This window comes from Bartonella sp. AA1HLJMS, from assembly GCF_042197445.1.
Taxonomy (GTDB): domain Bacteria; phylum Pseudomonadota; class Alphaproteobacteria; order Rhizobiales; family Rhizobiaceae; genus Bartonella.
Window position 1 is genome coordinate 1 of the sequence record NZ_JBHIRW010000013.1, and the last position, 49,230, is coordinate 49,230.

A 49,230-nucleotide genomic window follows, 5' to 3' on the forward strand; every position below is an offset into this window, starting at 1 on the left:
CCCCTTGGGCGTACCATGTTTCTTTTTTATATGTGTAATATATTCATTTTATTTGTGTTTTTAAAAATGAGGAATGCATAAATAAAAATGAGGGAATAAGATTTTAAAAGGTATCTCTTCGTAAAAAGGATACAAGAATCATTAGGTGATTAATTTCTTTGTTGCATTTCGAGGATAGTGTTTTACTGCACACAGTTAATAACAATAAGAATCGATAAAACATAAGAATTAGAAGATTCTAGCTCGCGATACGGTAATTTATAAGTCATATTTTCGCGTCTGCTGTTAATTTTTAAATTAAAACCAGCCGCATCATTTATACGTTTTTTCCAACCTTCAAAACTGAAGTTTATCCCAAACGCATTTTATATGAAGCATTTCTAATTACAGTGCCTTTGTTATCACATTAAACTTTTTATAAACAAACAGACCATAATCTTAGAATTGGAATAGCAATATAAAAATAGTTTCTTATTCACCTAACACAAAAAATCAAGAAACTATAATTCAGAATACGATCAACTTATTAAATGGAATCTCTGATAATAAAAATGCACAATCCCTGTCCCCCGGTGATCTAACTACCTTATCCATTAAACAGATTCTTCATCAATCATAGAATAATTATAGATTTGCAACACATCACTTCTTTTCAAAGATTAAACCCTCCACCAAAATTTTACACTCTATTGATAATATATTCTAAAAGCTCATATTTGAATGCTTTTTTCCCTTGTTTTTACTTTTCATTATAAACTTGAAAGTGTTATACAAGTAGTATTGCTTAAAAGAAAAAGGATTTCTAATGGTAAAGATCAAAGTAGAAAACCCCGTTGTTGAACTTGATGGGGATGAGATGACCCGCATCATCTGGAAATATATCAAAGATAAATTAATCCATCCCTACCTCGACATTGATCTAAAATATTATGATCTTTCCGTCGAAAATCGTGATGCAACCAATGATCAGGTAACTATAGATTCTGCCAATGCTATCAAAAAATATGGGGTTGGTATAAAATGCGCAACCATTACACCTGATGAGGCACGCGTTAAAGAATTTAACCTAAAAAAAATGTGGAAATCACCTAATGGTACAATCCGCAATATTTTAGGAGGAGTCATTTTTCGCGAACCCATTATCTGTAAAAATGTCCCTCGCCTTATTCCTAACTGGACAAAGCCAATTATTATCGGACGTCACGCTTTTGGCGATCAATACAAGGCAACAGATTTTAAATTTCCAGGCAAAGGGAAATTAAGTATTAAATTTGTAGGTGATGACAATCAAGTTATTGAACATGATGTTTTTGATGCTCCAAGCGCAGGGGTTGCCATGGCTATGTATAACCTTGATGAGTCAATTCGTGATTTTGCCCGCGCATCCTTTAATTATGGACTACAACGGAATGTTCCAGTTTATCTTTCAACAAAAAATACCATTCTAAAAACTTACGATGGTCGTTTTAAAGATATCTTTCAAGAAATATTCGATACGGAATTTAAAACTGAATTTGAAAACCGTAAATTATATTACGAACACCGTCTTATTGATGATATGGTTGCTTCTGCATTAAAGTGGTCAGGTGGATACGTATGGGCATGTAAAAACTATGATGGTGATGTCCAATCTGATATTGTTGCCCAAGGCTTTGGTTCTCTGGGTCTCATGACTTCTGTTCTCATGACACCTGACGGCAAAATTGTTGAAGCAGAGGCAGCACACGGCACCGTAACACGCCATTATCGTCAACATCAAAAGAATGAAGAAACATCAACGAACTCTATTGCATCTATTTTTGCATGGACGCGTGGACTAGCGCACCGTGCTAAACTAGATAACAATGAGAAGTTAAAAAACTTTTCCACGACATTGGAAGAAGTTTGTATTAAAACCGTCGAAGAAGGTTTTATGACCAAAGATCTCGCACTTTTGATTGGGCCTAAACAAAAGTGGCTTTCTACAACAGGTTTCCTCGATAAAATTGATGAGAATCTCAAAAAAGCAATGGGCAGTTAAGTTATTACTTAAATTAAAATTCAAAGCTCTAAACAGAGCTTTGAATTTCTCTTGGCAAATTCAAAGAAGTACCTTATAAGTAAAAAGAGGATAGATTTTTATTAAATAGCAAAAAACAGTGAAAAAACAGGGCTGGTCTGCGCTTTTATTGGGTAAAAATGGTCTTTGCTTTTTAACGTTTACAGGTGGAGTTGTGTTACACGCCACCAACGTTTATATTGTTATTACTATTTTACCCTCTCTTATGAATCATATTGGCAGTGAAATATATTATTCTTGGGTGGCTACTGTCTTTATTACAGCTTCACTCGTGGGTACTTCACTTGCAACAAAAATATTAGGGAAATTAGGTCCTCGCAATGCGTATGTTATTTCTGGACTTATCTTCACCCTAGGCACTTTTATGTGCAGCATTTCTTCATCTATGCCATTGTTTTTAATAGGACGCTTTATCCAAGGATTTGGAAGTGGTTCTTTGTTATCCCTATCCTATTCCATGGTACGGATTGTTTTCAGCCCATCTTTATGGTCACATGCATTAAGTATTATCTCTGGAATGTGGGGAATATCAACCTTGTTAGGACCAGCAATCGGGGGGCTTTCTGTATATTATGGGCTATGGCGAGCATCCTTTTTGATCATTGGCGTATTAGCTATATTTTTCTCACTCATCGCCTTTAAATTTTTACCAAAAAAGAATGAAAACGATGTTCCAACACCCCCTCTTCCTCTTCTCCAGCTTTTCACACTCACCTTATTGATTTTTATTATTTCTGTTGGAGGGGCTATGGAGTCTACAATAGCAAAAATTTGCGGATTAGTTATCGGACTTAGTCTTCTCTTTGTTCTAGCAAAAATCGAATCATCTACCCCTCATCCTATGTTGCCCCGCAAATCCTTTTCTTTCTCTTCTGAAATCTTTTCTGTTTACGCATTGATACTTGTTATGACAACAGTCGTATACAGTATAGAACTTTATTTTCCACTTTTTCTTCAAGAGCTTCATGGGCAAGCTCCACTTGTTGCTGGTTATATAGCAGCACTTATGAGCCTAGGGTGGACATGTGGAGCCATCTCAAGTGCTGGTGTCTCCACAAAAAAAATTCGCAACATCATTGTATACTCGCCCCTATTAAAACTGTTAGGCATAGTGATTCTTTTATGGCTCATCCCAACAGAAGTTTCCGCGCTTGAATATATTTTTATTATTTGCTTAGCACTGTTTTCTATTGGAATCAGTGCGGGCATAGCATGGCCACATTTGCTCACAAGGATCTTACAATGTGCAAATGATGAAGATGCTCTCCGTGCCAGTGAATCCCTTACCTCTGTACAACTATTTTCAGCGGCCTTAAGTGCAACTCTAGCAGGAGTCATCACCAATCTTGCTGGCCTCTTTAATCCTGGAGGAACAATAGGAATGATCTTAGCAGCAAAAACTCTTCTTATAGTGCTCATGGGTCTTTTATTTTGTCTTGCTATTCCATTAGCACTGCGCATTTCTTACTGCATATTGAAAAATCCAACAGGACATTCCAATAACTAAAAATAAATAGAAAAATTCCTTCTTCATTTAAAAAATGAAAAATATTAAGCATGCTTCTCCATATACCATGAGACGCAAAAAACCATTAATCCACACAAAGTTAGAACACTTCCTAAAACAGCTGTATATTCATAACTATAGCCCAATTTTAAAACTAATGCTCCAGATTCTGCACCAAGAGCGTTGGCAATATTAAAAGCAGACTGCATTAATGCTCCTGCCAAAATCTGTCCCTGTAGTGCAACATCCATAATTTTTGTTTGTATAGAAGGCATAGCAGCAAAAGAAGTTCCAACAAAAAAGCATCCTATTGCCGCTGTTAACGGAGCATAGGATAAAAAGAAAAAAAGAAAAAAAACAAATACGCTCCAAAGCATAGAAAAAAATATCATCGGCGAAATACCAATTTTAACGGCCAATTTAGGCCCCAAGAGATTTCCTACCACCATACCCAATCCAACTAACGGCATGATAAATGGTACCAACTCAAGTGAAACACCAGAAATATGCATTAATGTTGGCTTGATATAAGTGAAAACAGAAAATAATCCTGACGCTCCCACCGACACCATCAACAAAAGAAGCCACACCTGCTTTTGCTTTAATGCACCCATTTCTTGCAAAGGATTCGTTTTTGGAAAACTTGAATTACAAGGAAAAAAATTCCAAACAAGCAAACAACATAATAAAGCGATCATCCCCACAAGGACAAAAGCAATCTGCCAACCAATAAGTTGACCAATCCAAGTAGCACTGGGTGCCCCCAAAACGGTTGCAATTGTTAAGCCAAGCATAACATATCCAACAGCTTTAGAACGTTCTTTCATTTCTACCATTGAAGAGGCAACCATAGCCGCAAGTCCAAAATAGATTCCATGAGGAAGTCCACTGAGAAAGCGTAATACTACTAATATGCTAAAATCAGAAACAAAGGCACTAGCAATATTTGCTAAGGCATAAAAAAGCATCAAGCCTATCAAAACAGTTTTGCGTGATACCTGAGCTGTTGCCACAGCTAAAAGAGGTGCTCCAATCACAACTCCTAATGCATAAGCAGAAATATATTGACCAGCGGTAGGAATATCAACATAGGAACTTCGTGCCATCTCTGGCAGTAGCCCCATTGCAACAAACTCTGCAGTACCAATAGCAAAACTGCCCACGGCAAGAGCTAAAATTATTAAACGTCGTATTCTCGAATCAATTCCCAATACAAGAACCTTTTGTTGATAAGAATCCCTCATATCATCACTTCTGAATAGGAGTTTTAACTGTAAATATCTGTAATACACACAAACAAAAATTCAAAACATTGTTATACGCATGCCCAATAGTCCCTAATAAAGTTTTAGAAATATTTTGATATATAAAGCATTTTATGGAGTTTTAAGTAAGATTCTTTAATGGAAAATCTTTGAAAACCTCAAGATCATAGACGTATTCACCTATTTCTATCAGATCTGCCAGATAATAAACTTTGTCTCCTCTTTTCAGCCATTGTAATTTTACAGTGAAAGCTTTATTTTGCAACGATATACTACATCCTATAAATAATTCTAAAATTTGCCGAAGAATGCATTTCAAACAAGTGAATAATATCTCATCATTATCTTGATACAAAGATAAAACTTCTCCCCCAAAATTATTGTTGCTTTATTTTTGCTACCTGAATATAGACCCTCCAAATCGATAAGTTATAATTTCAACTTTACGCCATTCTTATAAATTATTATAGAGTCTTTTAAAAATTCTCATGATAATAGTGCTTGGTTTCTAGATTTATTAAATACCCTCTTTTAGACATCTTTACCCCTCTCTCACAGAGAAATCGCATCAGATATCTAACTCACTATCTGTAAATTAAAATATTCACGTAAATATATTATGATTATTTTCAGATAAATTCTATAAACAAAGCAAAAAACAAATATAATAAATTTTGTATAAGTATATTTATTTATATTTTATAAATATGACAATTACCGTGATTAATATTTAAATTTATATATAAAAACTTAAAAAATAAAATTATAACATTTTAAATGTTGTAATTTTATTTTAGTTTTATTTTAATTTTTCTAAAAATTTATCTGTTCGATTGTATATAATCCATTCTTTACCTTTAGTAATAAAAAACACAAAGTAGCTCATAAAAGTACAATTTTCATACTTCTTTAAGAGTTCGCTAACGCCTCATTAACATTGTTGCTGTAAACAGTCATCAGAAACAGAAAAACTGTTTTTCTCCGGATCAGGTAGCGCGTACCGGAGTAACAGTTTCTGTTTTATATAGTAATTAGAAAAGAATATGTACCCTATAAAACCGCACTGTTATATCTTAAGATAGTGGAATTTTATAATTTTGGAAGATGTTTCTAATTTCATATTTTTAGCTAAATTTGTAAGTGCGAGAATAAATTCAATAAAAAAATGAGGTGCTATATTACGATTAATATTTTAGCGTCCTTGTGCCCATAGAGCACGCGTTTCAGCGCAAAAATCGGCATAACAGCCTTCCTCAATGGCATCACGAATTCCCTGCATAAGTTGTTGATAATAAAAAAGATTATTCCAAGTCAATAACATCCCCCCAAGAGATTCACCAGATTTAATCAAATGATGCAAATAAGCACAACTATAATCATGTGCTGCTGGACAAAGTGACTGTGGATCAAGAGGAAGTGGATCTTCTGCATAACGCGCATTACGCAAATTAATTCTACCAAAGCGGGTAAAAGCTAAACCATGACGTCCTGCACGCGTCGGCATAACACAATCAAACATATCAACACCACGAGCAACACTTTGTAAAATATCATCAGGTGTCCCTACTCCCATAAGATAGCGTGGTTTATCCTCTGGTAAAATCGGACAAGTAGTATCCAATACTGCTGTCATAACACTCTGCGGCTCACCAACAGCAAGCCCTCCAATAGCGTAACCTTTTAAATCGATTTCTTTTAATGCTTGAGCAGAACGTTCACGCAGTTTCATATTATCACCACCTTGAACAATCCCAAACAATGCTTTATCTGGCTGATCTCCAAAAGCTGTTTTACAACGCAGCGCCCACCGCAATGAAAGTTCCATAGCTTCTTCCATTTCTTTTTCAGTTGCGGGTAATGCAATACATTGATCCAACTGCATCTGGATATCCGCACCAAGAAGTTCTTGAATTTCGATAGAACGCTCTGGACTCATTTCATAGTAAGCTCCATTAATGTAAGAGCGAAAAATCACACCTTGTTCAGTAATTTTACGGATTCCCGCCAATGACATAACCTGAAAGCCACCAGAATCGGTTAAAATAGGTCCGCTCCAGCGTGAAAATTCATGTAATCCTCCCAAACGCGCAACACGTTCAGCTCCTGGACGTAACATTAAATGATAAGTATTCCCCAAAATGATATCTGCACCAAGATCACGAATTTGATCCATATACATAGCCTTAACGGTTCCTGCCGTCCCAACAGGCATAAATGCGGGTGTACGAACACATCCTCGCCCCGTTATAATTTCGCCTCGACGTGCATACCCATCTTGAGCAATTTTTCTATAATGAAATGTCTTTATCATAACTCTCGTCTTTTTGATTCCATCAATGCATATCTCTATAGAAAGAAAAAAGATATCCCCTTACGAGCATTGTCAAAAGCTTTATGAATTAATTTTTGATTCGCTCAATATTGTAACCAGCATCAAAAATTAAACGAAATAAAAGAACATTTCTTATTAAGAAATCACCATAATAAAAGTGATAATCTAACTCTAGAAAAATAGTAAAATCCTTATAATATCATACCACAAAATACCTACGCTTAACGCACTAAAGCCTTAACAGAACTGCAAAATTATTATCACAATAATTTCATCTTCACATACTTCCATAAGCAGTAACTTTGTACCCATAGAAGAAAATTTTGAACGCATTGTACAGCTTACATATTCTTTAACTTTTACAGATAAAAATTTTTCATCTACTGGGCACAGCGATCCTCACGCTTAATAAAAGCGCAAATGAGCATAATCACTTATCCACTCACAATATTGAGATAGCTCTTGGCATTTAAGATAATTCACAAAAGAAATTAACGTGTAAATAAAAATACTTTAAAAAACTAAAAATGCTTTTTGTAAAGATTCTCAAATACCAAAAGCTCTATCGTACCATTAGAGGCTGAAAAAGCGTATGATGGTACCCGCTTGCTCCGTCATAAGCTTTAAAGAAGGTGGTGCATAATAGATTTTATACTATTTATAGCTTTAAAACTATACATGCCATGAATATCATCGTGGAAGTGAACGTTGATATGTACTGAGAAATGCTTCTTAAAAAAACACGTAAATACGCAACACAAGTGTATTCCGTTTGGAGCATTCCTCTATTAAAAAACGAGAAAAATAAAAGCGTAAGTCCATGCATAATCTTCATTATTTAAAAGATATTGCGTTAGATACTTTTAAAAAAGTAAAGTTGAATTAAAAAGGAGATGGCAAGACTAGCCATTTGTTTCACTTCTGCGCCTTTATTATATTCTTCTAAGATTAAACCGTCTTCTTATTTTAAAGATTACGCCAATATATATAAATGCTGGTTTTCCACCTTGCTAGGAAAACTGGATGAGCTAGTAAAGCTCTTATCCGTCTTAATATGTGTTTCAAACATGCTTCTGCATTAGGATTGGATGTTGATTTACGAGCAGAAACAAAAGCACACGCTCTCTTAGGAAAGTAACATCATAAAACCATTAAGACCGACAATGGATTGAAGAGAAATGCCGAATTTTTTATAAAACACTTTGCCAAACAACAACCATAATACAACAGACTTTGCGTTTTCTTATTCTGACAGGTGTTTGTACAAATCCGTTGCGTTATATTCTTCAGGAAGATCCGATTGAAGAAAATATATGGACAATGCTTAGCTCGAAATTATAAAAGGTAAGCGTGATACTACAAAAGAGTTTCGTGTGCCTTTATTGATCAGAAAAGAGTATTTTTTCTTAGAAACTTACAATTGAAATCAGTATAGTTTATACTATTCTACATCCGCAGCAATAATGGCTTTGGTAATTGAATCTGGATCTGCAACAGGTTCACCACGTTTAATTTTATCAACATTTTCCATACCTTCAACAACCTGCCCCCATATGGAATATTGACGATCAAGCCACGGAGCATCTGCAAAACAAATAAAAAACTGAGAGTTAGCAGAATTTGGATTCTGACTCCGTGCCATAGAAACTGTACCACGCTTATGAGAAAGATTTGAAAACTCTGCTGTTAAATTTGGTTTTTCTGCCCCTCCCATACCAGCACGTGATAAATTGAATTTTTCACTATCCTTCTTTCCAAATTGCACATCCCCTGTTTGCGCCATAAAACCATCAATAACGCGATGGAAAATAACATTATCATAAGCACCTTCCCGTACCAGTTCTTTAATACGTGTAACATGACAAGGTGCCAAATCAGCAAAAAGCTCAATAACAACTCTGCCCTTTGTTGTTTCAAGAATTAAAGTATTCTCTGGATTTTTATTCTCAGCCATATGGAAAGCTCCCTTGATTCATTTCTCAACTTGTAAAGTAGCAGCATTAATAACATCAGGATTTTTTACAGATCCATTATTACTTGTCGTACCTTTTTTTATTTTATCAACAACATCCATCCCCTTTATAACCTCTCCAATAACCGTATACTGACCGTTTAAAAAATCAGCATCATCAAAACAAATGAAGAATTGAGAATTCGCGGAATCCGGATCTTGTGATCGTGCCATCCCAACTGTGCCACGCTTAAACGGCTGTTTTGAAAACTCCGCCGGTATATTGGGATAATTTGAACTACCCATACCAACGCGTTTCAGATCAAAATCTCTACTGCCTTTTTTTCCAAATTCTACATCACCAGTTTGCGCCATGAAATTAGGAATAACGCGATGAAACACAACATTATTATAGGCCCCCTCCTCTGTTAATCTTTTGATTTGCGCAACATGCTTTGGCGCCAAATCAGGACGCAGACGAATAATGACATCACCATCTTTGAGAGATAAAACAAGAAGGCTTGCATCACTTGCTGGGCTAGAATTACCAGCGACTGCAGACAATGAAAAAAAACAAAACACACATATCAAAACAGCAAAAATTCTACGAGACACAATTACTCTCCCCTAAAAGATTGGTATTTCGAGCTTAAAGCTTGTGCAACATTGGGCGGTACAAATGGTGTCACATCACCTCCCATAGAGGCAATTTGGCGTACCAATGTAGAAGTTATCGCGCGCCCAGAAACACTTGCCGGCAAAAAAACAGTTTGCAATTCAGGAGCCATAACACCATTCATTCCTGCCATTTGCATTTCATAATCAAGATCAGTACCATCACGCAATCCACGAATGAGAAATGAAGCACCAACTTCACGCGCCTTCTCAATGAGAAGGTTGCTAAATGAAAGAACCTGCAATCGATTAGAATCTGCACCAAATAAGTCTTTCCCTACCTGCGTAATGAAATCAACACGCTCTTCGAAGCTAAAGAGTGTTTTTTTGTCAGCCTGTATCCCTATAGCGACGACCACCTTATCAGCTAACACAAAACACCCTTTCAAAACATCAAGATGACCATTTGTAAGAGGATCAAAAGAACCCGCGTAAAGAGCAATTTTCATGACTTTACTCCTTCCTCTTAAAAATTATTTTTCTTCGCTCATATCAACTGTATCAGAATGCTTCTCACCTTCATCATCTAATGAACTCGTATCATCTTCAGGTTCAGAAATACGTTCAACCGATACGACTCTTTCACCTTTGGCTGTATTAAAAATTGTGACTCCCTTAGTTGAGCGCCCAGCAGTACGAATTCCCTCAACAGGGACACGAATAAGCTGCCCCCCATCTGATACCAACATAATTTGATCTTGCGCCTTCACCGGAAAAGCCGCTACTAATTTACCAATTTCAGCTGTTTTAGATGGATCTGTTGCGCGAATCCCTTTTCCGCCACGTCCCGAAATCCGGAACTCATAGGAAGAAGAGCGTTTACCATAACCAAACTCACTCACCGTCAAAAGCATTTGTTCACGTGCATGAAGTTCTGCATAACGTTCATCTGTTAACTCTGTTTCAGCCCCCCCATCCTCATCATCCAGAATGACAATATCTTCAACATCAGCATCTGCACCAGAAGCACGCCGTTCATTCATGACACGTTTAATATAAGCAGAACGCTCAATGGACGTCGCCTCGACATGCTCTAAAATTGTCATCGAAATGACTTTATCGCCTTTAGCTAAATTGATACCACGAACTCCCACAGAATTACGCCCAGCAAAGACACGAACATCAACAACTGGAAAACGGATACATTGTCCATTGGCTGTTGTTAGAACAACATCATCATGTTCTGTACAGGTTTCAACAGAAAGAATTTCATCTTCTTCATCAAGTTTCATTGCAATTTTACCATTACGATTAACCTGAACGAAATCTGATAATTTATTGCGACGCACAGTTCCACGTGTTGTCGCGAACATAATATCTAATGCACTCCAGCTCGCTTCATCTTCAGGCAAAGGCATAATCGTTGTAATACGCTCACCTTGTTGTAAGGGAAGCATATTGATCAAAGCCCGCCCACGCGATTGGGGTGTCCCCAGCGGCAGTCGCCAAACTTTTTCCTTATAAACAATCCCACGTGATGAAAAGAAAAGAACCGGAGTATGCGTATTGGCAACAAACAACCGCGTTACAAAATCCTCATCCTTCGTGGACATACCAGAACGCCCCTTACCACCACGTCGCTGTGCACGATAGGTATTAAGAGGTACGCGCTTAATATAGCCACTATGGCTTACCGTTACCACCATATCCTCTGGTGCGATCAGATCTTCACTCTCCATCTCAGCGCTACCAAAACCAAATACGGTACGTCGCGGCGTTGCAAATTCCTCACGAAGAGCACTCAACTCATCCTTAACAATAGACATAATGCGTACGCGTGATGCCAAGATCTCAAGATAGTCAGCGATATCCACGCCAATTTTATTCAATTCATCAGCGATTTCATCACGCCCAAGGGCTGTCAATCGTTGCAAACGCAATTCTAAAATAGCACGCGCCTGTTCTTCAGAGAGATTATAAGTACCATCCTCATGAATAATATGACGAGGATCATCAATAAGTTTAATCAAAGGCGCGACATCCATCGCTGGCCAGCGTCGCTCCATTAACTGTGCACGTGCTGTCTGCGGATCAGGAGCTTTGCGAATAAGCGCTATAATTTCATCAATATTGGCAACAGCAAGGGCAAGGCCAACCAAAACATGTGCTCGCTCACGCGCTTTACGCAAAAGATATTTTGTTCGCCGACTGACAACTTCTTCCCGAAAAGAAACAAATGCACGAAGCATATCAAGCAACGTCATCTGTTCGGGTTTTCCCCCATTCAAAGCAACCATATTACAACCAAAGGAAGTTTGCAGCGGCGTATAACGATATAATTGGTTTAAAACAACTTCCGCAACAACATCTTTTTTCAACTCAATAACAACGCGATATCCATCACGATCCGATTCGTCACGCAAATCAGAGATTCCCTCAATGCGTTTATCGCGCACCAATTCGGCCATTTTCTCAATCATTGTGGCCTTATTAACTTGATAAGGGATCTCACTCACAATAATTGCCTGCCGACCACTACGAATTTCTTCAATATCAACTTTAGCACGCATAATAATTGAACCCCGCCCTGTTTCATAAGCTGAACGGACACCAGAGTGGCCAAGGATAATACCCCCTGTAGGAAAATCCGGACCAGGAATAATTTCAATTATTTTATCGAGTGTGATATCAGGATTATCAATCAAAGCAATACAACCATCAACGACTTCACCAAGATTATGGGGAGGAATATTGGTTGCCATTCCTACAGCAATTCCCCCTGACCCATTAACCAAAAGATTGGGAAAACGTGCTGGCAAGACAACCGGCTCACGCTCACGCCCATCGTAATTATCCTGAAAATCAACAGTATCTTTATCAATATCAGCTAAAAGTTCTTCTGAAACTTTTTCTAAACGACACTCAGTATAGCGCATAGCTGCAGGTGGATCACCATCAACGGAACCAAAATTCCCCTGACCATCAATCAATGGATTTCTCAAAGAGAAGTCCTGCGCCATACGCACTAATGCATCGTAAATTGAAGCATCACCATGGGGATGAAATTTCCCCATAACCTCACCAACAACACCAGCAGATTTACGATACGACTTATTGAAAGAAAGCCCCATCTCATTCATAGCATGAAGGATACGTCGATGAACAGGCTTAAGACCATCACGGACATCAGGGAGTGCACGCGAAACAATCACGCTCATCGCATAATCGAGATAGGAGCGTTGCATTTCATCAATAATACTGATTGGTTCAATACCGGTCAGCACATCACGTTCTGGGTGTGGAGTAAGATCGGTCACAATTTAAAAACTTTCAAAAAAGAATCATTTCACTTTATTTATATCGGTTTATATCGAAAAATACACAAAAATGCTAATTTCTCTCCCATAACAAAAAAGAAATTTAACAATATTTTTCAAGATGTTATTAATTTATATTTTAAATTACCAATAATAATTAACAACTTTCACTTTGCTAAACTTCAAAAATCTAAAACAAACAAACCATAAAGCAATCATAATACTGCAACTTTAAAGCCTCTTAAAAAGGAACATCATCATCTAATTTGTGTGAAAAACTTTCTCCTAATTGGTTATTATTTTGACCAAAAGTATTTCTTTGATTTGAACTACTATTAGCAAAGTCACCACTGTAACTCCCCCCTTGACTTGCTCCCTGCTCTCCACCCGCTGCTCCGCGCCCATCAAGCATTTGTAATTCACCACGGTATTTTTGCAAAACAACCTCTGTCGTATAACGGTCATTTCCATTTTGATCTTGCCATTTTCGTGTCTGTAACTGCCCCTCAATATAAATTTTGCTCCCCTTTTTTAAATATTGCTCTGCAACTTTGACAAGGTTTTCATTAAAAATAACAATACTATGCCACTCAGTGCGTTCTTTTCGCTCATTTGTATTCCGATCGCGCCAACTTTCTGAAGTAGCAATACGCAGATTTGCCACTTGATCACCAGAATTCAAACGGCGGATTTCAGGATCCGCACCAAGATTACCAATTAAAATAACTTTATTAAGGCTACCAGCCATCGCATAAACTCCAAAATTTTAATTTGTAAAATACTCTGTTCTATAACAGTTATAACCATCTTGACCTTCAATTTACATGTCGCAATTGACCATCAATATAGGTATTGCTATCCTTTACCAATATTGTATTCAGTGTAATTATAACAAAAGATGATAAAAACGCATAGTTTATTCCACCACGAGAGAATAAAAAGCTACTCATTTGTATTTTTTTCACAAAACTTATACCTTCCTTTTGCATTAAAGCAGTTAAACACATTGTAATTCTAAAAAAACAGTTTTATTCCATTTTAGGTGCTCAATTTTTGCCACATATGCCAAGGATAAAGTATGACTCATCAAAAATATATCTCCATTCGCGGTGCACGTGAGCATAACCTTAAAAATATTGATCTCGATCTGCCTCGTGATAAACTCATTGTTATAACAGGACTTTCTGGATCAGGGAAATCATCCTTAGCGTTTGATACAATTTACGCTGAAGGACAACGCCGTTATGTCGAAAGCCTTTCAGCCTATGCACGCCAATTTTTGGAAGTCATGCAAAAACCCGATGTCGACCGCATAGACGGTCTCTCTCCAGCTATCTCCATTGAACAAAAAACAACCAGTCGCAATCCTCGTTCAACGGTAGGGACCGTTACTGAAATCCACGACTACATGCGCCTTCTCTTTGCCCGTATTGGCATTCCTCATTCTCCTGCAACAGGACTTCCTATTGAAAGCCAGACAGTAAGCCAAATGGTGGATCAAATTATGTCCTTACCAGAAGGAACGCGAATTTTTATTATGGCCCCTTTGGTGCGAGGACGAAAGGGAGAATATAAAAAAGAGCTAACAGATCTTTTAAAAAGAGGATTTCAACGCGCTAAAGTTGATGGAAAATTCTATGAAATCGCTGATATTCCACCTCTTGATAAAAAATATAAACACGACATCGATGTCGTGGTAGACCGCATTGTTGTACAAAAGGATATCACCTCTCGCTTGGCTGATAGTATAGAAACCTGTTTACAGCTAGCAAATGGGCTTGCCATTGCTGAAATGGCAGACCAACCCTTAGCACAAAAAGAAACGACAAAGGAATCTGCTCATAAATCAAAAAATGATACACACAAACGGCTCATTTTTTCAGAAAAGTTTTCCTGCCCTGTATCGGGTTTTTCTATTCCTGAAATTGAACCACGCCTTTTTTCGTTCAATAATCCTTTTGGCGCCTGTCCTCTCTGCGATGGACTGGGCATAAAAAAAACAATGGATCCACTGAAAATTGTGCCCAATAAAAATCTTACCCTCAAGAATGGCGCCATTGCCCCTTGGGCTAAATCAGATTCACTTTACTATAAACAAACCTTAGAAGCATTAGGAAAAGCTTACGGTTTCAAACTCACAGATCAATGGTGTGAACTCTCTAATGAAGCACAACAGGCTATTCTCTACGGTACAAAAAGAGATGAAATTTCTTTTATCTATAAAAATAATTCTGGTTCGCATAAAATGACCCAACCTTTTGAAGGAATCATCCCTAATATGGAGAGACGCTGGAAAGAAACCGATTCTGCTTGGTCTCGAGAAGAAATCGAACGTTATATGTCTTCTTCGCCCTGCCCAGCTTGTCACGGTTATCGTTTAAAACCAGAGGCACTTGCTGTAAAAATCAACGGAATGCATATTGGGCAAATATCAGATCTTTCTATTCTAAAAGCAGATAATTGGTTTGCCAATGTTCATCAACATCTCACAGAAAAACAACGTAATATCGCCGTACGTATTTTAAAAGAAATTCGTGAACGTTTGGCTTTTTTAAATCATGTAGGATTGGAATATCTTACCTTGTCTCGAAATTCAGGAACGCTTTCAGGGGGAGAAAGCCAACGCATTCGGTTGGCATCTCAAATTGGTTCTGGTCTTACAGGCGTTCTTTATATTTTAGATGAACCATCTATCGGTTTACACCAACGCGATAACGAACGCCTGTTGGAAATGCTGCGCCATTTGCGCAATCTTGGCAATACAGTTATTGTTGTTGAACATGATGAAGATGCTATTCTCACAGCAGACTATGTTGTCGATATGGGGCCTGCCGCGGGCGTTCATGGTGGAGAAATCATAGCGCAAGGAACACCGCAGGAAATTATAGAAAATTCAGCCTCTCTCACAGGCCAATACCTTTCAGGAAAAATGGCTGTTAAAATGCCTACAGAGCGACGCAAAATATCAAAAACGAAAACACTTAAAGTCATCGGCGCCAAAGGCAATAACCTCAAAAATATCAATGCGAATATTCCTCTTGGAACCTTCACATGCATAACTGGTGTTTCTGGAGGAGGAAAATCAACATTTCTTATTGAAACGCTTTTCAAAGCAGCATCACATCATATCATGGGCTCTCATCACAGCCCTGCCAGCTATGACAAAATTGAAGGATTAGAATTTCTTGATAAAGTCATCGATATCAACCAGTCTCCTATTGGACGCACCCCACGCTCTAATCCCGCAACCTATACAGGTGCTTTTACACCGATTCGTGAGTGGTTTGCCGATCTTCCAGAATCAAAAGCCCGCGGTTACAAAGCTGGGCGTTTTTCATTTAATGTGAAAGGAGGACGGTGCGAAGCATGTCAAGGTGATGGAGTCATCAAAATTGAAATGCACTTTTTACCTGATGTCTATGTTACTTGCGATGTCTGTAAAGGAAAACGCTATAACCGAGAAACACTAGAAATAAAATTCAAAGGACAGTCTATAGCCGATATTTTGGATATGACAATTGAAAAGGCAGAGGAATTTTTCCAAGCTATTCCCGCTATTCATAATAAAATGGAAACTCTCATTAAAGTAGGATTGGGTTACATAAAAGTAGGACAGCAAGCAACCACACTTTCTGGTGGGGAAGCACAACGTGTAAAACTTGCGAAAGAACTTTCTCGTAAAACAACGGGACGTACACTCTATATTTTGGATGAACCGACAACAGGTTTACATTTTCATGATATTTCCAAACTTCTTGAAGTGCTTCACGAACTAGTCGAGCAAGGCAACACAGTTATAGTCATTGAACATAACCTTGATGTTATAAAGACAGCCGACTGGATTATTGATTTAGGACCAGAAGGTGGAGATCGCGGTGGTAAAATTGTTGCAATTGGACGCCCTGAAGACATCATTAAGGTTCCCGCTTCCTATACGGGAAAATTTCTAAAAGATGTTTTACTGCGCCCATCTCTCTATAATTCCAATTCTTAGAAACGCTTTCTATTGTAAAATACAGCATACTAACAAAGCCTGTACTTTTATTATTACCTGTAAACCAACACCTAATTCCAGTGGTGCAACACGTTTGAAGCAAAGACTAAAAACAATTTAGCGCTTTATAAGCTGTTTCAGTTGTCGTATTGCCAAATAGGAACGCGCACATAATTGCGTATTTATTCTCTGTTTTGTTTATACCTGAAACGACCAGACAACCTAAACTGGGAAGAATATGAAGTTTTAAGGGTATAAATAAATTTCTATATTTCCATTTCCTTTTAATTTATCTTTATGATTTTCCAAGGCATCCACAGCAATATCTTATAATGAAGATTGCCATTGCTTCACACTTTTATTTATCGCGTTCCTTAATGAAGATCACATTCCTCACGAAGGAACAAAACGCCCCAAACGGAATATATTTGCGTTGCCAATTCCCACATCTGTTTTAAAGAAACATTTCTCAATGCTCTCAAGCCTATTTCACGACGGCTCCTATGAATGCTATAATGATAAACTCATTATTGTACACCACCATCTTTACATTTATGAATCGGCATCATCACACTCTTTTCCAATATTTGTCTTCCCTACTCCCTAATATTGTAAAGCCTTTAATTATCGAAAGCTTTCATAAAAAGCATTTTATTTCTTTTTTCAAATGTTGTTATCCACACACTCATAACTATTTATGATATATAAAGGTATCGTTTTGATTGGTTGACGATAAAAGGATCTAAAATGAGAAAATCTTACGCTATTAGAGTTTCTCATTCAATGTGGAGAGCGTCTAATTATCCTTATAAGTCAAGATATTATCTAATAAAAAAGAAACAAAACTCTTTTATTATATTATTTGAATTCTTGTATAAGAATTGTAAGTTTTTTTCTCAAAAAACAGTATTTGGCTGTATTCTACAAAAGAAACTCTCCTAACAGAGCATAGAGTGTCATTATTTTCGACTTTTTGTGCACAAAGTATCTGTTGGACATCTTACAGTTGTCAATATAATGTGATGCAGTCTAAAAAGACAAAATAACGTTGGAGATAATTTCAGCATGAAAAAAATTGAAGCCATTATAAAACCTTTCAAACTTGATGAAGTGAAAGAAGCGCTTCAAAAAATTGGGTTACATGGTATTACAGTAACAGAAGCGAAAGGTTTTGGTCGTCAAAGGGAACATACAGAACTTTATCGTGGTACGAAATATGTTGTTGACTTTCTACCTAAAGTAAAGATTGAAATTGTTGTGTCCGATGAAAAACTGGAACAAACTGTTGATGCAATACGTAAAGCAGCTCAAACCAAACATATAGGGGATGGAAAGATATTTGTCTTTTCCATTGATGATGCAATTCGTATAGGCACGGACGAAACCGGTATCGATGCCCTTTAATAAATAACGAGAAAATTCACTTTTTTATCCACCTCAACGCCATATTAAGGAAATTGAATATGACAACCGCATCAGATATTATCAAACAGATTACAGACAACGAAATCCGTTTTGTTGATTTACGTTTTACTGATCCACGAGGAAAATTGCATCACATTACAATGGATATCGCAGAGATCAGCGAGGATACTTTTAGTGATGGTGTCATGTTTGATGGTTCTTCAATTGCTGGTTGGAAAACAATTAATGAATCTGACATGGTTTTAATGCCAGATCCAGCAACAGCACATATTGATCCTTTTTTTGCTCAATCTACTTTGGTCATATTTTGTGATGTACTTGATCCTGTCTCTGGTGAGTTTTATCGTAGAGATCCTCGTTCTATCGCCAAAAGGGCTGAGGTGTATATGAAATCTTTAAACATTGGAGATACAATCAATGTGGGTCCAGAAGCAGAGTTTTTTATCTTTGATGATGTGCGCTATAAAACGGACCCTTACAACACAGGGTTTAAACTCGATTCAAGTGAACTTCCCTCTAATGATGATACGGAATATGAAACAGGAAATCTAGGGCATCGCCCACGAATAAAGGGAGGCTACCTTCCTGTTCCGCCGATTGATTCCTGCCAAGATATGCGTTCTGAAATGCTCACAGCACTCAAGGATATGGGCGTACAGGTCGAAAAACACCATCACGAAGTAGCAGCAGGCCAACATGAATTGGGTATTCGTTTTGATACACTTGTTCGCGAGGCTGACAAGATGCAAATTTTTAAATATGTTGTACATCAAATAGCAAACAGTTATGGGAAAACAGCAACCTTCATGCCGAAACCAGTTTTTGGTGATAACGGCTCTGGAATGCATGTCCACATTTCCATTTGGAAAGATGGCAAACCCATTTTTGCAGGAAATGAATATGCTGGACTATCAGAAACCTGTCTGTTTTTTATCGGTGGTGTTATTAAGCACGCAAAAGCAATAAATGCTTTTACAAACCCATCCACAAACTCCTATAAACGTTTGGTTCCTGGTTATGAAGCTCCTGTTCTTCTTGCCTATTCAGCACGTAATCGTTCTGCATCTTGCCGTATTCCTATGAGCTCCTCACCAAATTCAAAACGCGTAGAAGTTCGTTTTCCAGACCCAACAGCAAATCCCTATTTGGCATTTGCAGCCCTTTTAATGGCTGGTCTTGACGGTATCAAAAACAAAATTCATCCCGGACATGCTATGGATAAAGATCTTTATGATCTTCCCTTAAAGGAACTTAAAGAAATCCCTACTGTTTCAGGAAGCCTGCGTGAAGCGCTTGAAGCACTTGACAAAGATCGTGGCTTTCTTAAAGCTGGCGACGTTTTTGATGATGATCAGATTAATTCCTTCATTCAAGTAAAGATGCAAGAAGTCTTGCGTTACGAAACAACACCCCATCCTGTTGAATTTGATATGTACTATTCTGTTTAAACAATCAATACGCATTCTTTTGATTTTTAAAGTGGAGGCAAAAGCCTCCATTTTTGTGGATATTCTTCTCATGCAAAAGCGCAAGAGGCTTTTTGCTCGTCCGCTTTTCCTTTATAATGTATTGAATCTCTTCAAATGAATTAACAAAGGTTTCTAATGCCGCGAATTTGTTTTCTCGTTCCCGTTCTTTTATGCATTGTCTTTATCACATCAACAACTAAAGCACATACAATAACCAACCAAAAACTTACAACTCTTGAGAAAGCAACATCTGCTTATAGTAAAGCACTTAAAAATGCCGATGCAAATGCCATCTTAAATGCTATTCCTCCCCAAGTCATCAACCGCTTAACCGCCAAAAAAAATCTTAATCAATCACAATTTCTACAAATCATGAAAAGCCAAATAGAACGGTTGGCAGAAAGTTACAAGATTGAAACGATCAACATTGATCAAAAACAAAAACGTGAAGGTACCCTTGATAATGGTACCCCTTATTTTGTTATACCCGTGGAGCTTGTAACCACAACAAATGCTGGGAAAAAATGCTCTATTCAAACTGAAATTATTGCCCTACTTCACGATAACCAATGGTATTTTATCCGTGGCAATGACGAAGCGCTCTTAACCATAACTAATGAACTATTTCCTGGACTTGATAAAGTAAAAACCAATCCTCAAAAAGTCACAAAAATACTCTGAGCCAAAAGAATGCACGTAAATAAAAGATTTTCCCCTATAAACAAGTTGTAACAATTGTAGCAGCAGCATTAAATTCAACTTTTTTATGAGCAAGGCGTGCTATTGTTTCTTTATCTATTCCCCATTGTTCCATCATCCAATCTTCATCTAAATGGGCAATAGACCAAGCATGATCAGCATCAATGTTTCCCGCAGCAACAGCAAGAGCAATGAGAGCAGATCCCGTTAAGGTTGTCATCATATGAAGTGCAGCAAGCATATAAGCAGACTCAACGCTTCGTAAATAATGACTCACAGCTTGAAGTGCTTCTGGTGATTGTTCCACATGCATCAGCCCTTCTGTCAAATAAAACCTTGCACCCAGTTTTTTTTCTGCCCAATCTAATAAAGGATCCCATTGCTCAGATTGTTTTTGCACCAACTCTTTAGGTGTCTGTGCACGATAAAAGATCATATCACATGCAACGAAACGCAATAAATCTTCAAAAACCACCTGCATATCATCAGCGATACCATCAATAACAGTATTAACCAAACGCGTCATCGGCATTTTTGCAGGATCAACAACGTGCTTTTGGTTCTCAAATTCCTGAGCAACATATTCAGCAAACACTTCTGATGGCACATGAAAATGACGCCTTGCGGGCGTTTTTACGGGACGTTCATCCAATAAAATCGTAAAGCCGACCTCCTCACAAGCGATCTTCACTTGCTTATAAAACCGTTTTGGGTGTGATTGGCATGAAAGATTTTGAATCTTTTGAACAGAACTCTTCTTATTCAATGGCATATCAAAATGATCCAAAATCTCACGCATATTTGTTTACCTCTGATCTTTTCAAAAAAACGACTGTTTCTTTAGGTTCTGTAGCTTCAATAAGGTTTAATCTGACCTTCTTAACGATTCCAAAGAAGAAAAAAATCTTGCCAATCTCAATCTGATTTAAGAGTTATATTTCATGTTTCTTTTACAAACAAGACAATGATGATTGCCTTTTATATATTTAATACAATCATAATAGTAAAACAATTTCTAAAAGTATTATCTTAATTAAGAAGTTAAATATATTGAGTTTTATGGCAAAGATGTTCACGCCTTACCAATTTGCTTATTATTCACCTATAATAGTATTATCAATATGAACAGATTCAAAAACGCTGCTCATCCAAAAAATGATAGAGCAGTGCGGTTTACGTGTCATTCACCTTCGCTTAACCATTCCAATAATTCTCTAACATATCCAATAAATACCCTGCATAGAATTTTTCCTGCTCAATTACTCCCCTAAACGACGATGTTTTACGGCATGATAGAATAATGAACAGACAAAATTATAATTGTAAATTTTCTTTCATATATACATTATTTTATAAAGCACTAAATTATTTAACGCATTGTGCTTGATATACTCTACATATTACACTATTTTAAATTTAGGCATATTTTTATAAAGAATAGAGATCATGCAATCTGAAAATAATACTTTTATCTATACACTTGGCCTTGCAGATACTAACTGTGCAGCAGCAGAACAATAGTGGCTTAACAATCACAATAAAAATATTTTGTCCACTGACTCGAGATCCCGTATTATCTTATACGCAACTCTTGAAGAAGCATTTAATGAACTTGCTCAAAAAAAAGATGCTTATCTCTTAAGTTGTGCTGCTTCCCCTGATTTGCATACACTCATATTTACCCGTTTAGGTGATATGCAATTATTTGACAGCTTTATCATGCCTACTCACTCTATGGTTTTAGCTAAACGCAATAACATTGATGAAATTAAAACCATAGCGCCTCATCCTGCCCCGCAATCTCTGGTAGCTCATCAATATGACAAAGTATTTGCCAACAGCAATGCTGATGCAGCCGTTCTTTGTAAGGCTGAAAAAGCCGATGCTTGTATCACAACATCGGTTGCGGCAAATCGCTATAAGCTGAATATTATCGAAAATTTTGAACAAATGCCAATGACCTTTTTGCTCCACTCACTAAAGTCAACTAATCATGAAAAAATCTGAAGTGCTTCTTTCCATTGTTAACTTAGTTGACAAATTCCGTATGCGCCAAGAACGAAATGGGAGCATTAAGGAACCAACTTCAGCAGATAGTAATATGATCCAATGAATTGATCACTCTGCTGAACCACCATGCTAATATTCTTGATGGATTATCTCCAAAACTTTTAGCGATCATTTCTGATGATCTTCTTCAGTGGATGCTCAGCGGTTTAACGCCCCCTCCTCAATTTGATAACACTTTGGCTGCTTTCAAAGCCCCATTACCAGATGCTCCCTTGTTTTTCTTGGCTCCAATGCGTGCAACAAATGGACCTGATCCAGAAGGATTCCAGCTGGAATTAGTTACAGGATATCGTCATGAAACGGCCTATCTTTCTGACGCCTCGAAATATACAAAGAATTATCTATCACCATTTCAATGTATAAAAATGGGAATAGCATCAAAGGGATTTTTAGAAGGCAAGTTCTATTCCCAGAATCTGTAGCGGCTGCTCAAAAAATTGATAAGCAAGCATTTGCTTTGTTTTTTTTCAGTAAATTCTTTGATATTTACAACAAGCAAACAATTGTGGAAGCTGAACGTTTACTCGGTCGAGATAGTAAATTCCTGTTCGGTCAATTGCATAGTCGTAACTTATCCAAAGAAGACATTTACGATGCTCGCTGTTTGTGGGGCTATTATCATGACTATGCACATCATACCGGACCGCGGCCATTGGATAAAAATCTGTATATAAAATTAAATTGGTTTACAGGTCTTCTAGAAGAAACTAAAGTTGATTTAATTACAGTGCGTATTATGCTACAAAATCATCCAAAATTTTGGAAAGAAATAACTGAATTTATCCTATTAGAACGCATATTTCGTTATCCAAAAGATTCTGATCAGCATATGACATTCGATGCTGGTACAGGGATCTTGCTTTTTGAAATATTGATGCGGAACAAAGCATTGATTGAAACAAATCAAGGTTATCTTCAATTTGATTTGGAGCGTCTTGAAAAAGTAATAATATTGATGATAGCAGATATAGAAGCACTTGAAGCATTAGATGATGACGCTTATTTGGCAGGAGCTAAAGATTATATCCAAAATAATCTTGGTAAGCCGCAAACTTCACAGTCACGATTTAATTTTTCAACATCATCTTATGCACAGCGAGTGATTAGAGGATTAAATCATTGAGTTTTATAAAAGGACGATTATTATTATTTACTTTTGCCATTCTAGCATTGTTTTCCATAAGTTGGTTATTATCTAAGAATTTGGTTAGCAATATACCCGTCATGCATGCGGTTGGACTTAGGTTGTTTTCCACCGCTGCTACCTTATGGCTGATTGCAGTATTTCGTGAGAAAGCTGTTTTCAGATCCATACCATTACTTTCCATGATACCTTCTTTTTTAATTCTCTCAGTGTTAGGATTCTCGTTATATTTTGTATGCAGCTTTGGTGCATTAAAATCACTCAAAGCCAGTGATTTAACCATGGTGCTCGCTACTATTCCAGGAATTACTTATATATTAGGTGCATTGACAAATGTCCTTAAATTCTCATGGCTGAAGCTTAGTGGAGTGATAATTGTCAGTGTAGCAGCTGTAGCATTCAATATAAACAGTGGAGAAAGTGGATACAACCTAATAGGAATAGCTCTTGCTTTAACAGCAGCCCTTTCTTACTCTGCTTATGGCTTATTGTCTAAACGTTATCTTAAAAATTTACCTTTGCTCACCTCACTGGCTTGGATCACGACAATTTCTGCAGCATCATTTATGCCATTATTTATTTTTGATCCTGCCCCACTCTTATATCTTAAGTTAGAAGATATATTTAAAATATTGATTTTAGGAACTGTTTGCTCGGCACCAGTTTACGTATTATACCAAAAAGTTTTAGCCGAAGGAGGCGTATTATACGCCAACACTATCGGCGTATTATCCCCTTTTGCAGTGGTTGTATGTGAATGGATAATCGGCTCGAGCCCTTCCCTCAATATGATCAAAATAATTGCTATGATTGTAGTTGTTATAGGGATGACACTCTTATTTATAGATGCATCAAAGGTATCTACATGGCAACAGAAACGTCGTGCCCAAAATTCCAAATTTAATGAGGAAACAAAATGAAAAAACTCGCGTTAGTTTGCCAGCGCAATGCAAAATTACCATTTATATTTGAAGCAGCACAAGCAGCTAATATCGAATTAATAATGATCTATGATACCGCTGAAAGCGCTCCCACTCAACACCCCGCAGCAGTCACTTCAACTTGGCAACTTCCTGTTTTTGATAACCCAGAGGCAGCTCTAGACACTTTTGCAACAGGAGCAAAAGAACGCAATATTGCTGGGGTTATGACCCTTCGCGAAGAAGCCATCCTATGGACAGCTTTGGCTGCAAAAAAAATCAATACTCCAAGTATTGAACCAGAAGTAGCAGCATTAACCAGAAATAAATATCTCATGCGTCAAACTTTCGCTAAAGCAGGCTTAAGAACACCAGGATTCTTTTATATAGATCATCCAGAAGACCTATCAAAAACACAAGCCTTGGATTATCCAGTCGTTATTAAACCTGTCTCTGGATGGGCAAGTGCAGGCGTCATGTTAGCTAAAAATTCCGCTGAACTTCCTGATCTCATTAAAGCCGTATGGAATGTTCAGCATAAAGACATGGCACGTTTTAATGATAAAAGTAAACCTGTAGGCTTAGTCGTAGAACAGTATTTGCCAGGAAAAGAGTTTGTCGTAGAATGCTTTGTTGATACAGCAGGTGTACACGTTCTATCCGTTGGAGACAAGGGACAGCCTGAGGGACCATGGTTTGAAGAAACAATTTATCGTCAACGATGTGATATAGATGATCCTTTAATTATTGCTTTATGTGAGGCTGCATGCTCTGGAGTTAAAGCTCTTGGTATAAATATGGGTGCTGCCCATGTAGAGCTACGCCTAGATGCTAATAATTTACCTTATATCATTGAGATAGGCGCTCGTATAGGTGGATCAGGTGTTTCCCATTTTATTGTTGAGCAAGGCACAGGAATTTCATTTGCAAAACTATGTATGAATGCCGCTTTAGCTGAAAAAAACTTAGACCTTCCCGATATACTCCCAGCTAAAAAAGTGGCGGCAAATTATATTATTCCTCTTCATGGGTATGGACGGTTTTCTGGATTTTCAGGTCTAGATAAGGTTGCACAGCATCCTCAAACCGCCAGAACTATCATTTTCTTTGAAACCAATCACATTTCACCACCTCCACCAGCATTTGGTGGATATCCTGGTTTTATTTTCTCTGTTCATAACTCAAACGAAGAAGCACGCAATTACCATAAATGGCTCGATGATACCTTAAGCATCATATGGAAACACCATGTTTATCAATAGCCCGATAAAGATATTTTTACTGTCCCTGAACTTTGATATAAATCTTATCGATACAAACGAAATTACAATGCGAATGCGATTGCCTAAAACTTTGCAAACGTTTTTCCATTAAAGATGCATATTTAAAAAAAAACAGGAATTGAGGAAGATATAATCTACTTTTACACCCCATTTTAATAAAAGCTCTTCAATGTTTCTATATTTGAAACAATAATAAGAACTTATGAACGATTTTTTTGATACGATCAACCTCTTCTCCCCACGTCTTAAAAGAAGAAAAAAATCTTATCTCCCCACTTTGATATAAAACTTATATTTCATATCTATTTAACAAATAAGACAATGATCTTGTTCATATATTCAATACAGCCATTAGAACAATTTTTTTAAAGGATTTATCTTTATTAAGAACTGAAGATATTGAATTTGATGTTAAAAGTGATCATGCTTTACCACTTTTCTTATTATCCATCGACAACAATGCAAACGATACGAACAGCTTCAAAAACGCTTTTTGCAAAATTTTAAAGCAAAAAAATACGCATCATCCACGAAACGATAGAGCTGTATATTGCATATATCCCCTCCTTTGCTTAACAGCAAAAGCTTTTAATCAACAGTCAATGTCTCCCTGCCTTTCATGATTGATATCAGCGACCTCAAACGCCAGTCTTTACAACATGATAGGATAATAAGGCTACTATTTTAAAAAGCTGATGACAAACACATCCCCAATATTTATAGCAAAAATAACACAAATAGATTTACAGTCTCATTATCATTTTTTTTGAAGCATTTAAGCTCCCCTATCAATCAGATAAAAAATAAATCAACGTGATCCTTCCATACCTATTAAAACACATGATACCATTATTAAAAGAAGCAATTAAAATTGCTGCATCATCAATGGTTTAAATCACGACAATAAAACAAAACTTTAAAAATCACATTTATTATTTTTAAAAAGATTTATTAAAAATGATAGCGCAAACCACCAGAAAAATGAACTCCAGAAAAACCAGCCTTGGTTAACCTATGCTGATAGCTAAGATCACTGTGAAGTGTAACTTTAGAAGAAAACTGCGCATTGATACCCAAACCTGTTTCTAAGGAAGAACCGAAAGAACCCAACTGGAAAACATCTTTAAAATGAACAAATTGTTCTTTATCAAAACAATGAGCAAAATGAATATTGCCATAAAAAGAAGTGATCCAATCCTTATCAGAGGCTGTAAATGTTTTACTTAAACGCCCACCAACACGCACAAACCATTGATCTATTTTTTTCATCTCAACATCAAATCCATCAATATCACGAAACTTATCAAATTGAAGATGTTGATAAATAAGCTGAAGTTGTGGATCAAAAATAAGATCTTTATATCCTGTCATAGACACTTTACCAGCAGAAAACGACACGTTCAAAGGATTTGCTTTGAATGTCGCCGTCTTACCCCAAACACGGCTACGCACATCCCCTTTAAACAAACCATAAGATAAAAGACCGTCTACGTAAAAATCAGTGTAATGTTTCACACTAGCATATGCCGTAAATGACCATTTATTAAATGTACTCTTTTGACTTTGTTCCACGTTATGAGGTTGTAAGGAAAGCTTTCCATAGGTTCCCATAATCCCAAAAGATGTCGTACTATATGCACCATCTATTGTTTTGAGCAAAATATCTGTTTTTATAGCGTTATAATCAACATGACCATCGTACCCATATTTAAGTGTAGAAAGATCTGAGACATAACGATAACTCCCACCATAACCGTGGACAGATAAAGCAAAGTTCCCTTCAACTTTTAATAATTTACGAGGAATAGACCGCCTAACTTGCAACTGCTTTTGTTGATGACTAATATCCATGAGCCCAACATGAAACAAAGCATTTGGTAACAAAAGATAGGTCAGAACTTGTGGAACAACCTCTCTGACCTTTAACTCAGAAGGGGGAATAGCAGACACCTCTAAAACAGGCTGAATATATTTACTTTCAAGGCGAAAATCCCAAAAATCTCCATCTCCTTCAACCAATCTTTGAGAAGTTTGTGCATTTCCAAGAGCAGAAGCTGGACCATAAGCATGAAGATAATATTGGTAAGGCAAACCCTCTAATGCGATATAAGCACGATTTAACTGAAAAGAATCCTCTGCCGCTTTTCCAGAAACCTGAATAAGTGAAATACTATGAGCATTTTCACCGGTTGCTATCTCACCCTGATTTCCTGCAACAAATTGCACATAAACTGTTGTTTTTCCAGAAACATCACCATGTATTAAAAGCCGATCAGTTTTTGTATTATCAAGCAAACCATCCCTACTGAGATACGTATTGAGATAAATATCTGCCCTATCTTGCGCACTATAAACTTCTTTTTCTCCCTTCCCAATATGAAGTGTCTGATACTCCTGAAACATTGGAGTCTCAAAAGCAATAAAACTATCAGAAACTTTCACAAATGAAATAGACGAACTTGTACGGTTTGCAACTTGCAAATCGATCTCTCTTCTTTTTGTCAAAAACCATTTTGATCCCCTTGTTAAATAAAGCTCAGCAATAGAATCATCGGCAACACGAGTCCCTCCTATCAATGAAGAAGAATTAGCCAAAATCGCTACACTTCCCCCTTTTTCAGCTGTTAATAATAAGTCACCAAAAATTTTTGTACCTTCTGTTACTCCAATATAAATACGACTGTTATGGCTATGAACAGCTGTCCCATCTGGAACCTCAAAAATCGTCCTTTTCAAAAAGACAAGCCCCTGTTCATACGCATCATTTTCCCCATCCCTCTCAAAATATATACCTTGTTTGTTACCTATTGCTTTAATTGTTGAATCTTCAATATTAACCCGCGAAATTAAAATATTTCCTTCCCTGCCGTTATTGGATGGCGTGTTAGAATCTTGTCCAACTGTTAAAATATGAACATCCGTAGAAATAATATTCGTATTTTTTACATAAACAGAACCCTGATGTTTTACATTGAAAACTGTATGTATAATTTTTTCATTTGTATTTTCTTTGTCTTCTGTTTTTTGATATTTTGAAGCAATGGTAACACCATCTAAAGTCGCACTCCCCCCTCTCCCCACATAAAGCGCAGCAGCATCATTCACATCAATAAATCCACTTTTCATCTGAATACCCGCATCAGCACTAACGAAAAGAGCACTCTCTTGACCGATACCCAAACCTTCCACTTTAATTTTTGTATTCGTTAACGTAACAGATGCTCCTCGCTTCTCTGCATAAGCAGCAATCTGAGAAGCCTCAATTGTTCCACGATTAACCTCAATCATTCCACTATCAGCTTTAAGACCTATTGATACATTTTTAAAAGCTGAATCGCTCAAAACAATTTTTCCCCCTTGTGATACAAAAACACCATAAATATCTTCTATACTTGCAGTCCCTTCAACCTCTACACGCATTGCCTCAATAACTGTATTTGGCTCCTGTACTACTATAGCAGCAGGTAACATGAGAGAACGATCCTCCCCATTCTTTTTTTTAACAGGCGCCGTGAATTTATATACTTTATCACTAATTGTATGCTTTGAACCATCACTGCATTCATAAGGTAATTTGTTTTTGTCACATGACAGTGATGTATATGAATGAGAATGTGCCTCAATATTTATATTTAACAAAAAAGAAAAAATAGCTGCTGTAAAAACGCACGAATACAAGTGATTGTTAGATACCTTGACTATCATTGTTTTTCAAAACTTTCTTTTTTCAACAAAAACAAAAAATGCTGGCAAAAAAATAAACCACAAATTAAACACAACAAGAATAAAACGAACAAAATTATTTTATTTTTATGATAAATTACAGCATTCAATAATATGTTTTGTGTTTTATGTAAAGAAAGAACAAAAAGTTTAAAAATACCATTTAGGAGGACAATCCCTCTAAAGAAGGCATCTCAAAAACCGCTGAAAACTGCAATTACAAAAGGCCCAAAAACCAATCTTAAAAAAACGTGAAAAAATGCGAATTTTGAAGAGATATAATATTCAATTTATCTCACCACCGAAAAATAAAAATACAACAAAATGAGAATAACTTCTAAGATTAAACGATTAAAACGTTTTAATAAAACACAGCACAAAAAGATACAGTATACGAAATCTATAACCGCATCATCTCTTCAACTACAACAAAAAAACAAGAAATTGCACACTAATGTATAAGCTGATGTACACAATTTCTATATTAAAAATGCTAGATATCTAACAAAGAAATTTGAATAAATAAAAAACTTCTCCTAATACCCTATCATCAATGATTTGAATTAATAAATGTAATATTTTAGATCTTTTGATAAAATCTAAAATACAGTAAAACACTCACCATTCTGAACTTAAAAAACACCAAAATAAAATTTCATCAAAATTAGCTCTATGAAAGCTATCTGTTTATTATCGTTAAGGAAGATATTTTAGCAAAGCTATTATTTGCCATTCTTTATATTGAATAAATTTCTCTAAACAACAACTCACTCTCCTCGGCTAGCATCATCTGACAACAACACTATTGCCAATCTCGTAGCTGATGAATATAACTACATTAGAGACAAAAGAGCTATATCTCTCTTCTCCCGTTTAATATTTTTATTTAATTATTGCTTTAAAAATTAACGTTCTACTGTTGATGATCACTTGTGCAAAGCTTTTTTTATTTTCTGGCGCTTTTTATCATTTTCAAAACGTAACATCAAATCTCGCTCTTGTTTTGTCGAATTGGTTACACCAAAAGTATCATTGTCCATAACCTGCTGATACCCTGCTACCATTAAATTGACTAAAAATGAATCACTTCGCGGCGTTGATGAAAAATAGATTCCCTTTGAATCTTGTAATTTGTACCGATAACCTGCTTTAGTCATGCACTCATAAACTGCTGCAAAATCACTTGCACGCGAATCCATATTTTTAGAAGAAGCGTAGATTGGTTTCCAACCACATTTTGACAGTGCTTGTTGGACCATAGACTTACTGACACCAGACTTTTCCCATAATTCTAACGTCGATGGGGGAGGTTTGCTAATACACCCAGCAGAGCTTAATAAAATTATAGCAATCAATAATTTCAATGTTTTTTTCATTTCCCCCTCCGTCAATATTTACGATAGAAAGACTGATAAATCTTCTAATATTTTCTCACACGCAAGATGACTTTTGTTAGCATATAGATATTGAAGAAACAATCCCACCCCCCATGCAAAAACAAGAATGGAAGGATTTTTGATTACAGCAGCCTCAATACTTAAGGTTGACATTCAGGTTGTTCTTTATGCTCTTCACAATGAGGACTATTCAAGCGCCTCTCTACACTTCGCTGAGGAATAACAGCATCAGGCTGACAAATTGGAAGATTTTTATATTTCTCACACCACTTCATTCTTCCCAATTTATCTTGGAAACCTGCTTGGATCATACATGCATTCACAGACTCCTCAGCATTGAATTTCTCATCAGTACTTGTTTCTGTATCAAGACGACCATCAAGATGCTGTATTCCACATTCTAACAGAGCTTTTTTGATCTCAAGCTGATCAGCACCGGATTTTTCCCATGCATCTACAGCTGTTCGAGAAGGCTGCTCAGGGTAGCATCCAGCCATAACAAATAAGGTTATCCCGCTTAATAATTTTAAAATCTGCTTCATTTTCCTATCCTTGAGTAATTTTGATATTACGAAACAATCTATAAATTATTTTACATACTGTTTTTTATTTCCAAAACAATGATGAACATTATCAACCTATATTATTTTATCTTTCCGAAGATTATGCCATAATTATTATATCAAAAATACGGTAAAATTATTACTAAAATCATCTATCTATCAACGATATGCTTATAATTATTATCAATATTTTGATTACAACCAAAATAGATATTTTATATTATTGCGCCAACAGTTGTGGTACCCATAAATAAATAGCATTGACATGCTGAATTAAGCCCCCCCCGCGTACGGGTATGAGAAACATGAAGGTAGGGATTGTGATCGTCACAAACAGCAAGACTTAAGGTTTGCATTCAGGTGCATTTTTATATTTTTTACAAAAAGGGCTGTTCAAGCGCTTCTTGACACTGCGCCTCGGGATGACAGCGCCTGAACGACAAATCGGCAAGTTTTCGGCTCTAAAAGTATAACATGGCCCACCCGCTCTTGCTACCTCTTCATCTTTATAGCGGAAACCTGATTGAAGCATGCAAGCATAAATTGTTGCTTTTGCATTGATGCTCTGCTTTCTATTTTCTGGATCGACATCATAAGGAGTTGGCATACCACATTCTAACAAGCCTTTTCCTATCTCTGTAAAATCTGCTCCTGGCTTTTCCCACGCACTCAAATACCCTCCAGGAGTTTTATTAAACTGACATCCGGCTATACTCAATAGAGTTATCGCACTTAATAATTTTAAAGTTTGTTTCATTTTTTACTCCATGATTTAATTCAAGGCTTTTGTTCTAAATGAAATGTGCCATAAAACTTTTGGCATTTATAATCCACATCTCCAAGACAGGTATGGGAATTTATGGGATTTGTAGCCACTCTCTACCATTCTATCAAAAAGTTACTACCAGCAGGTATTGTCTCGTAGGTATAGCCATTACCGCCAATCCATCGGCTTACAAAGTCATATCTATACCCATCAAAAACCTGTTTCATGCGTCTGTGAATGGCTGCTATGATGGTCTGTCATGCCAACAATCGTCATACTTTCCCCCATTACATTGATATCTTGACCAGAAATCATATGAGAAGCAATAATCGTAGCATCTCATTGTACATCCATATCAAATTTGCCTGTTACCTCAAGGATAAACGGAATCGTTGTTGTGTGTGTTTCAGAGCTATTGGAAGACTTCTCGTGTAAAAAGCCACTTTCCGATGATTGTTTTTTCTGGTCGTAGTGTTCTTGAGCGCCTTTTATGATAATATTGAATAATTTTGCACCGAAATACAGTTGCAGAATGCATTTTGTCCGCCTCCACTTGTAATAAAAACTACTCTCGTATCGATATTATAAAAAATAAGTTTAATCCTTCCTCTTGTGAGAGCAATAACAATAAGAATCGTAAAACTTTCACACGTTCATTGTTCTTTTTAATTTACTCTTCTATGAGATTTTATTGTGATACCTTGCTGCTGTTTATTAAAGTTTTTATAAAAACAATGATACAATGCCTCATGTAACTTTGTTATCCACTATTTTCTACCAACGCCAATCCTCTTTGAGAAAAAATACATAAAGAACTTTATCTTCGCTTCTAAAAGCAATAGTAATTTTCTAAACAACAAAATTTAAGCAACCAATTTTTTAAAGAGCTTAAAAAACAATTCTTACAATAACTTCTCTTGTAAAACAGAACTTCATTAATACGTTTAGAAAAAGATATCTGCCTATAATCTTGTATCTGGTAAAATCTATTTGCGCTGTTAGGCATTTTAACCTGAAAGACTTATATTGATGGCACAGCTCACCATCAAAAAACGTCTAATATTTATATGATTTGGTCGTTACCGTAAGCAATGGCTCACAAAAACTTCCAAAGCAAAATAATAACGAGCAGATTTTTTCAATCTAGATTGTTCTAATCTTTAGAGAAAACAATCAAACACCTGTTCTCCTGATGACATCAGCTATTTGTTTTGAGTTTTTTCTCTATTCACATTTTATTCAGCTTCTTTTGCTTAAAATTATAAAGTTTAAGTGCATAGAAACAAATAACAAGCCAAGCAATCCAAATAACACCTATAATTAAAACTGGTCGTGTCTCATCAAAATACCATAGGAGAATAAAAATAAAAACCATAAATAAAATAGAAAAAATCGATCCTATTGGCCAAAATGGAATGGGAAATTTTAAACCATTCTGAGCTTCTTTAGGCATCTTAATTCGCATAAAAAATTGTGACAGTAGAATCATCATCCAAACAAAAACTGTCGCAAATGTTGCCATTGCGGCAATAAGAAAAAAAAGCTTTTCATGATAAAAATAATTAAGGACAGCACCAAGAAGAAAGATACCGAAGATCATCAAAATAACAAAAACTGGTATACCATTTTTTGATAAATATTGAAACTTTTTTAAAGCATAACCTTCCTGCGATAAACCATGGATCATACGACAAGCACCATACATTCCACTATTCATTGCTGAAATAGCCGCTGTAACAACAACAATATTTAAAATATTTGCTGCATACGAAATCCCAAGATTTTCAAAAATGGATACAAAAGGGCTATCCATAAGACCAATCTCATTCCAAGGATAAAGAGACATTAAAATAGCTAACGTCATGACATAAAAAAGCAAAATACGAACTGGAGTAGAATTAATTGCCTTTGAAATCGTTTGATGAGGGTTTTGAACTTCCATAACTGCCATGCCAATGATTTCTATGCCACCAAAAGCAAAAACAACAACACTAAAGCAAGCTAAAAAACCAAACCAACCATTGGGAAAAAGTCCACCATTTTTCCATAAATTATGAACAGTAACAGTAGAAAAATCTGCACCTTCACCCCACCCCCAAAAAATAATTGCTATTCCTAAAATAATCATCGCAATGATAGCGATAACTTTAATAGAAGATAGCCAAAACTCTAGTTCACCATAGACTTCTACAGCCGCTAAATTAATACCTGTGATGATTAATGTAATACTCAGTGCCCATACCCAAGGAGCAACATCAGGATACCAAAACCCCATATAAGTCGCAAAAGCTGTAATATCAGCCAAACCAACAAGAATCATCTCAAATACATATGTCCATCCCGTTAAAAAACCTGCTAATGGTGATATGTAATTTGCCGCATAACGAGCAAAAGAACCAGGCAATGGATTATGAAGTATCATCTCTCCTAGAGCCCGCATAACCATAAAAATAGCTAAACCAGCAATACAATAGGCAATCAAAACACTGGGACCCGCAAGCTTAATTGCCTGTGCAGACCCATAAAAAAGACCTGTTCCAATAGCAGAACCAAGAGCTAAAAAAATAACTTGGCGCTTACTCATACCCCGTTTCAGTTCATTTATTGCCATTTCTTTCCTTACTTTTTGAAATGCTGACAATCCACACCACGATAACAGCCCTATGATAAATAAAGCCTCATGTTTCTTTCACAAATATATTTCAAAAAACATCGAAGACCAGCCAGTCCAACACTTTGCTCTAAACAATGAAAAAATACTTTTATTGCGAATTATTCAGCTTTTATAGCCTACAATTTCGTATTATTTTATTCAAATAAAGTGATAATGAATTTTTTCACAATTGTCATTTAATTCATTTCGTATTCTATAGTTTTTTACAGAGAAAATTAACCTTAATGTAAGCTAAACTTTTAGGCTTCTATTTCGGTGCACTGAAATAGAAGCCTAAAAATTCATAACAAACACATTAACTACGCATAAAATTAATTTTTTGTTACTTTAAGCAAACTTTCTTTAAGCCCATAAAACAAACTTTTTATGCCAATTGAATAGCTCAATCAATGATAATACGAATCTCGCAATTCTTCAAAAGCATGAGAAAATTTATCTACAACCCATCTTTTAAGGACTCCAGCTGCCTTAACGACAAGCTTTCCAATGAAAAAAAAATATACGATAAAAAGAGCATCTTTGATTGTTGGTCCGATGATAGCGTTCTCATTACCTCTGGGAATTTGCCCTGAGATAGCAATAAAATCTTTGTTTTTCGCTGAAATAAGAGGCTCTTTCTCTTGAGCCACTATCATAATGAAAACTTCCTCTGGAAAGCTAGCTCTCCTAAAATTTGCATGAATCTCAAGAATTTGAGAGAAAAAAAGAACTGTTATTGAAACACATAATTTAGCACTTTTAAACATTCTTTTCTCCTTTTTTATTTTAAATATCAAAAATGAACTATAAAATTCATAAAGTATTAAAAATAAGAAGAATATAAAATAAAAATTTTATTTTTACTTGATACAATACATATATCATAATTTATATTTATAAAAATACAATATCACGAATATATAATTCGTATATATTATTTAACTTATATTAAAATTTCTGATATAAATCAGAAAATATAGGTGCTTTAATTTTATAGTTTCTATAAAATAACAAAATATCTAGTTAACTACAAAAATCAGATATATACAGTAATAAATATATAATTTATTAAATAATTCAAATATAGTATTGCTCCTCTATATTTTCATATGAGGAAGTTTCAAAATTCAATATCCTCCCTTCAGCATTGACCTTAAAACAAATACTATTGAAAACTTAATGAAGGAAAAATTGTTTCTGGTAAAACAGATAATAAGTGCCCTTCACGCACAAGTATATGTCCTTGATGAAGATCTGGAGCCAGATAGCGATCTTCCTTAAGAGAAGCAACATTTTTTCGTAAACATTCCATAACAGATTGCAAAAAAGTACTTGTTTTTAAAGGTGCACGATATTCAATTCCTTGTGCCGCAACAAGCGTTTCAATGCCAATAAGTGTAAAAAGGTTTTCACTCATGACCAATAACCGACGCGCTCCATGGCAAGCCATTGAAACATGATCTTCTTGATTAGCTGAAGTAGGTGTTGAATCAACGGAAGCAGGATAGGCCATTTGCTTATTTTCAGACATTAAAGCTGCTGCTGTTACTTCAGCGATCATAAAACCTGAATGAAGACCTGGATTATGCGCTAAAAAAGCTGGAAGTCCATAAGAAACAGCTGGATCAACCATAAGAGCAATACGCCGCTGAGAAATAGATCCTATTTCACATAAAGCAAGAGCGATCTGATCAGCAGCAAATGCTACAGGTTCTGCATGGAAATTCCCACCTGATACAACTTCACCATTCCTTAAAATCAAAGGATTATCTGTAACAGCATTTGCTTCAATAATCAGTGTTTTTGCTGCTGCCAGCAAAATATCAAAACATGCCCCCATCACCTGTGGCTGGCAACGTATACAGTAAGGATCTTGTACACGCTCATCACCCCGTAGATGTGCTGCACGAATTTCTGAATTCTCTACAAGTTTTTCTAATGTTTTCGATACGGCAATCTGCCCATAATGTCCTCGTAAAATATGGATATCAGGATGAAATGGCGCCGTTGACCCCATGAGGGCATCTGTTGTCAAAGCTCCTGCCAGCAATCCACCACACAATGCCCGATAACCTCGAAAAAGACCGGCAAGTGCAAGGGCTGTTGAGGTTTGAGTCCCATTAATAAGAGCGAGACCTTCCTTTGCCTTTAAAATAATAGGGGACAATCCCGCTTTTTCTAACGCAGCTGCTCCACTCATACGAATATTTTTAAAAAATGCTTCTCCCTCTCCCATCATAACAGCCGCCATGTGAGCAAGTGGGGCGAGATCACCGGAAGCGCCAACAGACCCTTTTTCAGGGATGACAGGAATGACGCCTTTTGCAAGCATATTTTCCAGCAAATTTACCAATTCTAGACGAACTCCTGAAGCCCCTCTTCCTAAAGAGATAAGCTTTAAGCTCATTATCAAACGCACAATATTTTCAGCTAAAGGCTCTCCTACCCCACAACAATGGGACAAAATAAGGTTTCTCTGTAAAACAGCGACATCGTCCGCATCAATTTTAATGGAAGCCAACTTCCCAAAACCAGTATTAATACCGTACACAGGCTCACTTCCAGCAGCAATTTCAGCAATGCGCTGAGCCCCTTTCTCGATAGCTAAATGCGTGTCATTATGAAGTTTACTTACTTCACCATTAAAATAAATAGCTGCAAGCTCACTAAGCGTCACCTCGCTCGGTTTCAGTATAATAGTCATAATTTACTTTCTTTTTTTTTATCAAAGTATAACGTTTAGCATTATTGATCCTTCTATAAAACAAAAAAAACTATAACGACTCTTTAAAGCGAGAATGCTTTCTTAAAGGTATTCCTTACAATGGAGTTATTATCCAAAAGTAGAATAGTTGACGATAAATGAAAATGAAAATGAAATATTGACAAACACAACCAAGGTCATGGATTTTAAAAATAGATAACGCATTAATTTATAATTATAATCTAGCATGATTCATATTAAATGAGAGAGCGGAATATCTTTAGACTCTCTCATTCCAAATCTGTGTATGTTGAATCAATCAAAACCATTCGCTTGCACGTCATAAGCGAAATTGGCGTATGGATAAACTGTACAAAAAAGGACTACTCCTCTTATGAGCCGTGTCAAGAGCTGTCACAACATTGGGAAATGACAAAGTGTGTGATGGTGCAGGCTTATTCTTTTATGAAGCGTAAAGATGGAGAACTCAATGGATTTATCATCAAGCTATTCCTACTAAACTTATAAAAATCTTAAATAGATAGCTGTCACAATCTATCATGATTGCAAAAATTAAACTCTATAGAAAATTAAAAAACTTATTCAACACATCACAACAGAGAAGAAATTGAGCTTATTTGCCACTTCTAAAATTGTATTTAAAGCGCCAGATTAAATCTTGAAAAACACATCTTCAATAAAACCACATAAGAATCGGCCTAACCCGTTATTTAAAATAGAAAATAAAAGAAGTTTTCTTATATCAAAAAAAAATAATTAATATATTGTTTTATATTATATCTTTTAAACAGAGAAATGCTTCATATAGCATATTTATATTTTACTTTTTTGTTATACTGAATCTAAATTTAGAGATAATTTCAAAATGAGTTGTTTTTTTAAGGTTCTTCCAAGCCATTACCTTTTTTACTACAAATTTCTGATTATGATAATTTTTTGTACTTTTTCAGTTATTTTTGTCAAAATTTATTAAAAACACTCTCATTTAATAATAAAAAGCAATCATAAAAACAAAGAATTATCAAACATTTCTATTCAATCTACCTCTTTCCATTTTATAAAATAATCTGTTGTTAAACTGCAGTAAAGAAAGCGCTTCGATGCTATAATGCAGAGCATAAGTTTTCTATTTAAACTCTCTCATATTAAATGAACAATGAAAATCAGCGGTAATAAGATGTCAATGTGAATGCTGAAGAAGAAAAAACCTTTCTCTCTCAAAGTCTGACTTAATAAGGCGTTAATTTTCTGAATACCGCCCACTCTGATGTGTTAAAAGAGCAAAAGCAATCATCGATATCGGATTATCCTGCATACATATAGAGCTCACTTTGATACAAAAGCTCCAAATTGCCTTGCACTTCATATTTCTTTATCAATGCGACCAATTGCCGCAAATATTCTTCCCCATAGCAAGCAATAGCGCGTTGCACTTGCGTTGAAGAGCGGCTCATTCCAATAAAAGCTTCAGATGGGATCATCATCGTCCAATTGTGCGTATGAAAAGAAATCTTTTCTGGATCTACCCCAAAGCCATCACTCATTTCCTGTAAAAAATCAAAATTACGATAATAACGGGAATAATTTGGACTCATCTTCTCTAACAATGTCTCATAAGCCTCTAGAAATTCGCTATGCTTGAAATCACGATTATTTTGAATAACCGCCATGACACCATTGACCCGAAGTTGATCTGAAATAACGCAAAGCAATTTAGGGCGATCCATCCATTGAAATGCCTGCGCTGCAACGATAAGATCTACCTTGCCTATTTGAGGCAATAGATCTTCGGCTCGGCCCTGATACCACCGCACGTTCGGAAATTTTCTTCGTCCCTGCTTAATCATATCTTCCGATACATCAATAGCATGATATTGATGCTCGTTGCCTAAAAATTTAACAATCCCCTCTAATGCGATGCCTGTCCCAGCGCCTATATCCACGATGGACAAATTCTTTTTGTTCTTAAAAGGAAAGAGCATGGTTTTAAATAAAGTAAGGGGATAGCGAGGACGATAACGATCATAATCATTAGCCAATCCATCAAACTTTTCACTTTGCCGCTGAACACTTTCTATCATAGGACTTTGTCTCTCCTTACAGTTGCTGATATACATAATTAAAAAGTCTTTTTATCCAATACGTTAAGCATAACTTCTAAAGGAAGAAAATAGGAACTGCCCTTACCTTCTATTTTTCTATAAAATTGATCCTTACATTTTTCTCTTTTCCAGTTATTATCTGCACATTTTGAAACCCAAAACTCCTACGAAAATAATATAATTTTCTGTAATAATAATTAATATTAATATTATTGATCTTTTATAAGATGACATCTATATTACTATTATTATTTTAATATCAACAAGTCACTTAAGCGTACCTAAAACGCAGAGAGATATCAATTTATTGATAAATACGCCTGTTTATAAAGTTCAAAATACTTTCCACCAAGAAAATAAACCCTATATAATACATAAAATATCTGTGGAGACATCTTTATGTTAAATGTACAAACTTCTTCAATGTTTAAAATATTAAAAAAATTTCCAATCGTGATTCTTTTGGCATGGTTAGTGCCATTTTTAAGTGGGTGCGGATTTAATACGATACCAACAAATGAAGAAAAAGCACATGCAGCATGGAGTGAAGTGCTCAATCAATATCAACGTCGTATAGATCTCATCCCCAATCTTGTAGAAACAGTTAAAGCTTACGCAGCTCATGAACAAAGTGTTTTCACAAATGTAATTGAAGCACGTGCTAAAGCAACACAAGTCAACATTAATGCAGATATGTTGAATAATCCAGAAATTATGCAGCAATATCTCAAAAATCAAGCAAATTTATCAAGTGCACTTTCGCGACTTATGGCTGTTGTTGAAAACTATCCGGATCTTAAAGCAAACCAAAACTTTCTTGCTCTTCAATCACAATTAGAAGGAACAGAAAACCGTATTTCCGTTGCGCGCCGCGATTATATTGAAACAGTACGTGCCTACAATACTGCACTCAAAACAATGCCGACGATGATTTGGGCAAAGTTATGGTTTCGCGATGCTAAACCCATGCCAACTTTTACCATCGATACAGATAGCCAACAAACACCAAAGGTTAATTTTAATTAATGAAATCATTTCGATACTCTTTGCAACGTATTGTATTTCCAAAATTATGGGCTTTTATCTGCTCTCTGTATTTAGTTGCTGCATTGGGAAGTATCGCTTGTTCGCAAATAAAATTTCCTCATTTAACAGGTTATGTTAATGATGTGGCTCATTTGCTCGATAATGCAACCAAGGAAGACTTAACAAAAAAACTGGCAGCACTCGAAGAGAAAACGGGAGATCAAATTGTTCTTGTAACACTCCCTACTCTTTCGGGCAACGATATAGAAACGTACAGCAATTCTCTTTTTCGTACATGGGGATTAGGCCAAAAGAAGATCAATAATGGTGTATTACTGGTCATTGCACCGAATGAACGCACAGCACGTATCGAAGTTGGATATGGTTTGGAAGGAGAGCTAACAGATGCTCTTTCCTCTGTCATTATTAATAGCTTCATGATTCCTAATTTTCGCGAAGGAAATTATCAAAAAGGAATTGCTGAAGCAGTTGATGCAATTATCAAAGTTATTACAGAAAGTGATTCTGATTTTACTTTTCGCATCAAAGAAAAAGCTAAAATCGTTGAAGAACAACGTAAACAAGCTGAAAAAGAAGAAATGGTAATCAATGCAATTATGTTTTTAGCCTTTTTTATAATGTTTGGTCTTCCTATTCTTGCAATGATTTTTGGTAAAAAAGTGGGGCCACAAAAGTATCTCTGGCTGGGGATCATCTTCACACCTTGGTTTCTTAACTTAAGTGCCGGTGGCAGATATCCTGGTGGAAGGTTCGGAGGTCCTCGAGGTGGAGGGGGATTTAGGGGTGGTGGTGGATCATCAGGTGGTGGCGGTGCAACAGGAAGATGGTAAAAGGAACGTGGATTTTTAAGCGTAGCAAATCTTCTTAAGATAAAATTTTATGAACGTATTCTCTTTTATTCAACAATTCTATACCTTACTCTGTAATCACTTTTATTGATTACAATACAAACTCAAACATCAAGATAAATATTACCCATGACATGTGAATTGAAACATACAGATCGTAATCACTTATCACATCATTTTAATGCAATTCTAGAAAATCCACCCGTCGAATGGAAAATAAGCGATCATCTAGTTGAGTATCCTGAAGCTCTGCGTTATATGCAAGAACGTGTAGAAAAAATTCTTGCAAAAACTGCGCATGAACAAGTTTGGCTTCTCGAACACCCTTCCCTTTATACAGCGGGAACGAGTGCAAATAAAAAAGATCTTTTGGCGCCTAATTTATTCCCTGTTTATGAAGCAGGACGTGGAGGTGAATTTACATATCACGGTCCAGGACAGCGTATTGCTTATATCATGCTTGATCTTAAACGCCGGAAACAAGACATTCGTGCTTTCATTAGTGCATTAGAAGAATGGATCATACAGATGCTTGCCAACTTTAATATTAAAGGCGAACGCAGAGAAGATCGCGTTGGTGTCTGGGTTAAACAGTCTCATTGCCCATCAAAACAAAATGATCTTTCTTCCGAAGATAAAATTGCAGCTATTGGCATTCGAGTGCGCAAATGGATAAGTTTTCATGGAGTTTCTATCAATGTTAATCCTAATTTAGCCCATTATTCAGGAATTGTTCCTTGTGGAATTACAAACCACGGTGTAACAAGCTTTCTTGATCTAGGTTGCCCTGTAGCAATGCATGATATTGATATTGCTCTCAAACACGCTTTTGAAAAAATTTTTGGTCCAACAATCGATGTTTCCTAAGTGCATTGATTTTTAAATAAAAAACAGGCATAAAATTATTTTAATAAATATTTGATTTTATGAGGTGGATAGTTAAACGCTATGAGCGATAACAAAAAGGATCTTTTTAGTGTTTTAAATAAAGCCCAATCTCGGGTAAATACAAAAGAAAACACTCTGCAGTCTCCAATGAAATCAAACGCGATGATTTCAAGAAAAAGTGCAAAAGATACGCAAGAAGATGACTATAATGCCCTCTCTATTCGAGTTCTTGAGGGTTTAGAGCCGGTACGTTTACGCCCTGGAATGTATATTGGTGGAACAGACAGTAAAGCGCTTCATCATTTATTTGCCGAAATTATTGATAACGCGATGGATGAAGCTGTTGCGGGTTATGCAGATTCTATTGAGGTCTCATTAGATAGGAACGGTTATATAACCGTTACAGATAATGGACGCGGTATTCCTGTTGAAAATCATCCTCAAATGCCTGAGAAATCGACTCTTGAAGTTATTATGACACAACTCCACTCAGGGGGAAAATTTGATGGAAAGGCTTATCAAACTGCAGGTGGACTTCATGGAGTAGGAATTTCTGTCGTCAATGCTCTTTCTGATGATATGGAAGTTGAAGTTGCACGAGAACGAAAACTTTACCGCCAACGTTTCTCACGCGGTATTCCTCAATCTGGATTGGAAGATCTGGGAGATGTTTATAATCGTCGTGGTACACGCGTTCGTTTTCATCCTGATCATGAAATTTTTGGTGAAAAAGCAGCTTTTGATCCAGAAAAAATCTATAAGATGACATGCTCCAAAGCCTATCTTTTTGGTGGCGTAAAAATTCGCTGGTCTTGTGATCCCGTCATACTTGAAGGCGCAAAAAATATTCCTGAAAAAGCTGTTTTTCATTTTCCCGATGGGCTTAAAGACTATTTACTTTCGTCACTAAAAGATGAATATCGAGTAACGTCAGAAATTTTTTCTGGCAAAACACAACACAATAATGGCCATGGCTCCGTTGAGTGGGCTATCGCTTGGCATGGTGGTGATTCTTGTGTGCAATCTTACTGCAATACGATTCCTACAGGAGAAGGCGGAACACATGAAATAGGATTACGTCAAGCTCTTTTGCGTGGATTGAAATCCTACGCTGAGTTAATAGGAAACAAGCGCGCAACGATTATTACGTCTGACGATATTATGATTTCAACAGCCGCAATACTTTCAGTCTTTATCAGTAACCCTGAATTTGTTGGACAAACAAAAGATCGATTAGCAACCATTGAAGCACAGCGTATCGTTGAGAATGCAATTCGCGATCCTTTTGATCATTGGTTAGCAAATTCCCCACAAGAAGCAACAAAACTTCTCGATTGGGTTATCGAACGTGCTGAAGAACGTGTTAGACGACGCCAAGATAGAGAAATAAGTCGAAAAACTGCTGTCCGTAAATTACGTCTGCCCGGTAAACTTGCAGATTGTAGCCAGAACCATGCTGTGGGTGCTGAACTATTCATTGTTGAAGGGGATTCTGCAGGAGGATCTGCTAAACAAGCAAGAAATAGAGCAAACCAAGCAATTTTACCTCTTCGTGGTAAAATCTTAAATGTCGCCAGTGCTGCACATGAAAAAATGAACTCAAGCCAAACAATTAGCGATCTGATCCTTGCTCTTGGATGTGGAACACGCTCCAAGTATCGTGAAAAAGATCTCAGATATGAACGTATTATCATCATGACAGATGCTGATGTTGATGGTGCTCATATTGCGTCACTGCTCATTACCTTCTTCTTTCAAGAAATGCCTGACCTTATTCATCAGGGACATTTATATCTTGCCGTCCCTCCCCTTTATAGAATATCGCAAGGAGGAAAAGTTGCTTATGCTCGTGACGACATTCATAAGGATGAATTGCTCAAAACTGAATTTACTGGAAAAGCTAAAATCGAAATCGGGCGTTTTAAAGGGCTGGGTGAAATGCGCGCAGAACAACTTAAAGAAACGACTATGCATCCTCAAAAACGTACATTGCTTCGTGTTTCTATTGATGCCGTGGAAATGCAAGAAACGAAAAAGACTGTAGAAAGTCTCATGGGAACAAAACCAGAAGCACGATTTCGTTTCATACAAGAAAACTCTACTTTTGCTTCTAATCTAGACATCTAATATAAAAAATATCCCTTTCAAACCACTGCAGCTGCGTCAATCACGCGCAGTTGCGGATTGATCGTTCCATTCCAATAATTCAAACTAAGATGACCAGCTAAATGAATCATTTCACCAATATTTTCAAAAAGAAAATCACCTAGCGATGTCCCTACAGCACGAAAAGCTATTCCTTGTAGTTTTTTTCCTTCAACATTAGATACAATGAGGCGAAGATGTCCTTTACCAACTTCAGATAGATTCACCAGTCGATGAGAGGGAAGAACAAAAACAGGTGTTGCATTCCCTGCCCCAAATGGCCCTGCTTTTTCAAGCAATTCAAACAGCGCTTCATTAACACCAGAAGCAGAAAGAGAACCATCTATACTAAGAGATTTTTTTGCACGCAACTGTGAAACCATTAAAGAAACTTTTTCTTCTAGCCATTTTCGAAAAATTTCAATTTTTGTTGATTGAATTGTAATTCCTGCTGCCATACTATGCCCCCCTCCTTTTTCTAATAAATTTAATGTAACAGCTTCACGAACGATTGCTCCTAAATCTATACCATTAATTGAGCGTCCCGACCCTACGCCATTTCCATCTTCTTTCAAAGCAATAGCAAAAACAGGACAAAAAAAACGCTCTTTGAGGCGGGAAGCAAGAATACCAATAATCCCCGGATGCCATTCTTTATGAGAAATTACAAGTGACAATGGTATTTCTTGACCTTGATAAAGAGAAGCAATATAGGATTCCGCTTGTGCTAATTGAATATTCTCCATTTCTTGTCGTTCTTGATTAAGCCGATCTAATTGTTCTGCTATTCTGTCCGCTTCATCTTTATTCTCACAGCTAAGCAAACGTGCTCCCAAAGCTTGATCACCAATGCGCCCTCCTGCATTAATTCTAGGACCTAATAAAAAACCTAAATGAAAACTATTAAGCGGCTCCCCTATTCGTGCAACCTTTGTTAAAGCTGTTATTCCTAGATTATGCATAGAACGAGCAACTTGAAGCCCTTTTAACACAAAAGCACGGTTAACCCCCTGTAATGGAACGACATCACATATGGTTGCCAATGCAACAAGATCAAGCATACTTAAAAGATCAGGCAGCGGTCCTTGGAATTGTTTTTTCCGCAGCAAATGATGAACCCAAGCTAACGTAACAAAAACAACGCCAGCTGCACATAAATGCCCCTGTTTAGAAAAATCATCAGGACGATTAGGATTGACCAGAGCAACAGCTTCTTGATGAATCTCTGACATTTGATGATGATCTAAAATCACAACATCAGCACCAGCAAGCCTCGCTGCTTTTACGGCATCAGGACTGTTTGCGCCACAATCAACAGTGATAATTAACCGAGCGCCTTCTTGCACAAGCATCCTCATTGCTTGTTCATTCGGACCATAGCCTTCAACAATACGATCAGGAATATAAATTTTGACTTCAATACCAAAATAACGAAAAAAACGCGCTATGAGTGCCGATGAACAAGCACCATCAACATCATAATCACCAAAAACAGCAACCTGTTCTTGATTGAAAAGAGCCTTAACAATACGCTCTGCAGCGCATTGCATATCCCTAAAACTTTCTGGATCAGGCATAAGCGTACGTAATGTTGGATTAATAAAAGCAACAGCCTCAGCTTCATCCACATCTCTTGCTGAAAGTACTCGAGCTAACTGATCTGGAAAGCCAAATTTTTGAGAAATAGCGCGCGCGTTATTTATCCCTTGAACATCAAGGGCATCTAACCAAGCTTGACCACAAGCAGAAGATTCAACATTGAGAAAATAACGAGACCACTGCATTATTTCTTATTTTATAATGAAGAACGATAAAATACAATCATGCGTTAAAGATAAAATAGTCTTTTGCAACATTCATTTTAAGTTTAAATGGTCTACAAACTTCTTTTAATGGGGTATTATAATACCTTTCTTGTAACATATTGTTTTATAAAGTTTTTATTTTCTCTTGACGTCAATCAAAAGACATTATATCAGAGTAAGTAGTATGCGTTAAATATTTCGCTATGGTAACAATTTTCAACGCAAAACAGTAAAAATTCCCTTATATTAAAAGGGTTCGAATAAAGGATACTTCTATGGCAACTTTTTCACAAAAGCCAACTGAAGTGGTGAAAAAATGGGTTATTATTGACGCAGAAAACCTTGTTTTGGGTCGTCTTGCCACATTTGTTGCTAACCGCTTACGTGGCAAACATAAAGCTACATTTACTCCACATGTTGATGATGGTGACAACGTTATTGTCATTAATGCAGATAAAATAGCTCTCACTGGCAAAAAATATACGGATAAAAAATATTATTGGCATACCGGCTATATTGGTGGAATCAAACAACGTACAGCACGTCAACTTCTTGAGGGGCGTTTTCCCGAACGCGTTATTGAAAAAGCAGTAGAGCGCATGATTCCTCGAGGGCCCCTTGGTCGCCGTCAATTGAAGAATCTACGTGTTTACGCTGGAAGCCAACATCCACATGAAGCACAACAGCCTGAATCTCTTGACGTTGGTGTTTTAAACCGCAAAAACAAAAGGATTGCTTGATTATGGCTGAAATTAATTCTCTTTCTGAGCTTAGCATAGTAACAAGTATTACAGAAACACATGAAAATGTTGTTCCTGTTCACATGCAGAAGCTTGATTCACAAGGACGTGCTTACGCAACAGGAAAGCGTAAAGACGCTGTTGCGCGTGTATGGATTAAACCAGGTTCTGGAAAAATCACGATCAACAATAAGGAATTTGACAAATATTTTGCTCGTCCTGTTCTTAGAATGATTCTTCGTCAACCAATTGTTGCAACAAATAGGGATACCCAGTTTGATATTATTGCAACCGTTGCAGGCGGTGGTCTTTCTGGACAAGCCGGTGCAGTGCGCCATGGCATTTCCAAAGCTTTAACCTATTACGAACCAGAACTTCGCTCAATCTTGAAAAAAGGTGGGTTTCTTACCCGGGATAGTCGTGTTGTTGAACGTAAAAAATACGGTAAAGCAAAAGCACGTCGTTCTTTCCAATTCTCAAAGCGTTAATTTCAATTTTTGCAATGCATAAAGCCTCGGACAAAAACGGGGCTTTTTTAAACTGCTAAAACAGACTTTTAGATGAATGTAGGAACAAATCTATACCGATTAGAAAAAACAAGAATGCAAAACAACCTCTTCTCTTAAGATAAAAGGCAAGAAAAATAGACCGAAAAAATTCAAAACTTCAGTTTCAATTTTTTAAATCTGTTTTACTAACTTGTAATATATCGACGTGCTAAAGCACAAAAATATTTACGCGACAACTTTAGCAATCTTATAAGCTTTTCAATATTTTTTCTATCATCACTTAACAAGCTTTAGTCCAAGAAATGCTTTACCATTGTAATAAAATGAGGGACAGAAATAGGCTTTGACATATATTCTTCACATCCACTGGCACGAATTCGCTCCTCATCGCCTTTCATAGCAAAAGCTGTTACAGCAACAACGGGGATTAATCGAAGTTCTTCATCTTCTTTTAATTGTTTAATAACATCTATTCCAGAGACCTCTGGCAACTGGATATCCACAAGGATAAGAGATGGCATTGATGAACGCGCCAAATCTAATGCCATAAGACCATTACGCGTTTCAACGGTTTCATAACCACTCGCTTCTACAAGATCGCGAAATAACTTCATATTAAGCTCATTATCTTCCACGATCATGACTTTTTTTGACATTCGTATAACTCCACCCTTCTCAGATAAAATAGAGAAATAGAAATGAATCCACATTCTCTTTGCTTAAGATAAAATGATAAAATGAATTGTAAACCACAAAGAGATTAAAAGATTCCAATAAAAGCATTTTTGCAAATATTTGTAAGACGCATCGCTATACTTATTCAGTTCATCAACATAAAACCCACAAATAGTCGTAAGATTGTGTGACCTTGTATTTTTTGAGTTGATATACAAAGTTTATGGATATCTCAATTAATGCATTCGCGTTTTCATCATAAAAAAATATCAACCACAAACTTAGCTCAAATGCGCATTTTGAAGAGAAAAAAATTTAAGTAAATTTAAAAAGCAACTGATTAGCTGAATTTAATGCACCATATACTGGCATCCACAAAACAATATCTTAATGATATAAAAGGATAAACTTATCAAGGTCATTAAGATTAAAAAAAATAAATAAACCGTGATTAAATATCACGGTTTATTTAATATAAAACATTCAATAACAGCATAATTCAAAGTTTATCAAGGATAATATCTTTTAATTCAAAGCCCATGAACTATGAGCAAAAGCATCGAATGTTCTTCCACCTGTCTCTCTGTTAGGACT

Annotated in this window: 34 protein-coding genes and 2 pseudogenes; 17 read left to right on the top strand and 19 right to left on the bottom strand. The window is 36.4% G+C overall.

All coding sequences use genetic code 11. The features are described 5' to 3' along the window. The first annotated feature begins 805 nt into the window (after window positions 1-805). Together ACFIQE_RS05055 and ACFIQE_RS05060 are read left to right on the top strand one after the other, a co-directional pair. The gene (locus tag ACFIQE_RS05055) at window positions 806-2,020 is read left to right on the top strand and encodes an NADP-dependent isocitrate dehydrogenase (protein ID WP_375621398.1); all 1,215 of its coding nucleotides are present in this window, start codon (window positions 806-808) and stop codon (window positions 2,018-2,020) included. Window positions 2,021-2,138: 118 nt separating this feature from the next. Next, entirely contained in the window at window positions 2,139-3,566 is a 1,428-nt protein-coding gene (locus tag ACFIQE_RS05060) for an MFS transporter (protein WP_375621399.1), read from the top strand. Between the two features lie 44 nt (window positions 3,567-3,610). Here ACFIQE_RS05060 and ACFIQE_RS05065 read toward each other — a convergent pair whose 3' ends face one another. The 7 genes and pseudogenes from ACFIQE_RS05065 to ssb all read right to left on the bottom strand — a co-directional run bounded on the left by ACFIQE_RS05065 (window position 3,611) and on the right by ssb (window position 13,794). Next, entirely contained in the window at window positions 3,611-4,810 is a 1,200-nt protein-coding gene (locus tag ACFIQE_RS05065) for an MFS transporter (protein WP_375621400.1), read from the bottom strand. 1,213 nt (window positions 4,811-6,023) lie between these two features. Then, window positions 6,024-7,142: a tRNA guanosine(34) transglycosylase Tgt gene (tgt, locus tag ACFIQE_RS05070; RefSeq protein WP_375613106.1), complete on the bottom strand. Its 1,119-nt coding sequence runs from the start codon at window positions 7,140-7,142 to the stop codon at window positions 6,024-6,026. A gap of 1,462 nt (window positions 7,143-8,604) precedes the next feature. Further along, window positions 8,605-9,117 (bottom strand): peptidylprolyl isomerase, encoded by a 513-nt coding sequence (locus ACFIQE_RS05075; RefSeq protein WP_375613107.1) that lies wholly within the window; start codon window positions 9,115-9,117, stop codon window positions 8,605-8,607. Window positions 9,118-9,135: 18 nt separating this feature from the next. Continuing rightward, window positions 9,136-9,729, bottom strand: a complete 594-nt coding sequence (locus ACFIQE_RS05080; RefSeq protein WP_375640464.1) for a peptidylprolyl isomerase — start codon at window positions 9,727-9,729, stop codon at window positions 9,136-9,138. Further along, window positions 9,719-10,238 (bottom strand): annotated as a pseudogene (gene coaD, locus ACFIQE_RS05085) (pantetheine-phosphate adenylyltransferase). The gene ACFIQE_RS05080 and the pseudogene coaD overlap by 11 nt, the downstream one beginning before the upstream one ends. Window positions 10,239-10,262: 24 nt before the next feature. Next, on the bottom strand, window positions 10,263-13,046 hold the full coding sequence (gene gyrA, locus ACFIQE_RS05090; RefSeq protein ID WP_375640469.1) for a DNA gyrase subunit A: 2,784 nt from the start codon (window positions 13,044-13,046) through the stop codon (window positions 10,263-10,265). Between the two features lie 241 nt (window positions 13,047-13,287). Continuing rightward, complete coding sequence (ssb, locus tag ACFIQE_RS05095; RefSeq protein ID WP_375606669.1) at window positions 13,288-13,794, bottom strand: single-stranded DNA-binding protein; 507 nt, start codon at window positions 13,792-13,794, stop codon at window positions 13,288-13,290. Between the two features lie 330 nt (window positions 13,795-14,124). On the opposite strand from ssb, the gene uvrA reads away from it, so the two are divergent. The 4 genes from uvrA to ACFIQE_RS05115 all read left to right on the top strand — a co-directional run bounded on the left by uvrA (window position 14,125) and on the right by ACFIQE_RS05115 (window position 20,615). Next, window positions 14,125-17,040 (top strand): excinuclease ABC subunit UvrA, encoded by a 2,916-nt coding sequence (uvrA, locus tag ACFIQE_RS05100; protein WP_375706708.1) that lies wholly within the window; start codon window positions 14,125-14,127, stop codon window positions 17,038-17,040. Between the two features lie 1,065 nt (window positions 17,041-18,105). After that, complete coding sequence (locus ACFIQE_RS05105; RefSeq protein WP_015856528.1) at window positions 18,106-18,444, top strand: P-II family nitrogen regulator; 339 nt, start codon at window positions 18,106-18,108, stop codon at window positions 18,442-18,444. A 59-nt stretch (window positions 18,445-18,503) separates the two neighbouring features. Further along, window positions 18,504-19,913, top strand: coding sequence for a type I glutamate--ammonia ligase (gene glnA, locus ACFIQE_RS05110; protein WP_375611514.1), 1,410 nt, complete (start codon window positions 18,504-18,506; stop codon window positions 19,911-19,913). Between the two features lie 156 nt (window positions 19,914-20,069). Beyond that, the gene (locus tag ACFIQE_RS05115; RefSeq protein WP_375621407.1) at window positions 20,070-20,615 is read left to right on the top strand and encodes a hypothetical protein; all 546 of its coding nucleotides are present in this window, start codon (window positions 20,070-20,072) and stop codon (window positions 20,613-20,615) included. A 34-nt stretch (window positions 20,616-20,649) separates the two neighbouring features. On the opposite strand, the gene ACFIQE_RS05120 is transcribed toward ACFIQE_RS05115, so the two are convergent. Beyond that, window positions 20,650-21,432 carry an ATP12 family chaperone protein gene (locus ACFIQE_RS05120; RefSeq protein ID WP_375707343.1) on the bottom strand — a complete coding sequence of 261 codons (783 nt, stop codon included), beginning with the start codon at window positions 21,430-21,432 and terminating at the stop codon, window positions 20,650-20,652. 749 nt (window positions 21,433-22,181) lie between these two features. Between ACFIQE_RS05120 and ACFIQE_RS05125 the strand changes: the two genes are divergently transcribed. The 5 genes from ACFIQE_RS05125 to ACFIQE_RS05145 all read left to right on the top strand — a co-directional run bounded on the left by ACFIQE_RS05125 (window position 22,182) and on the right by ACFIQE_RS05145 (window position 26,029). Then, entirely contained in the window at window positions 22,182-22,640 is a 459-nt protein-coding gene (locus ACFIQE_RS05125; protein ID WP_375621409.1) for a prephenate dehydratase domain-containing protein, read from the top strand. A gap of 107 nt (window positions 22,641-22,747) precedes the next feature. Next, window positions 22,748-23,125: a hypothetical protein gene (locus ACFIQE_RS05130; protein WP_375707344.1), complete on the top strand. Its 378-nt coding sequence runs from the start codon at window positions 22,748-22,750 to the stop codon at window positions 23,123-23,125. Beyond that, a complete protein-coding gene (locus tag ACFIQE_RS05135; RefSeq protein WP_375707345.1) occupies window positions 23,059-23,826 on the top strand; it encodes a DUF6421 family protein in 768 nt (255 codons plus the stop codon). Before ACFIQE_RS05130 ends, ACFIQE_RS05135 begins: the two co-directional genes overlap by 67 nt. An 80-nt stretch (window positions 23,827-23,906) precedes the next feature. After that, entirely contained in the window at window positions 23,907-24,767 is an 861-nt protein-coding gene (locus ACFIQE_RS05140) for a DMT family transporter (protein WP_375707349.1), read from the top strand. Continuing rightward, window positions 24,764-26,029, top strand: a complete 1,266-nt coding sequence (locus ACFIQE_RS05145) for an acetyl-CoA carboxylase biotin carboxylase subunit family protein (RefSeq protein WP_375707346.1) — start codon at window positions 24,764-24,766, stop codon at window positions 26,027-26,029. The genes ACFIQE_RS05140 and ACFIQE_RS05145 overlap by 4 nt, the downstream gene beginning before the upstream one ends. A 972-nt stretch (window positions 26,030-27,001) precedes the next feature. Here the strand turns inward: ACFIQE_RS05145 and ACFIQE_RS05150 are convergent. The 9 genes and pseudogenes from ACFIQE_RS05150 to ACFIQE_RS05190 form a co-directional block, all read right to left on the bottom strand. Next, window positions 27,002-29,755, bottom strand: a complete 2,754-nt coding sequence (locus ACFIQE_RS05150; protein WP_375707347.1) for an autotransporter outer membrane beta-barrel domain-containing protein — start codon at window positions 29,753-29,755, stop codon at window positions 27,002-27,004. 944 nt (window positions 29,756-30,699) lie between these two features. Next, window positions 30,700-31,149 (bottom strand): hypothetical protein, encoded by a 450-nt coding sequence (locus ACFIQE_RS05155; RefSeq protein WP_375673796.1) that lies wholly within the window; start codon window positions 31,147-31,149, stop codon window positions 30,700-30,702. Window positions 31,150-31,310: 161 nt separating this feature from the next. After that, window positions 31,311-31,712, bottom strand: coding sequence for a hypothetical protein (locus ACFIQE_RS05160; protein WP_375613121.1), 402 nt, complete (start codon window positions 31,710-31,712; stop codon window positions 31,311-31,313). A gap of 364 nt (window positions 31,713-32,076) precedes the next feature. Next, window positions 32,077-32,490, bottom strand: a complete 414-nt coding sequence (locus ACFIQE_RS05165; RefSeq protein WP_375611503.1) for a hypothetical protein — start codon at window positions 32,488-32,490, stop codon at window positions 32,077-32,079. 222 nt (window positions 32,491-32,712) lie between these two features. Continuing rightward, window positions 32,713-33,000, bottom strand: a pseudogene (locus ACFIQE_RS05170) (hypothetical protein); the annotation flags it as partial. Window positions 33,001-33,727: 727 nt separating this feature from the next. After that, a complete protein-coding gene (locus ACFIQE_RS05175; protein ID WP_375613124.1) occupies window positions 33,728-35,110 on the bottom strand; it encodes an amino acid permease in 1,383 nt (460 codons plus the stop codon). Window positions 35,111-35,559: 449 nt separating this feature from the next. Next, window positions 35,560-35,949, bottom strand: a complete 390-nt coding sequence (locus tag ACFIQE_RS05180; protein WP_375673798.1) for a hypothetical protein — start codon at window positions 35,947-35,949, stop codon at window positions 35,560-35,562. Window positions 35,950-36,317: 368 nt separating this feature from the next. Then, complete coding sequence (hutH, locus tag ACFIQE_RS05185) at window positions 36,318-37,856, bottom strand: histidine ammonia-lyase (RefSeq protein WP_375630120.1); 1,539 nt, start codon at window positions 37,854-37,856, stop codon at window positions 36,318-36,320. Window positions 37,857-39,181: 1,325 nt separating this feature from the next. Continuing rightward, on the bottom strand, window positions 39,182-39,958 hold the full coding sequence (locus tag ACFIQE_RS05190) for a class I SAM-dependent methyltransferase (RefSeq protein ID WP_375621419.1): 777 nt from the start codon (window positions 39,956-39,958) through the stop codon (window positions 39,182-39,184). Window positions 39,959-40,378: 420 nt separating this feature from the next. Here ACFIQE_RS05190 and ACFIQE_RS05195 point away from each other — a divergent pair, with 420 nt between their 5' ends. The 4 genes from ACFIQE_RS05195 (at window position 40,379) to parE (ending at window position 44,889) form a co-directional block, all read left to right on the top strand. Further along, window positions 40,379-41,005 carry a LemA family protein gene (locus tag ACFIQE_RS05195; RefSeq protein WP_375621420.1) on the top strand — a complete coding sequence of 209 codons (627 nt, stop codon included), beginning with the start codon at window positions 40,379-40,381 and terminating at the stop codon, window positions 41,003-41,005. After that, window positions 41,005-41,856 (top strand): TPM domain-containing protein, encoded by an 852-nt coding sequence (locus ACFIQE_RS05200; protein WP_375611497.1) that lies wholly within the window; start codon window positions 41,005-41,007, stop codon window positions 41,854-41,856. Before ACFIQE_RS05195 ends, ACFIQE_RS05200 begins: the two co-directional genes overlap by 1 nt. A gap of 147 nt (window positions 41,857-42,003) precedes the next feature. After that, window positions 42,004-42,741, top strand: a complete 738-nt coding sequence (lipB, locus tag ACFIQE_RS05205) for a lipoyl(octanoyl) transferase LipB (RefSeq protein ID WP_375613128.1) — start codon at window positions 42,004-42,006, stop codon at window positions 42,739-42,741. Window positions 42,742-42,822: 81 nt separating this feature from the next. Beyond that, complete coding sequence (gene parE / locus ACFIQE_RS05210) at window positions 42,823-44,889, top strand: DNA topoisomerase IV subunit B (protein ID WP_375621422.1); 2,067 nt, start codon at window positions 42,823-42,825, stop codon at window positions 44,887-44,889. Between the two features lie 17 nt (window positions 44,890-44,906). Here the strand turns inward: parE and recJ are convergent, their stop codons facing one another. Next, window positions 44,907-46,691 carry a single-stranded-DNA-specific exonuclease RecJ gene (recJ, locus tag ACFIQE_RS05215; RefSeq protein ID WP_375640501.1) on the bottom strand — a complete coding sequence of 595 codons (1,785 nt, stop codon included), beginning with the start codon at window positions 46,689-46,691 and terminating at the stop codon, window positions 44,907-44,909. Between the two features lie 296 nt (window positions 46,692-46,987). Here recJ and rplM point away from each other — a divergent pair, with 296 nt between their 5' ends. Next, window positions 46,988-47,452, top strand: coding sequence for a 50S ribosomal protein L13 (gene rplM / locus ACFIQE_RS05220; RefSeq protein WP_375707348.1), 465 nt, complete (start codon window positions 46,988-46,990; stop codon window positions 47,450-47,452). A gap of 2 nt (window positions 47,453-47,454) precedes the next feature. Then, complete coding sequence (rpsI, locus tag ACFIQE_RS05225) at window positions 47,455-47,940, top strand: 30S ribosomal protein S9 (RefSeq protein ID WP_375630114.1); 486 nt, start codon at window positions 47,455-47,457, stop codon at window positions 47,938-47,940. A gap of 311 nt (window positions 47,941-48,251) precedes the next feature. On the opposite strand, the gene ACFIQE_RS05230 is transcribed toward rpsI, so the two are convergent. After that, window positions 48,252-48,617, bottom strand: coding sequence for a response regulator (locus ACFIQE_RS05230; protein WP_375621424.1), 366 nt, complete (start codon window positions 48,615-48,617; stop codon window positions 48,252-48,254). Window positions 48,618-49,230 lie beyond the last annotated feature (613 nt).

Excerpts from the sequence above, each read along its gene's own strand:
- ACFIQE_RS05105 (WP_015856528.1), top strand. The coding sequence starts at position 18,106 with ATGAAAAAAATTGAAGCCATTATAAAACCTTTCAAACTTGATGAAGTG.
- lipB (WP_375613128.1), top strand. The coding sequence starts at position 42,004 with ATGACATGTGAATTGAAACATACAGATCGTAATCACTTATCACATCAT.
- ACFIQE_RS05065 (WP_375621400.1), bottom strand. The coding sequence starts at position 4,810 with ATGAGGGATTCTTATCAACAAAAGGTTCTTGTATTGGGAATTGATTCG.
- ACFIQE_RS05155 (WP_375673796.1), bottom strand. The coding sequence starts at position 31,149 with ATGAAAAAAACATTGAAATTATTGATTGCTATAATTTTATTAAGCTCT.
- ACFIQE_RS05190 (WP_375621419.1), bottom strand. The coding sequence starts at position 39,958 with ATGATAGAAAGTGTTCAGCGGCAAAGTGAAAAGTTTGATGGATTGGCT.
- ACFIQE_RS05075 (WP_375613107.1), bottom strand. The coding sequence starts at position 9,117 with ATGGCTGAGAATAAAAATCCAGAGAATACTTTAATTCTTGAAACAACA.
- recJ (WP_375640501.1), bottom strand. The coding sequence starts at position 46,691 with ATGCAGTGGTCTCGTTATTTTCTCAATGTTGAATCTTCTGCTTGTGGT.
- ACFIQE_RS05115 (WP_375621407.1), top strand. The coding sequence starts at position 20,070 with ATGCCGCGAATTTGTTTTCTCGTTCCCGTTCTTTTATGCATTGTCTTT.
- ACFIQE_RS05160 (WP_375613121.1), bottom strand. The coding sequence starts at position 31,712 with ATGAAGCAGATTTTAAAATTATTAAGCGGGATAACCTTATTTGTTATG.
- ACFIQE_RS05165 (WP_375611503.1), bottom strand. The coding sequence starts at position 32,490 with ATGAAACAAACTTTAAAATTATTAAGTGCGATAACTCTATTGAGTATA.
- tgt (WP_375613106.1), bottom strand. The coding sequence starts at position 7,142 with ATGATAAAGACATTTCATTATAGAAAAATTGCTCAAGATGGGTATGCA.
- ACFIQE_RS05145 (WP_375707346.1), top strand. The coding sequence starts at position 24,764 with ATGAAAAAACTCGCGTTAGTTTGCCAGCGCAATGCAAAATTACCATTT.
- rpsI (WP_375630114.1), top strand. The coding sequence starts at position 47,455 with ATGGCTGAAATTAATTCTCTTTCTGAGCTTAGCATAGTAACAAGTATT.
- ACFIQE_RS05150 (WP_375707347.1), bottom strand. The coding sequence starts at position 29,755 with ATGATAGTCAAGGTATCTAACAATCACTTGTATTCGTGCGTTTTTACA.
- hutH (WP_375630120.1), bottom strand. The coding sequence starts at position 37,856 with ATGACTATTATACTGAAACCGAGCGAGGTGACGCTTAGTGAGCTTGCA.
- rplM (WP_375707348.1), top strand. The coding sequence starts at position 46,988 with ATGGCAACTTTTTCACAAAAGCCAACTGAAGTGGTGAAAAAATGGGTT.
- ACFIQE_RS05120 (WP_375707343.1), bottom strand. The coding sequence starts at position 21,432 with ATGCGTGAGATTTTGGATCATTTTGATATGCCATTGAATAAGAAGAGT.
- ssb (WP_375606669.1), bottom strand. The coding sequence starts at position 13,794 with ATGGCTGGTAGCCTTAATAAAGTTATTTTAATTGGTAATCTTGGTGCG.
- ACFIQE_RS05135 (WP_375707345.1), top strand. The coding sequence starts at position 23,059 with ATGTATAAAAATGGGAATAGCATCAAAGGGATTTTTAGAAGGCAAGTT.
- glnA (WP_375611514.1), top strand. The coding sequence starts at position 18,504 with ATGACAACCGCATCAGATATTATCAAACAGATTACAGACAACGAAATC.
- ACFIQE_RS05200 (WP_375611497.1), top strand. The coding sequence starts at position 41,005 with ATGAAATCATTTCGATACTCTTTGCAACGTATTGTATTTCCAAAATTA.
- uvrA (WP_375706708.1), top strand. The coding sequence starts at position 14,125 with ATGACTCATCAAAAATATATCTCCATTCGCGGTGCACGTGAGCATAAC.
- ACFIQE_RS05055 (WP_375621398.1), top strand. The coding sequence starts at position 806 with ATGGTAAAGATCAAAGTAGAAAACCCCGTTGTTGAACTTGATGGGGAT.
- ACFIQE_RS05195 (WP_375621420.1), top strand. The coding sequence starts at position 40,379 with ATGTTAAATGTACAAACTTCTTCAATGTTTAAAATATTAAAAAAATTT.
- parE (WP_375621422.1), top strand. The coding sequence starts at position 42,823 with ATGAGCGATAACAAAAAGGATCTTTTTAGTGTTTTAAATAAAGCCCAA.
- ACFIQE_RS05175 (WP_375613124.1), bottom strand. The coding sequence starts at position 35,110 with ATGGCAATAAATGAACTGAAACGGGGTATGAGTAAGCGCCAAGTTATT.
- ACFIQE_RS05230 (WP_375621424.1), bottom strand. The coding sequence starts at position 48,617 with ATGTCAAAAAAAGTCATGATCGTGGAAGATAATGAGCTTAATATGAAG.